This is a genomic window from Methylobacterium sp. WCS2018Hpa-22 (assembly GCF_031843785.1).
Classification (GTDB): domain Bacteria; phylum Pseudomonadota; class Alphaproteobacteria; order Rhizobiales; family Beijerinckiaceae; genus Methylobacterium.
Genome location: NZ_JAVTJA010000007.1, coordinates 1 through 55860, shown reverse-complemented (window position 1 = coordinate 55860; position 55860 = coordinate 1). Strand labels below are relative to the sequence as shown.

Sequence of the window (55860 nt, the reverse complement as noted above, 5' to 3'; positions counted from 1 at the left end):
TTGATCATGGTCTGCATGGCGGAGAAGACGCGGTGCGCCACGGCCGGATCGGGGTCGGCCAGCAACCGGGGGAGGATCGTGGGCACGATCTGCCAGGGCACGCCCCACCTGTCCCGGAGCCAGCCGCACATGATCTCGGCCCCGCCATCCGCCGTGAGCGCTGCCCATAACCGGTCGACCTCGTCCTGGTCGGCGCAGGCCACCGAGATCGAAGCGGCGGTGCCGTAATCGGCCGTGGCGCCTCCGTTCAGGGCCTGAAAGCTCTGTCCGCCAAGGGTGAAGGTCACCAGCAGCGCATCACCCGCCTCCCCGCCCGGCCAGGGTCCAGGCGAGCGCTGGACATGGTCGATCCGCGAATCGGGGACGAGGAAGACGTAGAGGCCGACCGCCGCCTCGATATCCCTCCCGAACCATAGGCAGGTGCTGACCTTGGGCATCGTCGACTCCTCTCGCGAGGTTGAGTTCGCGCGAGACTATCGAATGTCCGGTCTCGAGCCCATCAGATGATGAGCCCCCGCCGCAGGGCGATGGCGACGGCCTGGGTGCGGTTGGCGGTGCCGAGCTTGGCGCGGGCGGAGCGCAGGTGGAAATCGACGCCATGGGCGGAGATCCCCATGACCTCGCCGATCTCCCAATCGGTCTTGCCTTCGGCCGCCCATTGCAGGGCCTCGCGCTCGCGCGGGGCGAGGCGCGCGGAGGCCGCCGGGCTCTGCCCGTTCAGCAGCAGCAGGTGGCCGAACGCGTAGGTGGCGATCAGTTGGAGCATGCCGCGATCCGCCGGATCGATGGCGAGGCGCTCGCCCGAGACGCTGAACCCGGCGGTCTCGCCGTCGAGGGTCATCAGCGGAATCGTCAGGCCGTCGCGCAGATGGAAATCCGCAGCCTCGTCCATCACCCTGCGCGCCAGGGGATCGTCGGCATGCTCATCGGTGGCGTCGCTCCAGGCGAAAGGCGCGGTCGAGTAGCCGAGGCGCTGCACCGTGGGGTCGTGGAAGGCATAGCCGCGCGTTAGGTAGCGCCGGCCCCATTCCATCGGGAAGGTGTTGAGCAGGACGTGGCCGCGCTGCTGGCGGACGGACGTGCCCCGTACCGGTACCGTGGCCGCCATGATATGAGCGACGCCGAGATCCGCCAGTTCCGCCGCCAGAACCCGGGCGACGTCCTCGCCGCTCGCCGTCCGGTCGAGGGAACGGAGGAAGCCGAGGGTCTGATCGAGGGATTTGCGCGTCACCCGCGTTCTCGCCGGAGAATCCGACCACCATTCATGGTCGAGAAACATGTGGGCAACAGAACTCTAGATTGTCAACGACTCCGCTCGGTCGGAACCGGCCTTACGCGGGCAAGTCATGGGACGGTGTTATCCGAACAGGTCGACCGTCCTGAAACCGTTCGCTTCCAGTCGTTCGGCCAGGACACGGCGGTGGCATCGCTCCGGGTCGCGCTCGAAGCAGAGGAGGCAGGTCGGCGCCCGCGAGGCGACCTCGCACAGGGCGGCGAGGGCGAGCCCGCCATCGGCGGTGTCGAGCACCTCTTCGCAGTAGATCCGGCGCATCAGCGCGGCATCATGGGCCCTCGCAGCCTCTCTCCCGGCCTTCGGCGTGCCGAGTTCCCGCGCATGCGCATAGGTGAGGCCCGCCTCTTCCAGGCTCGTCTTCAGCGCGTTCTTCGAGAAGCCCCGCTTGCGCGAATTGGCCACCGCGCGAACGTCGGCCAGCGTCGCGACGCCGGCATCCTTCAAAGTCGCCACGAAACGCTCGGAATCCAACCCTTCGTAACCGATGGTGAACAAAACCTTGTCCAGACTCCCCTCCCCTCGAAATGCCTGATCGGCTCGGGACTTAGCATCCACGACTGGCCTGCGGCGAAAGCGCCTGAATCCACCCTATGTGGTTCGCCCGCAACGAGTTCCGGAATTCCGCCGCATTGCCGTCAAAGCTCTGTTAACCGCACGGGGCCATCCCTTACCCATGAGTGTAGCGCGTGAGAACGGTGGACCGGGCATCAATGTCGCTTGAGAACGGGATCGCCCCGACAGACTTGGCCGTGATGCCACGCAACGCCGCGATGCGCTGGGCCAAACGCTCGCTGACCGCCGCCCTGCTCGCGACGCTCGCGGCCTGCGCCGGCAACCAGAGCGACTTCTATCCCACAAAGGGTGACGTGAAGCCCCATCCGGGGGTCGCGCGTGCCAAGCAGCACCCGATCCAGGGTATCGACATCTCGAAATGGCAGGGGCCGATCGACTGGGCCTCGGTGCGCGGAGCCGGCACGCAGTTCGCCTTCATCAAGGCGACGGAGGGCGGCGACCACGTGGACGAACGCTTCCGCGCCAATTGGGAGGGAGCCGCCAAGGCCGGCGTGCCGCGCGGAGCCTACCATTTCGTGTTCTGGTGCCGCTCGGCCCAGGATCAGGTGGAGTGGTTCAAGAAGAACGTCCCCAACGATCCCACCGCCCTGCCCCCCGTCCTCGACGTGGAATGGAACGGCCATTCGCAGCTCTGCCCGAAGAAGCTGCCGAAGGCCCAGGCGCTGGCGATGATGCGCTACATGCTCGACGAGATGGAGCGCTACACCGGCAAGCGGCCGATCATCTATACCGACATCACCTTCCATAAGGACGTGCTCGAGGACGAGTTGCTCGACTATCCGCACTGGGTCCGCTCCACGGCGGCCGAGCCCGAGCAGCGCTTCGCCAAGCGGAAGTGGATGCTGTGGCAGTTCACCTCCACGGGCCGGGTTCCCGGCGTGCGCGGTGACGTGGACCGGAACGCATTCTACGGCACCACCGCGGAATGGGCCTCCTTCCTGGCTACGGATTGCGATCCGCGCGAACACAACCGACTTTCCGGGCAGGGTCTCTGCAACGGGAAGTAGGCGAAGAACCGGGAAGTCGGGGGACGTGCCACTGAGCGCCGCCTAGGGAGCGGCGCTCATCACGCTGGTGAGGACGGTGCCGTAATGGCAGGCCGTGGCGGCGAGGACGAAGGCGTGCCAGATCGCGTTCTGGTACGGCAGGCTGCGCCAGACGTGGAAGATGACGCCGGCCGAGTAGAGCACGCCGCCGATTGCCAGAAGCCAGAGCGCCTCGGGGTTCAGCGCGCCGATCACCGATTCGTAGGTGGCGACGCCGCTCCATCCGAGGAGGAGATAGAGGCCGATGGCGGCCCGGTCGAAACGGCCGGGCATGAGAAGCTTCAGGGCGATGCCGATTCCCGCCAGGACCCAGATGAAGGCGAGCAGCATCCAGGCCGTCGATCCGCGCCCGACCAGGGCGACGAGGGGCGTGTAGGTGCCCGCGATCATCAGGTAGATGAGGGCGTGGTCGGCTCGGCGCAGGATCCACTTGCGGCGCCCTACGGGCCACATGTTGTAGGTGGCCGACACACCGAGCATCGACACCAGGGCGGCGGCATAGACCGCGACGGCCGCCCGCTCGGTCCAATCCAGCGGGGCCATCGCCGCCAGGATGACGATGGCGATCGAGCCCGCCACACCGAACGCGATGCCGGCGATATGCACTGCGGCATCTGCCATCAGCTCCCGGCGGGTGTAGTTCCAGGTCAGTCCGATGGGTCTACCGTCCTCAGCCAGGAACATCGCTGACTCCGAACTTTCCTAACCTAAGCTTAAGCGCCGAAGGGCCGGACTCGTTCCCTGTTCGAACTGCGTAGGCGGCGAGCATCGTGAACCGCCGCCTACCTGATTCCCGCATATTTTCCCAGTGGGAGGATTCCTAGAAGGAGAAGGTCGTGAAGCGGCTCGCGAGGACGACGGCCCAGGCCGCTCCGAGAAGTCCCGTGAGGCCGACGACGACCTTCCGGGTCCGCGCGTGGCGCGTCCCCTCCACGTCGGCACCTTCGCGTACCGTCTGGTCGCGCTCAACGAGTACCTGCTCTTCCGACACGAGGCGTTGGTCGTGCATGCTGGACGGCCTTTCGGTTGTGGCGTGACGCTGCCGGGCCCCGCTCTCACGGCGCCATCGACACATCGGCTAACGGCACAACCCCAAGCTTAGTTTCGCTGCAACGCAACAAAAAATGGCCGAGGGGGACGCTCGCCGATGGTGGCTGGCAGGGTGCAAGCATCCGGCCAATCCGCCTTTTCCTATCCTGCATCGCGGTGAAACGGTCTGTGCGATGCAGCAGCCTTCGCTCTGCAAACGTCCGGAAACAGGGTCGGGTCAGGTCCCCATCGTTCGCGAGTGAGAGGCCGGCGCGCCGAGCCGTCCGGCCTCCGCTACGACGCGTTCCGCGCGGGCCTAAGCGCCTCGGCCCGTCATGCCCTCGAAGCCGAAGGCGGTGGTCGCGCCGGCGGGAGATGCCAGGGTGCGCCGGGTTGCGCCGCGGCTCAGCCGTGCATGCACCGTCGCCATCATCAGGACCGCCATGGCGAAGACCTGATGGGCGAGGCCCGCCCAGAGCGGCACCGCCAGCAGGAGAGTGACGATGCCCAGTCCCGCCTGTGCCGCGGTCAGGCCCGCGATGCCGATGGCGCGGCGGGCCGTGCCACTCCCGGGAAGCCGCCTGCTTGCATCGACGGCATGGAACAGCGCTGCCGCCAGAAGGAGATAGGCCATCAGGCGGTGGTTGAACTGAACCAGGGTGACGTTGTCGACGAAGTTCTCGATCCACGGGCTGACGGCGAACAGTTCGGAGGCATTCGGCACCAGAACGCCGTCCATGTCGGGCCAGGTATTGTGCACGAGCCCGGCCTTCGACCCGGCGACGAGACCGCCGAGGCCGATCTGGACCAGGACGAGGACCGGCAGCAGGGCCGCAAAGATCCTCAGGCGACCCGGTGCCGGCTCCGACGGGCCGGACCGCAACCCGGCCGCCAGCCAGACGAGGCCGGCCAGGATCAGGCTCGCCGTGGTCAGGTGCAGGGCGAGCTTCAGGGGCGCCACCGCCGTCATCCCCGGCTGGAGACCGGAGGCGACCATGATCCAGCCGATGGCGCCCTGAAGACCGCCGAGGGCGCCAAGGGCGAGGAGCCCGTATCCGAGGCGCCGGTCGACGAGGCCGCGCCACCAGAACACCAGGAGGGGGAGGAAGAAGGCGAGCCCGAGGATGCGCCCGAGCAGGCGGTGGCCCCATTCCCAGGCATAGATGACCTTGAAGTCCGACAACCCCATGCCCTGGTTGAGGATACGGTATTGCGGCGTGTCCTTGTACTTGTCGAACTCGGCCGCCCAGGCCTGTTCGGAGACCGGGGGGACCACACCCGTCACCGGCCGCCATTCGGTGATCGACAAGCCCGATCCGGTCAGGCGGGTGGCGCCGCCGACGGCGACCATGGCCACGACGAGGATCGCCAGGGAGTAGAGCCAGACGCGGACCGGGTTCGTGGAACGGACCGGTGCGGTCGAGGTGGTTTCGCGTGAAGGCATCGCGGTAGGGGCTCGCGTGGTGTCGGGATCGGCGCGGGTGTCCCGTGCCTGCGCCCCTGCGTTACGCATGCGCGGCCACGGGGGCAACGGCGCCGAGGGCCGCAGAGGGCTTGGGCCGCAGAGGGCTTGGATGCGGCGCGAGCGGCAATTGCCTTGCCGGGGCGGTCGGCCTAACCCCGGCGGACCGATTGCACGACAGTCGATGGACGTCACCGCCGGACTTCCCTGCCGGGGAGAAGGCCCATGCCAGGAGAGCGCCCATGCGCCGCCGCACCCGCACGCTGCTCGGCACGATCGGCATGCTCGCCTTCGTGGCGCTCTATGCGCCCCTCGCCATGGCGCTGGCCGACAGCCGCATCTCGCAAACGCCTCCGGCCGTGCAGGCCATCCTCTACGCCTTCCTCGGCATCGCCTGGATCTTCCCCCTGATGCCGCTGATCCGCTGGATGGAGCGAAAGGATGTCGATGGCGGGCGCTGAACCCTAAGCAGGTTTAGCAAAAGTGGTCACCGGTTTTGCGTCCTGAAACATGTGACGTTTCAATGACTTAAGCGAGGCGAAGCGTTGGCTTGCCAACGCGAGCCCGCTGAGGATTTCCCCCGACGCCGGGATTTCGCCGCACTCGGCAGCCACAGGCTTGGGCAAGCTTCGACGTTTCGTCAGATCCAGGCCAAGATCCTCCGCCCCATGAACCGATTCCTCGCGTCTTTCCTGCTCGTAGGCTTCGGCTGCGCCGCTCTTCCGGCTCTCGGCACGCCAGCCTCGGCACAGAATGCGCCCCGCTCGATGGCGGAATGCGAGCGCCTCAAGAACGATCTCGCCTACAATCAGTGCCTCGCGATGTTCGGGCCGGCCGCCAAGAATGTCGGCGGCGGGGGCGGGGGCAGCGACGGTGGATCGGCCTCCTCGTCCGTCGCGACGGCGCTCGCCGCCGTCCCGCCGGTCAGCACCGAATCGCTCCCCATGGCCGACGAGCCGGCGCAGGAGACCCGCAAGGGCCAGCGCGGCAGGCGCGGACGCTACACCCGCCAGGGCCGCCAGAGCGCCAGCTTCACCGTCGGGGGAAGCGAGAGCCGCTCGTCCTATCGCCGCCGCCGGCGGCATTGACCGGCCCCGCGCGGGACCGACCCGACCGGGCTCAGTCGATCGGTCTTACTCGACACTGAGCCGCCGCCCGCGATTCCAGGCGAGGAACGGGACACCCGACAGCAGCGCGGAGAGCGCCGCCCTCGACTGATGCAACCCGTTCACCGAAACCCTCGGCAGGGCGTGGAGATGGTCGGCATGGCCGGGGAAGAGATGGCCGGGGCGGGTCGTCACGGCCGTGTCGAAACCGGTCTCGCGGGCGATTGCGAATTCCCGCATCCCGGCCGAGGTCGGATCCCCCACCGGATAGGACAGGTGCCTGACCGGCCGGCCGATCTCACGCTCGATCCGTGCCCTGCCCTCCCCGATCTCCCGACGTACCCGTGCCTCGCCGTGCTTCGCCAGCATCGGATGGGTGATGGTATGGGCCCCGATGGTCAGAAGTGGATCGGATGCGAGGCCGCGCAGCTCCTCCCAGGACAGGCAGAGCTCCTCCGCCATACGCCCGACCCCGATGCCGGCCTCGTCGCAGAGAACGGCGATGGTGGCGAGCAGGCGCTCCTCCGATCCTGCGCGCAGGCGGCGGTAGAGCGCGGCGAAGGCCACCATCTTCTCCTCCGCCGTGGCGGCGGGCAGATCGAGGGCCGGCGCCTCGTCGGCAGGAACCCGCACCCGGTCGAGGCGGCCGATCGCCCGTTCGAGTTCGATCCACCACAGGCGCCCCCTCCCCTCGGCGAAGTCACTCGTGACGAAGAGCGTCCAGGGAACGCGATGCCGTCTCAGGAGGGGAACGGCGTACCGGGCGTTGTCGCGATAGCCGTCGTCGAAGGTCAGGACGACGAAGGGCCTGTCCCCGGCGGGCCGGACGAGCCTCTCGGCCACGGAATCGAGGCCGATCACGTCGAACCCCCGCGAGACCAGCGTGCCCAGCACCGCGTCGAGGAAATCCGGCGTGATCGAGAGCAGGCCGTTGGGGGCATAGGCCCCCGCGGGGGCCGGGTCGACATGGTGGAAGGTGAGGATCAGACCGTGCCCTTGCGCGACGCGCTTCAGCCAACGGTCGGCTCCGGAAGCCACGATGGCGCGAAACCCCGCATCGAACAGGCGGTGACGAAACTCGGCCGAGGGCATGGACGTCACCGGAGCGGAGGCGTGGCGGGGATGACTTTTCGATCCTGAACCCGCAAGGTTTCGTTACCCACATCGCACAATGATGGCTTGCCGTTTCCCATCGTCACCAGCGCTTAAGAAGCCGGAGCGCTAGGTGCCGATGATGGGGAGGCGGTGATGAGGGTCCTTGTTCACGATCTCACCGGAGTCGGCATGATGCAGGAGCGCGTCCGCGGGCGGCTTGTTCCGGAGGTGTTTCGCGATCTGGCGAGCGTCGAGGCTCTGTGGCGGAGCGTCGAGAGCGATCCCGCCGCGCTGTCGACTCCCTATCAGCGATTCGACTGGGTCTCGGCCTTCGTCTCGGCGAAGCTCGGCTGCACCCCGGAGGAACAGGACGCCTCCCTACGGGTCATCGTGCTGCGCGATCCCGGCGGACGGCCCCGCGTGATCCTGCCGCTCCAGGTCGCGCGCGAACGCGGGGTCCGCGTGGCGCGGGTGATCGGCTGCAAGCACGCGAACTATCACATGCCGATGTTCGCCTCCCGCGAGGCCGCGTCCATGCGCGCCGAGGATCTCGTCGAGCTCCTGCGCCGGGTCGGGCGCGAGGCCGGGATCGATGTCTATCTCCTCGGGCATCAGCCGCGCTTCTGGGACGGCGCGGCCAATCCCTTGAGCCTCCACGCCGCGCCGGCCGTCAGCGACGCCTATGGCCTGATCCTCGGCCCCGACGCGGAGACCACCGCCAAGCGCGTCTTCAGCGCCGACGCGCGCAAGAAGATGCGCTCGAAGGAGAAGAAGCTGATCGAGGCCTTCGGCCCGGTGGAGTACCGCGTAGCCTCGAATGCCGATGAGGTGAGGACGTACCTCTCCGCCTTTTTCGCCCAGAAGGCCTCGCGCTTCGCCGCCATGAACATCGCCGACCCCTATGCCGACGAGGGGATACGCCGCTTCATCGCCACCGGCGCCTGCCGGCAGGACGATCCGAACGAGGTGCGGGGCGCGGCGATCGAAGTCGCCGCCCTGGTGGCGTGCAACACCGGGCAGGTCTTCGCGACCTTCGCCGGTGCGGTGAGCGAGACGCGCTACAGCGGTATGATGACCTCCTTCGACCAGACACCCACGGTGGGGCGGTCGAGTCCCGGTGACATCCTGCTGCACCACCTCATACGCGATCAGACCGAACGGGGCCGCCGCAGCTTCGATCTCGGAGTCGGGGAGGCCCGCTACAAGGCCAATATCTGCGACGAGACGATCCAGCTCGGTGAAGTGACCATCGCCGTCACCCTGCGCGGCCATCTCTTCGCCATTCCGGCCATGGCCGCCACCCGGCTCAAGCGCCGGATCAAGCGCAGCCAGCGCCTGGCGCGTCTGGCGAAGGCGGTTCGGAAGGCGCTCCACCGCCCGGCTCGCCACGGCAGCGCCGCCGGCGAGGCGAATCCTTAAGGGCATCGCCCGGGAACCCGGACGCGGCATCGGCGCTGGTCATCCGGGCCGAACCTGCGACCGCGCGGCAGCAGCCCATCCGCAAGATGTCGGTCTTACGCCGCCGAAAGCCTGAGGCCGCTTCCCGGCTTCCCCACGGCGGCACCCTCGCTCTCGGTCTGCTCACCGGCGACGAGGATCGTGCCGGCCCCCGCCCGTTCGGCCAGGCCGTGGAGCGAGACGAGTTCGGGATCTTCGGGGGACTTGTCGGACGCGATGACGATGGCGTTCATCCGGCCCGCCATGGCCTCCAGCAGGTCTTGGGCCTCCTGCGACAGGGCCTCGCCGAGGCGATAGACGACCCAGTCGTAGCTCTGGGCCAGGGCGTCCAGGGCGATGGCCAGCGCTTCCGGCTCGTCCGTGAGAATGTTGCAATCGACGAAACCGCGCGGGATGGCGTGGAGCCTGCGCACCGAGGCCACCGATCGGATCACGTCGAGGAAGGCAGCCTCGCCCGCAACGAGGTCGGTGAGGCCGGCATCGTCCGACGGTGAGGCCGGGCCGTTGACGTCCACGATCAGAACGCGCCCGCCCGCCGCCAGGGCCTCCGCCAGGATCGCGGCGAGTTGCCGGTCGGCGGCCGTGTCGGTCTCCGCAACCAGGATGCTTCCGCCGTTGCGGCCGATCCGCTCGCGCAGGAGATGGATGAGGGCCTGGAGATCGTAGCTGGAGACGGGCGACCGAGCCGCCTCTTCGGCTGTTTCCTCACGCACCGGAATCGGCGCCAGTTCCGCGGCGGATGCGGGAACGGTGGTCATGGGCACGGCAACGCGGGCGGTCAGCGGCGCTTCGTAGAGGGAGGCGGCGGGACCGCTCCGCGACAGGGCCACGGAGGCTTCCGGGAAGGTGAAGGGAGTGGGCTCGGTGGCCCGATCGTCCGGTCCGGTCCGGCGGCGGGTGTCGCCGGGATCGCGGAGAAGATGACGCGCCGCCACCCCGCCGCTGGACAGCAGCATCGCCATCACGAGGGCGAGGGCCACGATGGGCAGCTTCTTCGGGAAGGACGGGACCTGCGGCACCACGGCGCGGGAGACCACGCGGGCATCGGCGGGCGCTGCGCTCTCGGCATCGCGGGCCGAGGCCTCGCGATAGCGCGAGAGATAGGATTCGAGCTGGTCGCGCTGCGCCTTCGCCTCGCGCTCGAGGGCGCGAAGCTGGACCTCGCTGGAATTGCCCTTGGAGACGACTTCGCGCTGCGCGTCGACGGCGGCGTTCAGGCTGTCGACCCGGGCTTCGGCGATGCGGGCATCGTTCTCCATCGTCCGCACCACCCGGTCGGCGGTGGCCTTGATCTGTGCGTCGAGGTCGCCGATCTGCGCCGTCAGCTCCTTGATGCGGGGATGGGCCGGCATCAGCGTCCGCGATTCGAGGGCGAGCTGCCCGCGCAGGGTGATGCGCTGCTCCACCGTGCGCCGGATGACCTCGTTGTTGGCCACGTCCGGGATTTCGAAGGCGCGGCCGTCCTTGATCATTTCGCGGATGAGCTTGGCCCGGCTCGTGAGGTCGGCCTTGACCGTGCGGGCCTGGGACAGCTGGGTCGACAATTCGCTGAGCTGCTGGGTGCCCAGGGGTTGGCTGGTGGTGCCACCGCCGCCGCTGATCAGGCCGTTGCGGGCTCGGAAGGTCTCGACCTTCGCCTCGGCCTCGGAAACGCGGGTGCGCAGGGTGTCGATGTTGCCGCCGAGCCAGGTCGAGGCGTAGCGGGCGGTGTCCACCTTCGCCGATTCCAGGGAGGCGATGTAGAGTTCTGCGATGGTGTTGGCGGCCTTGGCCGCGAGTTCCGGATCGCGCGAGCGGAACTCGACCGTCAGGATGCGGGACTTGCCGGCCGGGTAGACCAGGAGCCGGTCGAAATAGGTCTCCAGCACCCGGTCCTCGGGCGCCCGCTCCATCGGGTTCTTGGTGAGCCCGATCATCATCAGGACACGCTGGACCGGACCGATGCCGTCGACCTCGGGATCGAATTCGGCATTGCCCACGAGCTTCAGGCGGCGGATCGCCTCCCGGGCGATATCGCGGGACATCACCACCTGGACCTGGCTCGCCACCGCCTGTTCGTCGATGGCCAGGGGCTGTTCGCCGCGTTCCTGGGCGGTGCGGGCGAAGCTCGCGTCGCGGCTCTCCAGCAGGATCTTGGCCTCGCCGGTGTAGCGCGGCGGAACGACCTGCACGAAAACGATGGCCCCGATCCCCGCCGCCACGGTGGGAAGGACGATCCAGCGCCAGGACCGCGCCAGGACTCCGAACAGCTGGGACAGGCCGAGCCCCTCGTCACGCTGGGGGATCGGCTCGATCGTGGAAACGGGCTGCTGCGAGCGAGGCATGAGAGGATCTTTACGCAAAGCAGGACGCCGCATCGGGCGCCTCCCGGAAGACTAGAACTCGTTAAGATTGATCGTCGGTTAAGATCGGCCACAACGCATCGCATTCCCTCCGCGATATCAGTTTTTGTTAACCATATGATCCTACAAATAGAGGCAGAAACTTGCTCTTAGCGGCTTGGATGATGAACCGGCGCTCCCTTCTCCTCGCTCTCACCTCCACTCTGGCACTGGGCGGATGCCTGCGTCCCGACTTCCGGACCGCGCAGCTCGACGCCACCGCCACCGGATCGATCGGCGGGCGCTATACGCTCGCCACCGGCGACCGGCTGCGCGTCATCGTCTTCGGCCAGGACAACCTGTCCAACATCTATGCGATCGACGGATCCGGCGGCATCGCCATGCCGCTCATCGGTCTCGTGAAGGTGGGAGGGCAATCGACGGCCCAGGCCGCCCGGACCATCGAGGCCAAGCTCGCGGCGGGCTTCGTGCGCGAGCCGCATGTCACCGTCGAGGTGGATGCCTATCGGCCGTTCTACATCCTCGGCGAGGTCACGACCTCGGGGCAATATCCCTACGTCAACGGCATGGCCGTCGAGACGGCGGTGGCGATCGCGGCGGGCTTCGGACCGCGGGCGGCCCGCGACTACGCCGTCCTCACCCGAGAGGGGCCGAACGGCCTCGTCTCGGGCATCGTCCCGATGACCTATCTGGTGAGGCCCGGCGACACGATCGTCATCAAGGAGCGCTTCTTCTGAGGACGTCTCGTCTTCGATACGTCGTCGATCGACGAAGGCCCGGATCCATCCGATCCGGGCCTTCGTCTGTCCACGCCAGGTCAGATAAGATCGAGATAACTCATGCTCGCAGCGCTGGCGGCATTGTTGATCACGACCACCGTGTCGAACATGTGGTCGGCGTTCTGGTCGGAAAGCAGGTAACCCGTCTTCGACGAGGCGTTGTAGAGGAACAGGTGCGTCATGTCGCCGTTCTTCAGGACGCCGTCATAGCGCGCATACGCCATCTCGGCGGAGGTAGCCGCAGTTTTGGTCTCGAAATAGTTGTCTCGCGTGCCGGCATATTTGAGGTCGATGCTGTCGTAGGTCGAATTCCAGTCCAGGATCGTATCCGAGCGTGAGATCGCGCCCGGGGTTTTGTCCAGTGTGAAGACGAACGTGTCGAGTCCCTTGCCACCGCCGCCGGACAGGAGGTCCTTGTCGGCGCCGCCATTCAGGATATCGGATCCTGCCCCACCCAGAAGATAGTCCGTTCCCTTGCCGCTGGTGAGAACGTCATCGCCATCCTGCCCCAGGAGCGTGTCGTTGCCGGAGCCGGCATCCAGCTTGTCATTGCCGTTCCCGCCTTCAAGCCGGTCGTTTCCATAACGCCCCATAAGCTTGTCGTTGCCGTTGCCGCCATAGAGTTTATCGTTGCCGACATAGTCGCTGTCGGAGCCGTTTCCGCCGTCGAGGCTGTCGTCTCCCCCGCCCCCATAAAGCCTGTCGTTGCCGTCATACCCGATCAGGGAGTCGTTCCCGTTCGAGCCTGTGATCAAATCTTTTCCACCAAAGATCAGCTCTCGGTTTTCTTCGACGGAATTGAGCGATATATCAGAAAAATCGACACTCAGGCCTGTGATTTTATAGCCCCCGCTGACATATTCGTCATAATATTCGCAATCCCCCGTTTCTTCATCATAATATTATTTATAGTCAATAAAATATGCCGTATACTCTACTTGCGCGATCAATCCTTTAGCGATAAAACCGCCCTCGTCGTAAGTAAAGTTTGAACCATAGCACTCGATTAAATCACCCTCTTCGAATTACTCATATCCGATGCTCAGATAATTATCTTCATAGTAAAGATATTCCCAAAAATAATACTCGCCTGTAACGTAGATGCCCTCCATATTAAGGGTACCGTATGCGTTGAGCTCTGCCATGTGGGGTTCTCTCTGTCATGGGCTCATCGATCAATGGGCGAAGGCGGGGCCGATCCCGATTGCCGATTGTGGAAGCAATGATCGAGAAGACAGGACGACCCCGCCAAACGAGGAACGGGGGCACCGGATCGATGCCCCCGTTCTTCCGTGTCGCGTTCGGCGCTTACAGGATGAAGTCACCCGCATCGATGGCGGGCCGTCCGGCAATTCTGATCTCGAACTCGGCGGAGGCGTCCTTGTCGACGCTGCCTTCGATCACCGTATAGATGCCGTCACGGGACAAGCGGACCTGACCTGCACCGGTGAACCGCGCACCCTCGATATAGGTGAATGTCTCATTCGTCGTCGTCGAGGAAGCTACGGCGTCAATGATCGACAGATCGATCAGGTCACCGTCTGCAACGCGGAAATCGAGGATGGTATCGCTGGAAAAACCGCTGGAGGTCGCGCGATCGAAGACGAAGCTATCCGCACCTCCGCCACCTAAGAGGGTGTCCTCGCCGAGATTGCCGAACAGCCTGTCGGCGCCGTCGCCACCGCGCAGGATGTCGCTGCCGCCACCGCCATAGAGCGTGTCGTCGCCGGCACCGCCGTAGAGCAGATCGCTTCCGCCATCCGCCTCGGTGACGGCCTTGGTCGTGGCGCCTCCGTAAAGGATGTCACTCCCCTCTTCGCCGAACAGGCGATCGCCACCCTCTCCTCCCTTGAGGGTATCGTTGCCGCCGCCGCCGAAGAGATCATCCGTGCTCGTCTTGCCCGTGACGCTGTTGTTCGCGGTCGATGCACTGAACACGAACGAGCTCACATCGAGTTCGTCGGGGGAAGCTCCGGCGATCACGAGGCGCTGGGCATATCCGTTGCTCGTAATCTCGATGACAGCATTGCCGTCCTCGTCGATGCTGAGGATCTCATCGAGCGCCTCGATCGACCCGATGCCGAAGGCCGACAGGTCGATCCGGTCGCCATGGGCCGTATTGGTCTCGCTATCGAAGCTCGGCGCCTCGAAGTCGAAGATCGTGTCCGTCTCCGATGCCGTCAGCTTCCGCATGACGAAGGTGTCATCGCCGGCGCCGCCATAGAGGGAGTCGTCGCCGTTCTGGCCGAAGAGCTTGTCGGCGCCGTCGCCGCCACGCAGGACGTCGTTGCCCCCGCCCCCATAGAGCGAGTCGTCGCCTGTGCCGCCGATGAGAATGTCGTCGCCGTCATAGAGTGACTTGTCCGCGACTGTCGTCCCGACGCCGCCCTGCAGGATGTCGTTGCCATCCTCACCATAGAGCCGGTCGTTGGCGTCGCCACCGGTCAGCGTATCGTTGCCGAGGGCACCGAACAGGTCGTCGTCATAATCCGATCCGGTGATGCGCTCGCTCTGGACCACAAGATCGAAGACGAAGTTGCTTGCCCCGAGTGTAGACCGATCGACGTTGGCCAGGATCAGGTCGGTGGAGATGCCGTCGCCTTCGATGGACAGCACGGTGTCGCCATCGGAATTGACGCTGAGAAGATCGTTGACCGTCGCCATCGACGAGATGTTGAACGCACGTAGGTCGATCTTGTCGCTCGCCACGTCGAAATCCCGGACGATGTCGGTCTCGCCGTATTCGTGTGGCGCATAGACGACGGTATCAGAACCGGAACCGGTAACGAGCTTGTCGTCGTCGCTGCCGCCATCGAGGACGTCGTCACCGGAACCGCCGTTCAGACGATCGTAACCACCATTCCCGAAGAGCCGGTCATTCCCGACGCCACCGACCAGAAGATCGGCGGAATACGCTTCCGTGGCCTCGTCGGCATCGCCGATCAGCGTGTCGTTGCCGGCCTCGCCGAACAAGCGGTCGTTGCCCTCCAGGCCCGTCAGCGTGTCGTTGCCGAGCCCGCCGAACAGATCGTCGCTCGATGAGGTTCCGTCCAGAACATCGTCGGCCACGACGTTCGACAGCACGAAGTTCGAGGCGCTGAGCCGGAAGGGGGCGACTCCGAGGAACGTCGTCTGCTCCACGTAGGAACCGAATGTGTACGACAGCGTCGCATCGCCACTGCCGGTGGATGTCAGCATGTGCCGGATCGTGTCGAACGACGAGATATTCAGCGACGACACATCGATGAGGTCGGATGCCCGCGAGAAATCGAGCACCGTGTCGTCATTGGAGTAATAGTAATACTCCCCATCCGCGAAACGCTCGATCACGACGACGTCAGCTCCGTCACCGGTCAAGAGAGTGTCGCCGCCGTCGCCGCCGGTCAGCCTGTCGTTGCCCGTTCCACCGACAAGCAGGTCGTCGCCTACGCCCCCGAATAGCTTGTCATCGCCGGCCCCTCCATCGAGATAGTCGTCACCGTCATCATCATCCTCCGGAGCAACGATGACAGATGTTCCTCCGTAGATGGTGTCATTGCCACCATTCCCATAGATTTCGTCCCCATAGCCGAAACCTTTTATGACATCTGCCGATGAAGAACCATTCAACAGATCAGAATATTGAGTTCCGTTTATCGAAGCCATAGGGTTGACCGATCCAATTAATACAGAATTAAAACATCAATATAACCATATTCGCTGCTAAAATAAATACGAATCGGGTATATTGCTTGTCAAAATGACTATGGAGCGGACCGAATATTCGCAACCCCCATTTGAGGTAGGAAGCCGCAATAAATGGAGAACTCAGTATTTCTCGCGAGGTGTCCGGCGGTCGAGGTGAGGCCAAGCAGCGGGCGGGGTGGGCCTACCGGCCCGCGGCAAGACGGCACGTATCGGGTGTTCCTATCGCCCCGGCGGGCTTCTCCACACCTGGGCCAGCGCAGGGCTTCGACGACGGTGCGTTAGGGGCTGCCTAACCGAACGGGAGGTTTCAGGGCGTTCGCCGGCCCGAATCGCTGCCCAGGCGGATGGCCCTTAACGATCGCACCATCTCTGGGGACCAGTGTCCGTCGACATCGTACCGCCATTCGGCTGGAACGGTCGTCGCGTGGAGCTTGTCCGTCGTGAGTGCGTCCGCCTCCGTTCTGTCCGTCGGCCCCGCCAGCAGCGCGGGCGAGGCCGTCCATCGCATCCTGCACGTGTTCCGTGCGCCGGTGGGAGGGCTGTTCCGCCACGTCTGCGACCTGATCAGGATCCAGTCCGCCGCCGGGCACGAAATCGGGCTCGTCTGCGATGCGTCCACCGGCGGCGAGCGTGCGGTCCAGGCTCTGGACGAGCTCCTGCCCCATCTCGCGCTCGGCATCGTCCGGGTTCCCATGCGGCGCAACCCGCATCTTTCGGACATCGTGGTGGTCCGGGCGGTCGCGAGGCGGGCCGCGGAGATCCGCGCCACGATCCTGCACGGACACGGCGCCAAGGGTGGCGCCTATGCGCGCATCGCCCGCCTGCCAGCGGGCGTACCCTCGCCGATCAGGGCCTATACCCCCCATGGCGGCAGCTACAATTACAAGCCCGGCACGCTGCGCCACCGCCTGTACATGGGGGTCGAGCGCCTGCTCTCGACGCGGACCGACGTGTTCCTGTTCGAGAGCGAATATGTCGCCGGTCGGCATGGCCGCTTCGTGGGGAGCAGACCCCATACCGTGCGGATCGTCCATAACGGCATCGACGAGGTGGAGTTCGCACCGGTCCTGCACCGGGCGGACGCCTACGACCTCCTCTATATCGGCGAGTTGCGCGAGGCGAAGGGCATCCCGGTCCTGCTCGACACCCTGGTGGCGCTCCGCGCCGAGGGGCGCCCCACCCGCCTGCTGATGGTCGGTTCCGGCCCGGATGAAGACCAGCTCGTGGAGAGGGCCCGGAAGCTCGGCCTATCGGGCGCGGTGGCGTTCGAGCCGCCACAGCCGATCCGGATCGCCCTGGCGAAGGGACGGATCATGGTAGTCCCGTCGCTCGCCGAATCCCTGCCCTACGTGGTGCTGGAAGCCGCCGCCGCGCAGCAGCCCCTCGTCTCCACCAATGTCGGCGGCATCCCGGAAATCTTCGGAACGGCGGCAACGGATCTCGTCAGACCCGGAGATCCCGTTGCCCTCAAGAACGCCATTGTCCGCCTGCTCGACGAAGACACCGCCGAGGGCGCCGCCCGAGCCCGAGCTCTCAGTGACTCGGTGCGGGCCCGCTTCTCCATGCGGCGGATGGGGGCGGATGTCCTGTCGGGCTACGCCGCCGCCCTGCTGCGGCGAGATAAATCGATGCACGAAGCATCGCCGCCTGCGATGAAGGAACCGCCACAGTGACGCTGACTTGCTCTTCGCCATGCTTTGGCGGCCAGAACCTCGTTAAACGTTCCGTGATGTCGGTCTGGCATCCTCTTCCATCGCATCGGCGGAAAGCTTGAACGAGAGCAAACGATGAGCGCCTTCGACGTTCGCGACCTTCTGAAGGCGGCGGGGCAACCCAGCCAGCCCAAAGCGGGAGATGCGTCCCAGTATGGCCCTGCCCCGTCGACCATTCCCCCCGCCGAAATCGGGGCGCCGCGCGATCATGGCGGCGTGCTGTCTCCCGTCGTGCTGTCGGGCAGCGTTCGGCTGGCGGATCTGCTGCTCATCGCCCTCTTCGGCTTTGCCGTGCATCGCGTTCAGATCGGCGGCACGGTCGGCCTGGGATGGAGCTATTCCACGGCGATCCTGGCCGTGGCCGTGCTGGCGGTCGCGTCGTTCCAGATCTTCGGCAGTTACCGGATCGCCGCCTTCCGGACCTTCTTCAAACCGGCCCTGCGCCTGACCGCCGCCTGGTCGCTGACCTTCCTCGTCGTCGCCACGGCGATGGTCTTCGCCAAGGTCGCGGACCATTATTCCCGGATCTGGCTCGCGACGTTCTACGGCCTGGGGCTCGTCCTGCTCCTCGCAGGACGTTTCGCCCTCCTCCGCTTCGTCACGGCCCGCATGCTGCGCGGGCAGTTCGACAGGCGCACGGCCATCGTCGGCGGCGGTCCGCTGGCGGAAGAGCTCATCCGCTCCCTCGAGGCGGAAACCGAATCCGGCATCCGCATCGTCGGCGTCTTCGACGATCGGGGGGACAACCGGTCCTCCTCGGTCGTCGCCGGCTACCCGAAGCTCGGCACGGTGAGCGACCTCGTGGATTACGCGCGCTCGACCCGCCTCGACCTCGTGATCTTCACGCTTCCGATCGCGGCCGAGGATCGGCTGCTCCAGATGCTGGCCAAGCTCTGGGTCCTGCCCATCGACATCCGCCTCTCCGCGAAGGCGACGAAGCTCAAGCTGCGCCCGAGGGCCTATTCCTATCTTGGCTCCGTCCCGGTCCTCGACGTATTCGACAAGCCGATGGCCGATTGGGACATCGTCACCAAGGCCATCTTCGATCGCGTCGTCGGCGCAGCCATGCTGGTCGTACTGGCGCCGGTCATGCTCGGTCTGGCGATCGCCGTCCGCGTCACCTCGCCGGGTCCGATCCTGTTCCGGCAGAAGCGTCTCGGCTTCAACAACGAGACGATCGAGGTCTACAAGTTCAGGTCGATGTATGCCGACCAGTCCGATTTCACCGCGTCGAAGCAGGTGACGCGCGGCGACCCTCGGGTCACGCCCCTCGGCCGCTTCATCCGCAGGACGTCGCTGGACGAGCTGCCGCAGCTGTTCAACGTCCTGAAGGGGGAATTGTCCCTGGTCGGGCCGCGCCCCCATGCGGTTCAGGCCACGACCAGCACCACCCTCTACGACCAGGTGGTCGATGGGTATTTCGCCCGCCACAAGGTCAAGCCCGGCATCACCGGCTGGGCCCAGATCAACGGCTGGCGCGGCGAGACCGACACGGACGAGAAGATCCAGCGCCGCGTCGACCACGATCTCTACTACATCGAGAATTGGTCCATCCTGTTCGACGTGCAGATCATGCTGGCGACGCCTCTGTCCCTCGTCACCACCAAGAACGCTTATTGAGACCCAGCCTCACTGTCCCTGACCCATAGGTCAGGCGCGGTGAGGTCCGATGTGAGACCGAACCACGAAAGAGGCCGCCCCTCGCATCGCGAAGGGCGGCCTCTTTCCGTTCTTGCGCCGAAAGCCGGCGCGATGGGGCCTTGTGTTACGGCAGGGAGCCTGCCGCCTTCTTGGCCTCGGTCATCGTGTTCTCGCAGCCCTTGGCATCGCCGGCCGCTTCCTGCTTGCGCGCCTGCTCGATCAGGTGACGGGCGTGGTCGATGCTCTTGGCATTGGGAGTGGTCGAGGCGTCGGTGGGCTTTCCGCCGGGAGGCGCGTCGAGGCCCATCGACGGGTTGGTGGCGACCTTGCCGTCGGCCGAGGCGGTGCCGGTGACCGACACGGCGCCGGAACTGTTGAGGCGACGCTCGATCGTGGCGATCTGGTCGGAACAGGCCGAGGCGAAGGCCGGACCCGCAATGGCGGTGAAGACGAGGGCGGGCGCGAGGATGCGGATCAGCGGCGAGGCCGTAGTCGGCGAATGCGCCTTGGTCGAGGACGTCCTGGTCTCGCTGGGGGCCTTGGTCATGCGATGCTTTCCGATGATGTCGAACATGGCACGCCAACGCTCGAATCACCCCGCATGTTGCTGCGACATCGTCGAGCCGGGGCCGATCATCCCCTGACGGGACACTCCGCCGCACATGGTCACCGAACGTGGCGACCGACAAAAAAGGCCACCGCTCCGTCTCCGGAGCGGTGGCCCAACGTAGGGGCTCGAGGGCGCCTACCAGAAGATGCGCATTCCGCCATAGGCCGCGATCGGCGCGCCGGGTGCCAGGCTCCGGTTGGAGCTGGCATTGGGCAGGGCCAGGATCGGAACCTCGCCGACCGGCGAGAAGGTGCCGAAGGTCGCGTAATTCGCGTTCAGCGCGTTCTCGACATAGCCGTAGACCTCCAGATTCTCGCTCACCCGGTAGCTCGTGTTGAACCCGATGACCGCGTAGTTGCCGGTGGTCTTGTTGAGGTTCGATTCGTCGCCGACGAGGAACTTGCCGGTGGCGACACGGGCGAGCACGCCGACCTTCCATTCCGGCGTGACCATGTACTGGACACCGATCTTGACCTGATGCGGCGCGACGCCGGGAAGCTTGTCGCCGCGTCTCACGAAGATCTGGTTGGCTTCCGAATTGTCCGGCTGGGCCGGGTTCGGGGTGGCGAACGGGTTGCCGCCGGAGGCCAAGGTCAGCGGCGACTGGAAGGTCGCGTCGACGAAGGCGTAATCGACGAAGGCGTTCCAGACCGGGGTGGTGATGGCGAGACTCGCCTCGACGCCCTGGCGGCGGGTGGAACCGACATTCTGGAAATAGGCGCGGCCGATGGTGATGTCGGACGGCACGAAGGTGATGTCATCCTCGTTGCGGGCGCGGAAGACGCCGGCCTTCCAGCTCAGCACCCCGAGCTCGATCGGCGAGGGCAGCTTGCCGCGGAAACCCGCCTCGACCGTGCGCGAGATGACCTGCTTCAAGGGCGGATCGCCGACGAAGAAGTTGGTGAGCGAGCACGGGGCGAGCGGATCGGCGCAGGAGAGCTCGGCCGGAGTGGGCGCGCGGTTCGCCTCGACATACCCGCCATAGACGGTGAGGAAGTCAGGCACGATCTTGTAGCTCGCGCCGATGCCAGGGTTGAACCGCTGGAAGTAGTGGTTGCCGTTCAGCGCCGTGCCGAGCTGATCCTCCAGCACGATCTTGGCCATGTTGAAGCGGCCCTGCAGCGTCAGGGTCAGGCGGTCGGTCAGGTCGGTATTGTTCGACAGGAAGATGCCGCCGTAATCGTTGCTCGACTTCACGCTCACCGGGGTGATCGAGTTGTCGTCGCTGCGCACGACAACGCCGGGCCCGTAGAAGCCGCGGTCGAAGGTCAGGCCGCCAACGGCATTGTCGGCGGTGAAGGCCGTGCGACCGCCATCGTACGAACCGCCGAGGACGAAGCGGTTGGGCAGGCCGAACAGCGTCTCACGCACGGTGGTCTGGACCGAGACACCGAAATTCTCGGTGTTGGTCCGGGTGGAATTGAGGAAGGCGTAGGGGCCGCCTTCGTCGAACCGCTCGGCGAAGGCCGGAAGCCGGGCGAAGTTCGCCGTGCGGATGCTGCTCGCCTGGACGCGGCGGTTCAACCGGTCGCGCAGGAAGAACTGTTCCTCGTTGGCGCCTTCCGAGCAGAGGAATCGCTCGTTCTCCTCGCAGCGCTCCACCTCGGCGGCGTCGCCATTGGCGGTGTTCTGCTCGAAGCGGCCGTAATAGGCGTTGCCGGAGAGGGTGACCGTGGGCGAGATGTCGTAGTTGCCCGAGATCCCGATCCGCCCGAAGGCGTTCAGCGTCTTGTCCGGATAGGTGAAGACTTCGCTGCGACGGAAATCGAGCAGGTCGACCGGCAGGGTACCGTTGCCGGTCAGGCTGTTGACCGCGCCCATGAAGTTGAGGTGGAACTCACCCTTCTCCGCCTGCACGCCGAGATCGCCGTAGAACTGGCGCAGACGCGAGGGCGAGTGCTTGCGCCATCCGTTCTCGGACAGCGCGGTGCCGGCGATGTAGAGGCCGACATTGTCCGAGCGCTGCCCGTGCTGGAACGAGCCGCCGAAGCGCCCGAACGAGCCGCCCGAGAGGTTCAATTCGGTGCCCTGATAGGTGAAGCCGTTCTTGAGCTGCACGCTCAGGGCGCCGCCGAGGGCGTTGAGGCCGTAGGCCGGGTTCGAGCCTTCGAGCTCGATGCGGTCGACGGCGATGTCGGGGATGAGGTCCCACTGCACGGTGTCGCCGAACGAGGTATTGAAGCGGTTGCCGTTCACGTAGACGGCGACGCCCTGCGGGCTTCCGCCCAGCGGCGAGGCTTCGAAGCCGCGATAGGTGATGGTCGGCTGGAAGGGGTTGCCCTGTGCGTTGTTGATGCTGATCGAGCCGATCCGCTCGTCGAGGGCGCGCAGCACACTCGGAGTGCCGACCCGGTTCACGTCAGCAGATGTCAGGACGCTGGTGTTCTGTGGAAGCTTGTCACGCTCCTGGCCGAGCAGGACGCCCTGGGCGCTGCGCACGCTCGCCGATGGCGTGGTGGCGACGACATCGAGCTCCTGCAGCGTCACGGCCTGCTGGCCGCCGACGATCGTGCCCTGCGCGTAGGCGACGCCCGGCAGCAGCGCTACCGAAACGAGGAGGCTGCTCCGCAGCGTCCGCTTCTTCATGTCCCAAGACCCTTCGGTTTCCACAGCGTGGCCGGTTTTCCCGGCTCGTTGATCAATGTTGCGGAGCGTATCGGGCTTGGACAATCCGGTGACGAGGGGTTTCGCCGATTCTCATAAGGGTCTTACGGAGATGGTGTCTTCGCGTGACCTCTGCGCAACATAATTCACCTGAGAATTCAGAGGCTTCGGGACCAATAGGAACGACAAACGGGATCATTCGGCAATCTACGGTGCCGGAATGTTTTCAGTGAATTCTTGGATTGAGCAGGCCCCTCGAACGTGACGGTCTCACGTCATGCCGGACGAATCGAACGTGGTGGGTGGGACCCGCCCGGCCGCATGGATCGAAGACCGGGCCTGCGTGAGCGTGGCCCATGGGCCGGGCTCACGGAGAACTTCGTAGGAGACATGAAAAAGGCCCGCCGGGATTCGGCGGGCCTGACGAGGATGCGGGTTTGCGGGCGTCGAGACCGTCGGGTCAGAGGCGCGCCTGGATCTTGCGGGCGACCTCGCCGAGACGCTGCTCCAGCAGGGTCGGCACTTCACAGACATAGTTCAAGGATTGGCTGCGCTCCTGGAAGATGCGCCGGTCCCAGGCGAATTTCGTCTCCAGTTCCGAGGCCTCCTTGGGCATCTCGCGGGCGTCGTTGGCGCTCGGGCCGTCCTTCACCGCGCTGATCTGGTCGGCCTCCTGGCGGATGCGCTCGGCCATGCGCCGCTGTCCCTGGGCATAGCGCGCGATGCCGCCGATGACCCGGCTGCGCTCGTTGTTGACGACCTCGAACACGCCGGCGAAGACCCGCGTCAGGCGCTTGGCCTTCTCGTCACCGGCCTTGGCGACGAACTCGTCGAGCAGCGGATCGACCTCGCTCAGGTCGGTGCGGCGCGAGGCGATCTTCTGGGCGAGCGAGGCCGCCTCGTAATCGTCGCCCCACGGGCCGGCGGCCTCCAGATCCGGCCCCGTCCAGACGGTGCCGGGACTCAGGGTCGAGACCTTGCGCTGGACGCAAGGCCAGTCCGGGTCCGCCTTGGGCTGGGCGAGGGCCGGCCCACAGAGGAAAGCGCCGGCCGCCATGGCCAGCACGAATGTCCGCGAAAGAATCATGAATTGTCTCCGGCCGGTCCGCCGCGCCGGGCCATGATGCCGCGACCGGGATCGTAGGCGATGACGGCGAGGGTGAAGAAGGCGATGGTCGTGCCCAGGACGACGGCGCAGGCCACGGGTTCGAACTGCCCGTAGAGGGCGAAGCGCACGAGTTGGACGGCATGGGTGAAGGGATTGGCCATGCAGATCAGGTAGAGCGTCTCGCTCGACTCGCGGATGCGCCAGAGCGGGTAGAGGGCCGATGAAGCAAAGAACATCGGGAAGATCACGAAGTTCATCACGCTGGCGAAATTCTCGAGCTGCTTGACCATCGAGGACAGGAGCAGACCGATGGCGCCGAGCATCAACCCCGAGGCGATGAAGGCCGGCAGCGCCGCCACGTAACCGATGGCCGGGATGTCGAGCTCCCAGAACCAGGCGATGGCGAGGAAGGCATAGGCCTGGACCACCGAGACGGTGACGCCGGCGATCAGCTTGGCCAGCAGCAGCAGCCAGCGCGGATAGGGGCTCGTCAGCAGCACCTTCATCGAGCCGACCTCGCGGTCGTAGACCATGGAGAGCGAGGATTGCATGCCGTTGAAGAGCTGGATCATCACGGCCAGCCCCGGCACCACGTAGACCTCGTAGAGGACGTAGGTCTGGTAGGGCGGCTCGATCGAGACGCCGAGCGTGTTGCGGAAGCCCGCCGCGAAGATGAACAGCCAGACCAGCGGCCGCACGAGCGCGGAAAAGAACCGCTCCTTCTGGTTGAAGAACCGCAGCAACTCGCGACGGACGATGCCGCCGAGGCAAATCAGGTAGCCGACCGCGTCGAGGCGGCCGAGATGGGGCACCGGTTTTTCGGTGACGTTCGCAGCCGTCGAAGCGGTGGTGGCGACGGTCTTCGTCATGCGGCCTGCCTCGGCGGTTCGGCGACGAGGCGCCGGAAGGCGGCTTCCAAAGTCTCGTCGCCTTCAGCGATGGACGCCGCCGTCCCCCGGGCGACGATGCGACCCTTGTGAAGGACGACCGCGTCGTCGGTCCCGTCGATCTCCTCGAAGATATGGGTCGCCCAGAGGACCGACAGTCCCTCTTCCCGCACCAGGGCACGGACGATGGCGACGATGTCGGCACGCGATTCGAGATCGAGCCCCACGGTGGGCTCGTCGAGGAGGAGGAGTTTCGGCTCATGCACCAGGGAGCGGGCGATTTCGATGCGTCGCGACTGGCCGCCGGAGAGGGTGCGCACCTTGTCGTCGCGCCGGTCGCTCAGGCCCACGCGGGCGAGCAGCGCCGCGATGCGGGCCTTCGCGGCCCGGCGCGCGATGCCGTGCAGGCTGGCATGGTAGAGGAGGTTCTGCTCGACGGTGAGGTCGGTATCGAGGGTCCGGGCCTGGAACACCACGCCGAGGCGGGCGAGCGCCCGGGACGGCTCGCGGTCGAGGCCGTGGCCGAAGATCGAGACCCGCCCGTCCTGGTTGGCGTAGAGCCGGGTGATCACCGAGAACAGGGTGGTCTTGCCGGCGCCGTTGGGGCCGAGCAGGGCCATGAACCGGCCCCGCTCCACCCGGATCGAGACGTCGGACAGGGCCGCGCGCGCGCCGAAGCGATGGCTCACGCCGGCCACGTCGAGGGCCGCACTCTCCCCTGCCCCGTCGCTCACGGCTTCATCGCCCGCTTGGCGTCACCGACGGCATCGAGGCATTCGTCGAACTCGCCCTCGCCCTGCTCGCGCTCGGCCACGCGGAGCGCCTTCTTGAGCTTCGGCGCCGCCGCCTCGGACGGCCCCTTGGCGAGGGCGTCCTTGATCATGGCGATGCCCTCGGCACAGGCGGCCTTGTCGTCGGCGAGCGCCGGGCCGGCGGCGAGGAGGAGGGCGAAGGTCGGGATGAGGAGACGCATGCGGAGGCCCTGCCTTACTTGACGATGAATTTGCCGGTCATGCCCTTGGATTCGAGCCCGTGAATCGACCAGGGGTATTCGCCCGGCTTGATCGTCACGAACTCGATGGCGATCTCGCCCGGATCGTCGAATTCGAGGTGGTCCGGTGGGCCGCTGCCGTGGATCTCGAGATGCTGGATCACGATCTGGTTGAACCAGATGTTGCGGAAGAACTCGGTGGCATAGAACTTATATTCCTGCCGGCCCTTGGCGACGATGCGCAAGCGATAGGCCTTGCCGGATTCGAGTTCGATCTCCCGGTTCTCGACCACGAAATCGTTGCCCTCTTCATTGCCGAGGACGAGATCCGGCAGGGTGGAGCGCTTCTTCGTGAGATCGAGGGCCGAGGCCGGCCCGGTGGCGAGCAGGGCCGCCAGGGCGAGGGTGATCGTCCGCATCGTCCTCGTCATGTGATCGTCCTCCCGTTGGCCGCCTTGAGGCGGTCCGTCCTTCGGCATATCCGCGCGTCCCTCCTCCCCCTTGTGGGGAGGGAAAGTGCACCTCAATTCGGCGATACCGTCACCCCCCAGGGCAGCAATCCCACCGGGATGCTCTTGATCACCTTGTCCGCCTCCACATCCACCACCGAGACGTCGTTGGAGGAGCCGTTGGTGGAGAACAGAAACTTCTGGTCCGGGGTGAAGGCGAGCTGCCAGACCCGCTGTCCCACGGGCAGGTACTTCTGAACCTCGTAGGTCTTGGCATCGATCACCGCGATGCGGTTGGCGGGGCCGAGCGCTGCGAAGGCCTTGGTCCCGTCCTTGGTGATGCGGATACCCACGGGCTGGATCGCCTCGTCGTTCACGCCCGGGATCTTGAAGGTGATCTTCTTGATGACCCGCCGCGCGGCGACGTCGATGATGCTGATCGTGCCGCCCACCTCGGCCGAGACCCAGAGGAATTTCCCGTCCGAGGTGAATTCGGCGAAGCGCGGCCGCGCATCCACCAGCACGTTGTCGATCACCTGGAACGTGGTGGTGTCGATGAAATGCGCCATGTTGGTGGTCTCGGAGGTGTTCACCAGGATCTTGCCGTCCGGCGACAGACCCATTCCCTCCGGCTCCACACCGACGGGCACCTCGGCCAGGACCTTGTTCTTCTCGATGTCGATGACCGTGACCTGGCTGTCATCCTCGTTGGCGACGTAGAGCGGGTTGCCGCCGGGGCCGAGGATGAACTGCTCCGGATCGGGTCCGGAGCGGAGCGAGCGCACCACCTTGCCGGTGGCGGTGTCGAGCACGTCGATGCGGTCATCGTCGCTGGCGCAGACGAACAGCTCCTTGCCGTCCTTGCTCGTCGTCACCCCGCGCGGGCGCCGACCGACCTTCCAGGTTCCGGTCACGGCCATCGTCGCCGTGTCGATGACGCTGACGGTGTTGCCCTTCTCGTTGGTCACGTAGACCGTGTAGGCCTGCGCGGTGGCGGTCAGAGCCATCGTCGCACCGACGAGGGCGGCCACACACACGCCTGCCTTGAAGCCGAGGCTCATTCCGTCTTCTCCCTGGGCATCGCTTCTTTGCGCGATTGACAGTGATTATAGTGCAGTTTGTCCTGACGGGGAGCGCATGCCTGCACGCGGAACGCAAGCGCGTTGCCGCAGGACGGGCGCGAAAATTCGCAGATCCCCGAACATTCGCGGACCGTCAGAATTGACACGCCGTCTCGGGAAGGTCGACACCGAGGGTATCGAGTGGCGTGCGCTGATGGGTGAAGCCCTGTTCGGGCGCCACGGTCACCATGGCCTTGGGCTGCACCACGATGATCGGCTGGCGCAGCTGATGGTCCCAGGGACGGTAGGTCAGCGAGACGCCCTTGTAGGCGGGCAGGCTGAAGGCGGGATCGGCGAAGTAGGGTGCGAGCACGGCCGGATCGGCGGTCTTCTTCTGCGTCGCCGCCTCCCCCACCGAGCGCACGGCCGCCCAGACCTGGTAATCGAGGGGCCGCATCAGCCGGCCGGCGAGACGCCGGAAGCGGTTCTGCGCCTGCGCCGCCCCCCAGGTCTCCAGGGTCGGGTGCCAGGTGGCCGCGATGAGCCCCTGCGTTCCCGCGACCGGCCGGGGGTCTACCGTGCGGAAAGGGACGTAGTCGCCCCAATCATTGGCCTCGTCGGCGACGATGGCGAGGTCGTAATCGACGCCTCGGGTGAAGACCATCGCCTCGGAGCGGGTCGGCGTGTCGCCCCGCGCCTTGGCGAGCGGGCCGAAGGTCCAGGGCTTCTCGGCGGTGATCTTCAGGGAGAACTTCTTGGCCGAGGCCCGGAACGCGTCGGCATAGAGCTTGTCGTTGTCGTTGGGGCCGACGATCAAGAACATCTTGCGCCAGCGCATCAGCGTGAAGAACTGCGCCAGCGCGTCGGTCTGCATCGCCCGGCTCGGGATCACGTGGAAGACGTTTTTGCGGCACTCGGCGCCGCGCAGGCGGTCGTCGGGCGCGGCGGTGTTGAACACGGTCACGCCCTCCCCCTTGACCGCGTCGGCGACCGCCAGAACCTCGTCGGCCGGCAGCGCCAGGACGAGATAGCGGATCCCCTTGCCAACGAGGTCGCGGGCGGCGTCGATGGCGCTCCTGCCTTCCGTCAGAGCGACCTCGTCGAGGGCGTAGGTCTGCTTGGTGAAACGGCCGGTGGTGTTGTTGTCCTTCACCGCCATGCGGGCGCCGGCGACGCCCTCATCCTCCGGCGCGGCCTCGGCATCGTAGGAGGACGGCGCGATCTCGGGCCGGTAGATCAGGCCGATATGGGTGTCACCCGGAGCGGCCTCCGCCGCCTGCGCGGAGGCCGCCGGTTCCTGCGCCACCGCGAGGGACGCCGTGCCGCCGAGGCCGAGCGTGAGGACGAGGGCGGCGGATCGGGAGAGGAGCGATGCGTTCATACGGTCGGCACGCTAACAACATTGCGCGGATACGCTCAATCGCGGAAGCATAAGGAAACCCTAAGGCGCGGCGGAGCGTCGCTTGCGTGCCGATGGGCGCGAATACACGCGAGATCGCTCGGAGCGGGCGAGCCGATTTGCACGACTTGTCAAATCCGGTCACTGCTCGACTTTCAAGGCACGGGCGCGGTGTCCGCCGCAGGCCGCATCGATCGTGACACAGGTTCGCCATGTCCCCATTCGTCAGGTCTCGTCGCGCCAAGCCTATGGTTTCGTTACCACTCCCCAGCCCCGGATACGCGGTGGCGCGGGCCTCCGTGCTCGCGATCCTGGCCGGATCGGTCCTGGCAGGACCGGCCCTCGCCGCCCCCGACAAGGCGGCGATCTTCGGGATCGAACTCAACGATCCGGGTGTGGTCGGCGGCCGCAAGGCGCGTCCCGACGAAGCTCGACGCCTCGCCCTGGTCACGGACGAGCTCCGCAAGGCGCTCACCGCCGGCAATGCGGTGGAGGTCGTGGACGTGGCGCCCCAGGCCGCCGAGATCGCCAAACAGGCTCCCCTCTTCAAATGCGAGGGCTGCGCCGCCACCATCGCCAAGAGCCTCGGGGCCGATCTTGCCGTCAACGGTTTCGTGGAGAAGGGCTCCAACCAGATCTTCAATCTCTACGTCCTTATCTCGGACGCCGCTTCCGGCAAGGTCGTGCGGGCTGGACAGGTGGTGATCCGGGCCGATACCGACGACACATGGGCCCATGCCATGCGATGGGTGGTCAAGAACCGTCTCCTGGCCGAACCCTTGCCCAACCGATCCTGAGTCTCCCGTTGCCCAATCATTCCGTGTCGAAGCCGATGTCATCCGATCTGCGCGCGCGTCCCCGCCTCCTCGTCAGCGTCCGCGACGCCGACGAGGCCGTGATGGCGGCACGGGCGGGCGCCGACCTCGTCGATGCCAAGGACCCCGTCCGGGGCGCGCTCGGGGCGCTCCCGGTCGAGACGGTCAGGGCGATCGTCGCGTCCATCGCGGACGAGGCCGTCAGCAGTGCGGTGGCCGGCGAGCCGCAGGACGCCGCTTCCCTGCCCGGATCGGTCGCAGCGATGGCCGGGACCGGGATCGGCTACGTCAAGGTCGCCGTGCGGGCCGATTTCGACGACGACGCCCTCGCCGCCGCGGCGCGGGCCGCCCCCGGCCGCCTGATCGCGGTTCTCTTCGCCGGAGCACCGATGCCGGACGACCTCGTCGGCCGCCTCGCCGGGGCGGGCTTTGCCGGGGTGATGATCGACACCGCCGCCAAAGACGGCCGGCGCCTCGGCGACCTCCTGCCCGCCCCTCGCCTCTCGGCCTTCACCGCCGACGCCCGCCTCCATGGCCTGCTCTCCGGTCTCGCGGGATCGCTGACGATCGCCGACATCGCCGTCCTCGCCGTGCACCGGCCGGATTATCTCGGCTTTCGCGGCGGCCTCTGCTTCGGCAGCGACCGGACGCGCGGCCTCGACGCGGAGCGCGTGGCCCTGGCCGTGCAGACTCTTCGCGGGCTCGACCGGCGGAACGCGGCGTGACGGGCGCGCCTCCCACCATCGTGAAGCTCGGCGGCAGCCTCGTCTCGGACGCGGCGCGGCTCGGACGGCTTCTCGGCGTCCTGGCGGATGGCGGCGAGGGCCGCTGCATCGTCGTGCCGGGCGGCGGTCCGTTCGCCGACGCGGTGCGTCAGGCCCAGGGACAACTGGGCTTCTCGGACGCCCTCGCCCACCGCCTCGCCCTCGATGCCATGGGCCGGATGGCGGAGGTGCTTTCGGAGGGCGAGCCGCGCCTCGCCATCGTGCGCAGCGTAATGGAAGCCCGCTCGGCCGAGGCGTCCGTCATCTGGGACCCCGTCGCGCTGAAAGACGGACACCCTTCTATCCCCGAGACCTGGGACGTCACCTCGGACAGCCTCGCCCTCTGGCTCGCCACCGAACTCGAGGCGCCCCGCTGCATCCTGGTGAAATCCATCGATCGCCCGGCGGGCGCCAGCCTGTCCGACCTCGTCCGGATGGGCGTGGTCGATGCGGCCTTCCCCGCTTTCGCCGCGTCCTACGCTGGCGAGATCGTGATCCGGGGTCCGGGCGCCGATATCGTAAGGGCCGCCGCGTGAGCGCGCCCGAACATCTCGTCTTCATCACCGGCCGGATGGCGAAAGCTCGCCTGGAGAAGGTCGCCGCGACCCTGCCGGCCGAGCGCTTCACCTGGAGCATCGCCGATGCCGGTGTGAAGGTCGCCGCGCTGATGACCGAGGAGATCATCCGCCGCCGCGTGACGATCCCCGACGGTGCCACGCGCATCGTCCTGCCGGGCCGCTGCCGCGCCAATCCGGAGGCGCTGTCCGCTCATTTCGGCCTGCCGGTGGAGCGCGGGCCGGACGAGGTGGTCGACCTTCCGGCCTATCTCGGCCTCGCGGGACGCAACGTCGATCTCTCGCGGCACGATCTGCGCATCTTCTCCGAGATCGTCGATGCCTCGAAGATGAATCCCGAGCAGATTCTGGCCAAGGGCCTCGACCTGGCGCGACGCGGCGCTGACGTGATCGATCTCGGCGGCCTCCCCGACACCGAGTTCCCGCATCTCGAAGAGTGCGTACGCCTGCTGAAGGGGGCGGGCCTGAAGGTCAGCGTCGATTCCTTCTCCCTCGACGAGTTGACCCGCGGGGCGAAAGCCGGGGCCGACTTTCTTCTGAGCCTCAACGAGGAGACCCTGGACCTCGCCTTCGAGACCGATGCGGTGCCGATCCTGGTGCCGATGCGGCCCGACGACCTGCCCTCCCTCGACCGCGCCATCGAGCGCATGGAGAAGGCCGGCCGGCCCTACATGGCCGACCCGATCCTGGAGCCGATCCATTTCGGCTTCGTCGAATCGATCACGCGCTATCACGAGACGCGCAAGCGCTGGCCCGGCATCGAGATGATGATGGGCACCGGCAACCTCACCGAACTCACCGAGGCCGACAGCCTCGGCGTCACCGCCCTCCTCGTGGGCATGTGCTCGGAACTGTCGATCCGCAACGTCCTGATCGTGCAGGTCTCCAACCACACCCGGCGCACGGTGGAGGAGCACGACGCCGCCCGCCGGGTGATGTTCGCCGCAAAGGCGGATTCCGCCCTGCCCAAGGGCTACGGACGCCAATTGCTGGCCGTGCACGACAAGCGCCCCTTCGTGCAGACCCCGGAGGAGATCGCCGCCCAGGCGGCGGAGGTGCGCGACCCGAACTACCGCATCGCGGTGGCCGAGGACGGCATCCACGCCTTCAACCGCGACGTCCACACGATCGGCACCGATGCCATGGCGTTCTTTCCCGATCTCGATGTCGCCGCCGACGGGGCCCACGCCTTCTATCTCGGCGGCGAGCTGACCAAGGCCGAGACGGCCTGGCGCCTCGGCAAGCGCTACGTCCAGGACGAGCCCCTGCGCTGGGGCGTCGCCGCCGACGAGGAGGTCGAGGACACCACCGCCTTCAAGAAGGCCGGACATACCAAGCATTCCGGCCCCGGCGGCGCGGAGCGCACCACCCGCGATGCCGTGCCCCCGGAAGCGGGTGCGGCCAGGCCGGAGACGATCGAGCCAGCCCCGAACGAGCCCCGCCGGTCGCGGACCGGCGATGCGCTCTCGGACGAGGGCGGCCGCATCGTCTGCGGAAAATTCGTCCCGAACGACCGGCCCGACCAGAGCGGCGAGTCCTGATCCGATGCCGTTGATCCTCGAGACCATCGTCACCACCACCTCGCCCTCCGGCGACCTGCATCTCGTACCCTTCGGCCTCATCTGCGAGGGCGAGGATTGGGTGCTGGCCCCGTTCCGGCCCTCCCCCACCATCCTCAACCTCCAGGCCAACCCGGTCTTCGCCGCGTCGAGCCCGAGCGACGTGCGGGTGATCGCCGGGGCGGTCACCGGGCGGCGCGACTGGGCCACCCTGCCCTGCGACCGCATCCCGGGCCGGCGCCTCGCCGAGAGCTTCGGCCATGCCGAGTTCGAGGTGATCTCTGTGGAGGACGATGCGACGCGCCCGCGCTATCGTGCCCGCATGGTACACAGCGCCAGCCATATGCCGTTCTTCGGCTACAACCGGGCTCAAGGTGCGGTGCTGGAGGCGGCGATCCTGTCGACGCGCCTGCACATGCTGGAGCCGGACAAGATCCTGACGGAGATGCGCTACCACGCCATCGCGATATCCAAGACAGCCGGGCCCGCCGAGCGCGAGGCCTGGGACTGGATCGAGGACAAGGTCGCCGCTGCCCTCGGGCGCGACGAACCGGTTCTCGCACGAGCCCCCCAAGCACCCTAGAAGGTGCGTTCCCGAGGAGACAGGGTTGATGAGATTCAAGACGCTGGCCGCCGTGGCGGCGCTCGCCACGGTATCCTACGCGGCGCAGGCCCATGGCCCGACCCGCCAGAAGGTCTCGCAGACCATCGAGATCAACGCCCCGGCCGACAAGGTCTGGGCCGTGCTCGGCAACTTCCAGGATGGCAGCTGGATTCCCGTGGTCGAAAAGACCGAGGGCAAGGGCGGCAACGAGGTCAAGGCCACCCGCGTCCTGACCCTCAAGGGCGGCGCCACGGTCGAGGAAGAGCTCGCCAAGTACGATGCCGAGAAGAAGACCTACATGTACCGGATCACCAAGGTGGACGTGAAGACGCTGCCGGTGAACGACTATTCCTCGACCATCGAGGTCGAGGGCGACGGCGCCAAGTCCAAGGTGACGTGGCGCGGCGCGTTCTACCGCGGCTACATGAACAACGATCCGCCGCCGGACCTGAACGACGAAGCCTCCAAGGCGGCCGTCCTCGGCCTCTACAAGGCCGGCCTGGATAACGTGAAGGCTAAGGCCGAGAAGGGCTCTTGATCCTATTTTACCCTAGGGCCTCGGATCCGGTGGCTTGCACCGAACCGAGTGGCGACGCGCTCCTCCCTCCCCCTTGTGGGGAGGGACCGAGGGTGGGGGTGCTTCCGCCAGCCTCCGCAGCAGGAGGGTCCCCCAACCACCCCCACCTCCAACTCCTCCCCACAAGGGGGAGGAGAGTGGCGCAGGTCGTCGGCCTGCTCCTCACCCTGACCACCGCCCCCGCCCTCGCCCTCGCCGACGAGGCCCTGATCACGGCGCAGGGGGCCAACATCCTCGCCTTGGTCGATCTCGACACGCAGGTCGTCACCGCGCAGATTCCGGTGGACGGGGCGCCGGCCGGCATCGCCCTGTCGCCCGATCGCAAGACCGCCTACGTCACCCGCCCCGAGGGCCACGGCCTCGCCATCGTCGATCTCGACGCCCGCGCGGTGACGGGCACGCTCGCCCTGCCCGGCGGCCCGCTCGGCGTCGCCGTCAATCCGAAATCCGGCGTGGTCTACGTGGCCGACTGGTACGGCAGCCGCATCTTCGTGGTCTCGGCCGATGGTTCCAAGATCGAGACGGAGATCCAGGTGGGCGCCTCGCCCTCGGGCATCGCGGTGACGCCGGACGGCGCCACGATCCTGGTGGCCAACCGCGAGGGCAATTCCGTCTCCGTGATCGATGCGGCCACCGCCACCGAGACGGTGAAGATTCCGGTGGGCGAGCACCCGTTCGGCATCACCCTCGATGAGACCGGCAGCCGCGCCTACACCGCCAACGTCATGTCGAACGACGTCTCCGTCATCGATGTGGCCGGACGACGGGAATTCGGCCGGGTCACCACCGGCGAGCGGCCCTACGTGGTGGCCCTCACCGCCACGCGGGGCTTCGTCACCGACCAGTATTCGAACACCGTGACGGTGTTCAACCTGAAGACCCTCACCAACGTGGCGGCCATCGAGGTGGGCGACCACCCGGAAGGCATCGCCGCCTCCCGCGACGGCAGCCGCCTCTACGTGACAAACTGGGGCTCCAACACGCTGGGCGTCATCGACGCCACGACGCTGAAGGTGATCAAGGACATCCCGGTGCCGGACGGCCCGCGCTCGTTCGGGGACTTTTTGCGGTAGCGCGCGCATCCGCGCGGTGGCGCTAGGGCATTCCCACACCTGCTTTTTCAGGCAGACCGCGTCCCTTTCCCCCTTGTGGGGAGAGGTTAGGAGTGGGGGTGGCTCCGCCAGCCTCCGAAGGATCAGGGTCGCCCAACCACCCCCGCCTCCAACTCCTCCCCACAAGCTCGATGAATCTCGGGCAGGTCCGCGATCCGCTGGGGAGGAGGGCAGGACAGTGCATCTCGCGCGATGGGCGAACCAGTAGGCAGGCGGCGAGAGGGACGGACATTCGTCCTCCCTATGACACCAGCGACACCGCTCCGCTGCCATGCCGCTCGATCCGGCCGTCGAGTTCGAGTTCCAGCAGCGTCGTCTGGACGATGCGCACGCTGAGGCCCGCCGCGCGGGCGAGATCGTCGGTGCCGATGGGGGTCGGGCTGAGATAGGCGATGAGGCGGGCGCGGTCGTCGGCGGGTTCCGCCTCCTCGGGCTCCAGCCCCTCAAGTTTCTCCTCCGCCTCGGGGGCCGGGCCGCCGATCACGTCGAGCTCGTCCCAGAAGATCGGGGCGTCGGCGAGGTCGGGCCGGTCGAGGGCGAGTTGGCCGGTCCCCTGCTCGAAATCCCCGCGCCCGAGCAGCGGCGCGATGGCGGAAGTGACGTGCTCCACCTCCGAGACCAGGGTCGCGCCCTGGCGGATGAGGTCGTTGGTGCCCTCGGCGCGCGGGTCGAGGGGCGAGCCGGGCACGGCGAAGACCTCCCTGCCCTGTTCGAGGGCAAAGCGCGCGGTGATGAGCGAGCCGGAGCGCCGCGCGGCCTCCACCACCACGGTACCGTAGGCGAGGCCGGAGATGATGCGGTTGCGCCGGGGAAAGTCCCGGCCGCGGGGCTCCCAGCCCATGGGCATCTCGGCCAACACCGCGCCGCCGGAATCGAGAATGCTTTCCACCAAGGCCTGATGATTGGCCGGATAGATCCGGTCATGGCCGCCGGCGAGCACCGCCACCGTCCCCGAGGCCAGGGACGCCTTGTGCGCGCGGGCATCGATGCCGCGCGCCAGCCCCGAGACCACCACGAGGCCGGCCTCGCCGAGGCCCCGCGTTAGACGCTCGGTGAAGCCGAGGCCGGCGGCCGAGGCGTTGCGGGAGCCGACGATGGCGATGGCGGGCCGGGAGAGGATCGCCGCCTGCCCCCGGATCGCGATCAGGGGCGGCGCCGAATCGGCGGCCTGGAGCAGCTTAGGGTAATCGTCCTCGCCCATGGCCACGAGGCGGGCCCCGATCCTGGCCGCCGCCTCCAATTCGGCTTCCGCCTGCGCCCGCGTCACCGGCACGACGCGCTTGGCCCCGCGCTTCGCGAGGTCCGGCAGGGCTTCCAACGCCGCGCCGGCGCCGCCGAAGCGGTTGATCAGGGTGCGGAAGGTGCGCGGGCCGACGCCTTCCGTGCGGATCAGCCGGAGCCAGTCGAGGCGCTGGGCGGGGTTGAGTTGCATGCCCATGCCCCGAACCTCCCTCGACGGAAGGTCAGCCCTTCTGCCCGATCCGCCCCTCGGAGCCGTCGAGCAGTCGGCGGATGTTGGGAGCGTGCTTCCACCATAGCAGGATCGCGAGCATGAGGAAGAGCAGCGCAACCGCAGGCTGTCCCGCCACCCACAGGACGATGGGTGTCGCGGCCGAGGCGGCAAGCGCGGCGAGCGACGAGTATTTCAACGTGAAGGCGAGGCCGAGCCAGATCGCCGCGAAGGCGGCGAGCCCGATGGGGCTGAAGGCGAGGAGCACGCCGAGGAAGGTGGCGACGCCCTTGCCGCCCTTGAACCCGAGCCAGACCGGGAAGAGGTGGCCGAGGAAGGCGCCGAGCCCGGCCGCCAGGGCCGCGCCCTCGCCGAATTGTTTCGCCGCCAGCACGGCGAGGGTACCCTTCAGCGCATCGCCGAGCAGGGTCGCGGCGGCGAGCCCCTTGCGGCCGGTGCGCAGCACGTTGGTGGCACCGATATTCCCCGAGCCGATGGCGCGGACGTCGCCGAGGCCGGCAAAACGCGTGACGATCAGCCCGAACGGGATGGAGCCGGCGAGGTAACCGCCGGCCAGACTCGCGAGCAGGAGAGGCCAACCGGCATCGAGGAGGGGGTTCACGCCGCCGCCTCCGTACCCTGCGCGGCCCGGTAGACGACGTGCCCGCCGACCATGGTCAGGATTGCAGCACCTTGCAGCCGCGCCTCGTCGAAGGGCGAGTTCTTGGAGCGCGACTTCAGGGTCCGCTTGTCGAGCACGTAGGGCAGGTCGGGATCGATCAGCACGAGATCGGCCGGCGCGCCGACGGCGAGACGCCCGGCCTCGCGCCGCAGGATCGCCGCCGGGGTGACGGTGAGGGCCTCCAGCAGGCGAGGCAGCGCCACGTCGCCGGTATGGACGAGGCGGAGCGCCGCGCCGAGCAGGGTCTCGATGCCGAGCGCCCCATCGGCGGCCTCGGCGAAGGGCAGGCGCTTGGTCTCGACATCCTGGGGATTGTGATCGGAGACGATGACGTCGATCACGCCCTCGTTCAGGGCCTCCACCAAAGCGAGGCGGTCGGTCTCGTGCCGCAGCGGCGGCGAGAGCCGGCAGAAGGTGCGGTAATGGCCGATATCGCCCTCGTTGAGGACGAGGTTGTTCACCGAGGCGCCGCAGGTGACGGGCAGGCCGTCGTGCTTGGCCCGCCGCACGATCTCCACCGAATCGGCACAGGAGATCATGGCGGCGTGGTAGCGGCCCCCGGTGAGGCGCACGAGGCGGATGTCGCGCTCCAGCATCACCGTCTCGGCCTCCCGCGGGATGCCGACGAGGCCGAGCCGCGAGGCCATCTCGCCCTCGTTCATCACGCCCTCGCCGACGAGGTCGGGCTCCTCCACGTGCTGCATCAGCAGGGCGTCGAAATCACGGGCATAGGTGAGCGCGCGGCGCATCACCTGGGCGTTGCGAACGGCCTTGAGACCGTCGGTGAAGGCGACGGCACCGGCCTCCTGCAACAGGCCGAACTCGGTCATCTCCTGGCCGGCCAGCCCCTTGGTGATGGCGGCGGCCGGCAGGACGGTGACGCAGGCCGTGTCGCGGGCGCGGCGCAGGACGAAGTCGACGATGGCCGGCCCGTCGATGACCGGGTTGGTGTCCGGCATGCAGACGAGGGTGGTGACCCCGCCGGCCGCCGCCGCCGCGCTGGCGCTGGCCAGGGTCTCGCGGTGCTCGGCGCCCGGCTCGCCGACGAAGGCGCGCAGGTCGATCAGGCCGGGGCTCAGGACATGGCCGCCGCAATCGACGATCTCGGCGCCCTCGGGGGCAACGGGTGCCGCGCCCCAGGCGATATCGGCGATGCGACCGTCATGGACGAGGACATGGCCCGGCCCCTCGCGGCTCGTAGCCGGATCGAGGAGGCTGGCATGGGTGAGGAGGACGTGTCCGGTCATGACCATCAGGCGTTCGGCAGATGCGTCGCGAGGGCTTCGAGGACCGCCATGCGGACGGCGACCCCCATCTCCACCTGCTCGCGGATCAGGGATTGCGCCCCGTCGGCGATCTCGGACGAGATCTCGACGCCGCGGTTCATGGGTCCCGGATGCATCACCAGGGCGTCGGGCGCGGCCAGCGCCAGCTTCTCGGCATCGAGGCCGAAATAGCGGAAATACTCCTTCACCGAGGGCACGAAGGAGCCGTTCATGCGCTCCCGCTGGAGCCGCAGCATCATCACGATGTCGCAGCCCTCGAGGCCCTTTCGCATGTCGGTGAAGACCTCGACGCCGAAGCGCTCGATCCCGGTGGGGAGCAGCGTCGAGGGGCCGATGACCCGCACCCGGGCGCCGAGCGCCTGGAGCAGGATGATGTTGGAGCGGGCGACGCGGCTGTGCAGGACGTCGCCGCAGATCGCCACCCTCAGGCCCTCGATCCGCCCCTTGTTGCGGCGGATGGTGAGCGCGTCGAGAAGGGCCTGGGTCGGATGCTCGTGGGCGCCGTCGCCGGCATTGACCACCGAACAATCCACCTTGCGGGCCAGGAGATGCACGGCCCCGGCGGAGTGGTGGCGCACGACGATGATGTCGGGCCGCATGGCGTTGAGGGTGGCGGCCGTGTCGATGAGGGTCTCGCCCTTCTTCACCGAGGAGGAGGCCACCGACATGTTCATCACATCGGCGCCGAGACGCTTGCCCGCGAGTTCGAACGAACTCTGGGTGCGGGTCGAGGGCTCGAAGAACAGGTTGATCTGGGTGCGGCCGCGCAGGGTGGTGCGCTTCTTCTCCACCTGGCGGGAGAGGGCCACGGCATCCTCCGCCCGGTCGAGGAGGGCCTCGATATCGGGGCGCGACAGCCCCTCGATGCCGAGAAGGTGCCGATGGGGGAAGGAGGCGGGTGCGACGGTCATTCTGAGACCATGGCTATAGGGAGGCGGAAGGGGAGCGGCAAGGAGCCCGGCAAGAAGTCCGGGACGTGTAACCTTTCCACCCCCTGGCTCGTAGTCTCGCCGAGCATGCGCGCACCCGGTCATTCGGGATGGGCGCGAGACATGATCGAGGCCGGAGTCCGCCCCTTGGCAGCCAGCACGACGAGACGGCCCGACGAGCGGATCGAGACGATCCAACGCCGCTGGATCTTCCGCCACCCCGCGGTGATCCGGGCCGCGCACTGGATCAACCTCGTCTGCCTCGCCGTGCTGCTGATGAGCGGGCTACAGATCTTCAACGCCCATCCGGCTTTGTACTGGGGCTCGGCCTCGACCTTCGACGCGCCCCTCCTCGCCATCACGAACGACGAGACGGCGGAGGGAGCGGCGCGCGGGATCGTGAGGATCGCCGGTCACGCGATCGACACGACCGGCTGGCTCGGCCTCTCCACCGTGCAGGGACAGGCCACGGGCCGGGCCTTCCCCGCCTGGATCACCCTACCGGCGCAGCAGGACCTCGCCACCGGGCGCCGCTGGCACTTCCTGTTCGCCTGGGCTTTCGTGATCAACGGGCTGATCTATCTCATCTACGGCCTAGAGAGCGGCCAGTTGCGCCGCCGGATCGTGCCTCAGAGAGACCAGTTGCGGAATTTCGGCGGCTCGGTCCGCGAGCACCTCACCCTGACCTTCCCGAAAGGCGACGAGGCCCGGCGCTACAACACGCTGCAGAAACTGAGCTATTTCGTCGTCATCGTCCTCCTCCTGCCGCTGATGCTGCTCACGGGCCTCGCCATGTCGCCGGGTTTCAATGCCGTGCTGCCCCTGCCCGCCCTGTTCGGCGGCCGGCAATCGGCGCGGACCGTCCATTTCATCGTCACAAACCTGCTCGTGCTCTTCACCCTCGTCCATGTGGCGCTGGTGCTGGTCTCGGGGGCCTGGAACAACCTGCGCGGCATGGTCACCGGCTGGTTCGTGATCGAGACCACCAAGACCTCCGGTCCGGGCAAGACTTCCTATCCGGGCAAGACCTCCTACCCGGGCAAGACCTCCGATCCGAGGAAGGGCCGATGACGCGCGCTCCCAACCGTCGCGGCATCCTCACCGGCGCGGCCGGCCTGCTGGGTTCCGCCTTCCTCGGCGGCTGCGACCGCATCGCCGGCACCGGTTGGGGAAGGCGCACGCTGAAGCTCGGAGAGGATGCCAACCTGTTCGTGCAGCGCCTCCTGCTGACGCCGACCTCCCTCGCCCACGAGTTTTACGAAGGTGACATCTCGCCCTGGTTCAAGCCGAACGGGACGATCGAGCCTCCGGACGACGACTACAAGACCCTGGCCAAGGCCGGGTTCGCGACCTTCAGGCTGAAAATCGACGGCCTCGTCGAACAACCGCAGGACCTGTCCCTCGCGGATCTGCGCGCCCTGCCCTCCCGGACCCAGATCACCCGGCACGATTGCGTCGAGGGGTGGAGCGCCATCGGCAAGTGGACGGGCGTTCCGCTCGGCGAAGTCCTGACCCGGGCGAGGCTGAAACCGAATGCGCGCTACGTCGTGTTCCATTGCGCCGACACGATGGAGATGGCCGGTGGCGGTCTCGAGGGTGGGGACGTGGCGGAGATAGAGGCCGGCGATGGCGGTCCGAACGGTCGTCCGATCCGGTACTACGAGAGCATCGACCTCACCGACGCCTTCCATCCGCAGACGATCCTGGCCTACGACATGAACGGCAAGGCCCTGCCCGTCTCGAACGGCGCGCCCCTGCGCCTGCGGGTCGAGCGGCAGCTCGGCTACAAACACGCCAAATACGTCATGCGGATCGAGGTCGTGGACAGCCTGTCCGGGATCGGAGACGGCCAGGGCGGTTATTGGGAGGATCGCGGCTACGAATGGTATGCGGGGATCTGACAGGTACCGGATCTTGCAAAGGCCCGGGCTCCTTCCGATTTGACAACCCCGCGCCCTTGACCCACTTGTCCCCCGCCAAGCGCCGGGCCGGCCATGGTGCCAGGCCATGTTTTACGTCTTGCACACAATTTGTGAGTCCCGACGGGTGTGAACCCCGCCGGCTGCGAGCCCCGGCGGCAGCTCGGGCGCTGACGAGAGGCTGATCCGCACATGAAAGTCGTCGTCGTCGAGTCGCCGGCCAAGGCCAAGACGATCAACAAATATCTCGGCCGCGACTACGAGGTGCTCGCCTCGTTCGGCCATATCCGCGACCTTCCGGCGAAAGACGGCTCCGTCGACCCGGAGGCGGATTTCCGCATGCTTTGGGAGCTCGACGACCGCGGCTCGAAGCGCGTTTCGGAGATCGTCAGGGCACTGAAAGGTGCCGACGGCCTGATCCTCGCCACCGATCCGGATCGCGAGGGCGAGGCCATCTCGTGGCACGTCGTCGAGGCTCTGAACGCCCGCAAGGCGATCAAGGGCATGCCGATCGAGCGCGTGACCTTCAACGCCATCACCAAGGCGGCGGTGGACACCGCCATGCGCAACCCGCGCCAGATCGACCAGGCCCTGGTCGACGCCTATCTGGCGCGCCGGGCACTGGATTATCTCGTCGGCTTCAACCTCTCGCCGGTCCTGTGGCGCAAGCTGCCGGGTGCCCGCTCAGCCGGCCGCGTCCAGTCCGTGGCCCTGCGCCTCGTCTGCGAGCGCGAGCGCGAAATCGAGACGTTCAAGCCCCGCGAATACTGGTCTCTGGTCGCGACCCTGGTGACCCAGGAGGGCGCGGTGTTCGAGGCGCGTCTCGTCGGTGCCGACGGCAAGCGCATCCAGCGTCTCGACGTCGGCAACGGCGAGGACGCCGCTGCGTTCAAGCGCGACCTCGAACTCGCCACGTTCGAGGTCGGCAGCGTGGAGGCGAAGCCCGCCAAGCGCCACCCCGCCCCGCCCTTCACCACCTCGACGCTCCAGCAGGAGGCCTCGCGCAAGCTCGGCCTCGCTCCCGCCCAGACCATGCGCGCCGCGCAGAAGCTCTACGAGGGTGTCGAGATCGGCGGCGAGACGGTGGGTCTTATCACCTACATGCGGACCGACGGCGTCGACATGGCGCCGGAGGCCATCGCCGATGCCCGTCGCGTCATCGGCAAGGAATACGGCGAGCGCTACCTCCCCACCGCGCCGCGCCGCTACAGCGCCAAGGCGAAGAACGCCCAGGAGGCCCACGAGGCCGTGCGTCCCACGGACATGAGCCGGCTACCGAAGTCGGTAGCCCGCTACGTGGACGCCGAACAGGCCAAGCTCTACGAGTTGATCTGGACCCGCACGGTGGCCAGCCAGATGGAATCGGCCGAGCTCGAACGCACCACGGTGGACATCGTCGCCTCCGTCGGCCCGCGCAGGATCGAGCTGCGGGCCACCGGCCAGGTGGTGAAGTTCGACGGCTTCCTGACCCTCTACCAGGAGGGCAAGGACGACGAGGAGGACGAGGACGGCAAGCGCCTGCCGCCGATGAAGGCGGGCGACGCGCTGAAGCGCGAGCGCATCGTCTCGACTCAGCACTTCACCGAGCCGCCGCCGCGCTATTCCGAGGCCAGCCTCGTCAAGCGCATGGAGGAACTCGGCATCGGCCGGCCCTCGACCTACGCCGCCGTGCTGCAGACCCTGCGCGACCGCGAATACGTGAAGATCGAGAAGAAGCGTCTGGTGGCCGAAGACAAGGGCCGCCTCGTCACCGGCTTCCTCGAGAGCTTCTTCAAGCGCTATGTCGAGTACGATTTCACCGCCGACCTCGAGACCCAGCTCGACCGGGTCTCGAATGCCGAGATCGACTGGCGTGAAGTGCTACGAGACTTCTGGCGGGATTTCTCGGCCGCGATCTCCGGAACCAAGGAGCTCCGCGTCACCGAGGTGCTGGACGCGCTGAACGATCTCCTCGGGGCGCATATCTTCCCCGAAAAGGCGGACGGCTCGAACCCGCGCACCTGCCCGACCTGCGGCTCAGGCCAGCTGTCGCTTAAGCTCGGCAAGTTCGGCGCCTTCGTCGGCTGCTCGAACTACCCGGAGTGCAAGTACACCCGCCAGCTCGCCGCCTCCGGCGTCGAGGGCGAGGGCGATGGCTCGTCCGAGAACGGCGGTCAGCCGGGCACCCGCGTGCTCGGCAACGATCCCGTCAGCGGCCTGCCGGTAACTTTGCGCGATGGCCGCTTCGGCCCCTTCGTGCAGCTCGGCGAGGCGTCGACGGAGAAGGGCGCGGAGAAGCCGAAGCGCTCCTCTCTGCCCAAGGGGCTCAGCCCCTCCGCGGTGGATCTGGAGAAGGCCCTGCGCCTGCTCTCCCTCCCCCGCGAAGTCGCCAAGCACCCCGAGACCGGTGAGCCGATCCTGGCCAATCTCGGGCGGTTCGGACCTTACGTCCAGCACGGGAAGATGTACGCCAATCTCGGCCGCGACGACGACGTGCTGGAGATCGGCGCCAACCGCGCCATCGATCTCATCGTTGCCAAAGAGCAGGGTGGCGGTCGTCGGGGTCCAGCCTCCGATCCCGGCCGCTCCCTCGGGGCGCATCCCGAGACGGGCAAGGCCATCGTGGTGAAATCGGGCAAGTACGGCCCCTACGTTACCGACGGCACCACCAACGCGACCCTGCCCAAGACCATGGCCGCCGAGGACATCGCCCTGCCCCAGGCGCTTGAACTGATCGCCGCCCGCGAAGCGGCGGGCGGCAGCAAGAAGAAGGCTCCGGCCCGCAAGACCGCGACCAAGACGGCAGCCAAGACCACGGCCAAGGCGGGGACGGCGAAGGCTCCCGCCAAGAAGGCGGCGACCAAGGCGACGGCGGCCAAGGAACCGGCCGGGACGGCCGCGAAAAGCACGGCGACGGCAGCAAAGACGAGTGCTGCCAAAACCACTACGGCGAAGAAGCCGGCCACGCGCAAGAAGGCCTGATCCATCGGCTCGCCTCTCCTCTCCGGGGGCGAGACCGACGCAACGACGGTGCGCATCCCCCCTCTCTCTCCGCACTCGGCGAGAGGGGGGATGCTCCCGACGGCCCTGTCGTCCGCGACAACCCTACGCGTGCGAACGCCCTCATCCGCTCTTGCGTCCGCCCGCCGGACTGGCGGACCATTGCCGGATTGTCATTCGCGGCTCGAGGCTTTCGCCCCATGCTGATCCTGCTCTCCATTTGCCTCGCGGCACAGCCCTCCCAGTGCAAGGAGGACAGGATCTCCCTGTCCTACGAGGCGACGAACCCGTTCATCTGCCTGCGCACCGCTCAGAGCGCGCTCGCCACTTGGCAGGAGAGCCACCCCGAATGGCACGTGACGCGGTGGCGCTGCGCGGCGCGGGAGAGCCTGCCGAAAGACCTGTGACCCGGTCCCATCTGTGATGGGTCTGGACGCCCTGGCGGATTGCGCTATCGCTCACCCTCCGGGGAACGGCGAGACACGGGCGGCCATAAGCGATGCGCTCTCTGAAGGTGAGGTTCGCGCTGCTGCTCGGGGGCGCAGCGCTTCTGGTCGTCCTGGCGGCATTGGGGGTGCTGGGCTCCATCGGCGCCGCCGAACGCACCATTGATCGGACGCTCGCGGCACAGGGCCGGCTCGAATTGCTGGTGGAACTGTCCGGGCGAATGACCCAGTACGGGCTCGCGGCCCTGGAGGCGGTGAGCAATCCCGATGCACAGCCGGAAGGGCTCGCCATCGCCCGGGCCAATGTCGACCGGGCATTGGTGGCCGTCGACGAGGCTCTCGGCAAGAGCATCGCCGTCAGCGACGATCCCCTCGACCGGATGCAATATGCGGCGCGCACGCGTCCCCTCGCTCAGCTCCGTTCTGCCCGGGCCATCCTCGACCGGCAGGTCTCCCAGGTCCTGCGCCAGTCGGAGGAAGAGCAGCGGCGCAACACCATTCGCGGCGCGCTGAACGGATTCGGCGCCATGACCGGCCAGCCGCTCTCGTTTCTCATCGAAGTCGAGCGCCGCTCGATGATCGCGGGTTCGGACGAGGCCCGCCACCTGTCCTCGACCCTGCGGATCGCGTCGCTTGCCGCCGTCGTCCTGGCGCTGGCCCTCGTCTTCGTCCTGTACCGGGCCGTGACCCGGCCGACCCTGGCACGGATCGAAGCGGTGCGGCGGGCGGCGGGCGCCGTCGGGCGCGGCGAGCTCGATACGCGGCTGTCGGTGGCGACGCGGGACGAGCTCGGCCTGCTGGTGGCGAACTTCAACCGCATGGCCGCACGCCTCGCCCGGCGCGAGGGGCGGCTCGCCGCCGACCGCGCTGCCCTCGAGGATACGGTGGAGGCGAGGACCACCGACCTGCGGGCGGCCAACGAGCGCCTGGAGGCGGTGGACCGGTCGCGCCGGCGCTTCTTCGCCGATGTCAGCCATGAGCTGCGCACGCCGCTCACGGTCATCCTCGGCGAATGCGACATCGCCGCCCGCTCGGCCGGCAGGCCGGGGGTCGATTACGCGCCGGTCTTCGCCACCATCCGCAAGCGGGCACTCCGCCTGCAGCGCCGCGTCGAGGATCTCCTGCGGGTCGCGCGCTCCGAATCCGGCCAGATCGAGCTCGACCGGCGCGCCACCAGCGCCGTGGCCATCCTCACCGATGCGGTGGACAGCGCGGCCTCTGAGGCGGCGCGCCGGCGGGTGGCCCTGACCCTCGAACCGGGCCGCCGCGACGTCACGCTCCTGGCGGACAGGGAATGGCTGCGGCAGGTGGTGGAGAGCCTCATCGACAACGCCTTGCGGCACGCGACGGGCCTGACGCGCGTGGTCGTGGGACTCACCGTCGACGAGGCGCGTTCCGCCACGATCACGGTGACGGATGACGGCGCGGGCTTCCCGGCGGCGGGTGCGGATCTGTTCGAGCGCTTCCGGCGGGAGGGCCATTCCGGGGAATCGGGCTTTGGCATCGGCTTGGCACTGGCGCGCTGGGTGACAGAGCGCCATGATGGGGCGATCAGCCTCGGTGCGGGCGAGGACGGGAAGGGTGCGCGCGTGACGCTCGTCCTGCCCATCCTCGACCTCGATCCCGGGGACGGACAGGAAACGAAGCGGAAGGACAGCGCCGCATGACGCGAGTGCTCATCGTCGAGGACGACAGCGACATCAGGGCCATGCTGGCGCGGGGCCTGGAGGCCGAAGGGTTCTCCGTGGGCGTAGCCGGTTGCGTGGACGACGCACTCACCTCCGCCCGTGACGAGGCGCCCGGCGCCGTCGTCCTCGACATCACCCTGCCAGACGGGTCCGGCCACGATGTCTGCCGCTCCCTGCGCGAAGGCGGCTATCCCGGCCCGATCCTGTTCCTCTCGGCGCGCGACGAGGTCCGCGACCGGGCGGAAGGATTGGCGCTCGGGGCCGACGACTACATCGTCAAGCCCTTCGTCTTCGACGAACTCCTCGCCCGGTTGCAGACGCATCTCCTGCGCCGCAAGGAATCGGACCAGCCGCGCACCATCGTCACCGCAGGCAAGCTCGTCCTCGATCTCAACATTCGTCAGGTCTCCCTCGGGGATGCGACGGCGCGCCTCACGCCGCGCGAGGCGGAGCTCCTCGCTCTCCTCATGGACAAGGCCAACCAGCCGGTGTCGCGCGGCGACATCTTCGACAAATTATGGGCGGGCCAGGGCGGCCTGTCGCTGAATGTCGTCGATGTCTACGTGGGTTACCTACGTACCAAGCTGTCCGATTTCGTGCGGTTCGGCGGGCCGGTCATCGTTACCGTGCGGGGCCGGGGCTTCATGCTCGACCTGCGGGGCCAGGATTTCCGCCACTGAGCACGATGCGCTTTCTCGGCCTGTTCCGGGACGATCCGGCAATTTATCGCTTGAAGAGTCCGGCGGAATTGTCGATATAGCTCCCGCGACAGAAATGACTGCGCCGTCAGTGTCTTAGGATCTTCTTAAGCGAGATCTGGACGCTGCTGACGTTCAAGAAACCATCTAGGAGAAACACCATGACCTGGGCTGCCCCCGTCGTTTCCGAGATCTGTGTCGGCATGGAAGTCACCAGCTACGAGTCGGCTGAGATCGACACCTTCAACTAAGACATCATGTCGTGCTTGAGGATCGAGGCAGCGCCGGTTCAGCCATGCATGTCGTGATCCTCGGCTCGGCCGCGGGCGGCGGCCTTCCCCAGTGGAATTGCCGCTGCCCCATCTGCTCGCTCGCCCGCGAGGATTCCTCGAAGGTGCGCCCTCGAACCCAGTCGAGCATCGCCGTGTCGCCCGATGGCGAGCGCTGGCTCCTGGTGAACGCCTCGCCGGACATCCGGCAGCAACTCTTCGACAATCCGGCCATGCATCCGCGCGAAGGCCTGCGCCATTCGCCGATCCATGCCGTGCTTCTGACGAATGGCGATGTCGACCACGTGGCGGGGTTGCTCACCCTGCGCGAAGGCCAGCCCTACACGCTCTACGCCACCTCCGGCATCCTCGATTCGGTCAACGCCAACCGGGTCTTCGACGTGATGGCCGCCGACGTGGTGTCGCGCGAGAAGATCGCCCTCGACCATGCCTTCGAGCCAGTTCCCGGCCTGACCGTCACACTGTTCTCGGTGCCGGGAAAGGTGCCGCTCTGGCTCGAGGACGAGACCATGGAGATCGGCGCAGAGACCGAGACCACCGTGGGTGCGATGATCGAGTCCGGTGGGCGTCGCCTCGCCTATATTCCCGGCTGCGCCCGCGTCACGGATGGGCTGAAGCGACGCATATCGGGTGTCGACGCGCTTCTGTTCGACGGGACCGTGCTGCTCGACGACGACATGATCCGCGCCGGGGTCGGCGTGAAGACCGGATGGCGCATGGGCCACGTGCCGATGACGGGACAGGGCGGATCGATCGCCGCGCTCGCCGATGTGGAAATCGGTCGCCGCGTCTTCGTTCACATCAACAACACCAATCCTGTGCTGGTGGAAGAATCGGACGAACGCCGATCGGTGGAGGCGGAAGGCTGGACCGTCGCCCATGACGGGCTGACCCTGGCGCTCTAGATCGGCGCCCGGCTGGCATTTTAATGCCGCCACCTTATATTGCGTCCAATGGGATTGTGCGGTCCATGTCCGTGGCCTTCACGGAAATCGGCGCCATCTATAAGAAAAGTTCTCTTCGCCGCCCTTCGTCGAAACGCTGAGCTACGCCATGACCGCGCCTTTCCCCACCCCCAAGACCGACGAGTCCCAGCGCCTGCTCAGCCCCGAAGAACTCGAAGCGGCGCTTCGGGACATCGGCGCGAGGCGCTATCACAACCTGCATCCGTTCCACCGCCTGCTTCACGACGGCAAGCTGAACAAGGACCAGGTCCGGGCCTGGGCCCTCAACCGCTACTATTACCAGGCCATGATCCCGGTGAAGGACGCTGCCGTGCTCGCCCGCATGGAGGATGCGAGCCTGCGCCGCGTCTGGCGCCAGCGCATCGTCGATCATGATGGCGACGCACCCGGCGATGGCGGCATCGAGCGCTGGCTCAAGCTCGCCGAGGGCGTCGGCTTCCGTCGCGACTACGTGGAATCCACGCAAGGTATCCTGTCGGCGACGCGCTTCTCGGTGGATGCCTACGTGCATTTCGTGAAGGAGCGCTCGCTGCTGGAGGCCATCGCCTCCTCGCTCACCGAGATGTTCTCGCCGACGATCATCTCCGAGCGCGTGGCCGGGATGCTGAAGAACTACGATTTCATCACCAAGGACACGCTGGCCTATTTCGACAAGCGCCTGACCCAGGCCCCCCGCGATGCGGAATTCGCCATCGACTACGTCAAGCAGCACGCCACGACGCCCGAACTGCAGCGTCAGGCCATGGCCGCGCTGACCTTCAAGTGCAACGTGCTCTGGACGCAGCTCGACGCGCTCTACTTCTCCTATGTGGCTCCGGGCATGACCCCGCCGGATGCCTGGACGCCCGGCACCGGCCTCGTGCCCGAGGTGGCGCAGGCGGCCGGCACCGGCACGGTCCGGTCGGGCGACGTGCCTCGTCTGCCTCGCGGCGTGCGCCTGCGCCACGACGAGGTCCGCGGCCAGCACGTACTGCTGGCGCCCGAGCGCACCTTCGACCTCGACGCCAATGCCGTGGCGGTCCTGTCCCTCGTGGATGGGCAGCGCAGCGTGCGAGACATTGCGGTGAAGCTCGCCGAGACCTTCACCGCCGACCCGGACGTGATCGAGGTCGACGTCCTGGCCATGCTCAACGACCTCGCCACGAAACGGGTTCTGGAGCGATGAACGCCATCACGCCGAATACCCCTTCCCTGCCGGCTCCGGTCGGGCTCCTCGCGGAGCTGACCCATCGCTGTCCCCTGCGCTGTCCCTATTGCTCGAACCCGCTCGAACTCGACCGGCGCTCGGGCGAGCTCGACACGGCGACATGGCAGCGCGTGCTGACGGAGGCGGCGGGTCTCGGCGTGCTGCATGTCCACCTCTCCGGCGGCGAGCCCACGGCCCGCAGCGACATCGTCGAGATCACCCAGACCTGCGCCAAGCTGGGCCTGTATTCCAATCTCATCACGTCGGGCGTCGGCGGTGCTCTGGCCAAGCTCGACGCCCTCTACGACGCGGGCCTCGACCATGTGCAGTTGTCGGTGCAAGGCGTCGACGCGGCCAACGCGGAGAAAATCGGCGGCCTGAAGAACGCTCAGCCGCAGAAATTCGCCTTTGCCGAACGCGTGACGCAGCTCGGCCTTCCGCTGACGCTGAATTCCGTGATCCATCGGGGCAACATCCACGAGGTCGAGGGCTTCATCGACTTGGCCGTCAAGCTCGGCGCCAAGCGCCTGGAGGTCGCCCACACCCAGTATTACGGCTGGGCCTATGTGAACCGCGCCGCTCTGATGCCGGACAAGGCCCAGGTCGATCAGTCGATCCGTATCGTCGAGGCGGCGCGCGAGCGGCTGAAGGGCCAGCTCGTCATCGATCTGGTCGTGCCCGATTACTACGCGAAGTACCCCAAGGCCTGCGCCGGCGGCTGGGGCCGCAAGCTGATGAACGTCACGCCCGCTGGCAAGGTGCTCCCCTGCCACGCCGCCGAGACCATCAAGCATCTCGAATTCTGGTACGTCTCCGACCATTCGCTCGCCGATATCTGGGCGAATTCCCCGGCCTTCACCGCCTATCGCGGGACGGATTGGATGAAGGAGCCGTGCCGCTCCTGCGACCGGCGTGAGAAGGATTGGGGCGGCTGCCGCTGTCAGGCGCTGGCTCTGGCCGGCGATGCCGCCGCCACCGACCCAGCCTGCTCCCTCTCCCCCCTCCATTCGAAGGTGCGGGAACTCGCCAAGGAAGAGGCGGCCGAGACACCGCCCGATTATGTCTACCGGACGATCGGCAGCAACGTGGACCGTGTTGCGCCGCCGCCCCTGAAAGAGGATGCTCCCCTGTGAAGCCCGTTCTCGTCGCGTTCGCTCTTTCGTTTGCCGGCCTGCCCGCCGTGGCGCAGGGTACGCCCCCGGCCGATGCGCCCGCTGTCACCAAGGCCAACACCGCCACCCTGCCCAACGCCTCGGACCTGCTCTTCGAAGAGCCGCAGATGAAGAACGTGCCGCCGGGCTCGACCCTCACCTACGCCTATCTCCGGCGCAGCGGCATCTCCAAGGGTCCGTTCGGCCCGACCATGGACGACCAGATCAAGCTCACCATCGAGCCCGGTGCGGCGCCGGAAAACCGGACGATCCGCGTACAGATGTTTTCGGGCGCGAACCGCTTCCCCGCCGGCCCGTTCAACGACATGCCCGGCAACCCGGTGATGACCCTTTTTCTGGAACATCACCTCATCGACCTCGCCAAGGTGCTCTCGGCCAACCCACGCTACATCAAGAACGGGATCCGCAAGGCCCTGCGAGACAACGCGACGGTGACCGCGACGACGGCGACCGTGAAGGGGCAGACCGTGGATGCCTGGCGCGTTGAGGTGCAGCCCTTCATCGACGACAAGATGAAGGACCGCATGCGCGGCCTCGAGAACCTGAAATACACCTTCGTGACGTCGTCTGCCGTGCCCGGCGAGCTGCTCTCCATCGAAGCGCAGTCGAAGTCCAAGGATGGCGGCGAGCTTCTCCAGGAGAACCTGACTTATGATCCGAATGCTGGCTAAAGGCGGCCTTATCGCTCTCGCGCTCGGCGTCGCCGCCGCACCGGCCCAGGCCGTGGAGAGCGAGAACGACTACCCTACCGAGGCACGGGCCGATTACGTGTTCGGCTGCATGGCGGCCAACGGACAATCGCGGGAAGCGCTCTCTCGCTGCTCCTGCTCCATCGACGCCCTCGCGTCGATCCTGACCTATGACAAATACGTCCAGGCGAGCACGGTCCTGTCCATGCGCCAAGGCATCGGCGCCCGCTCGAACGAATTCAAATCGACCAAAGTGTTCGACGACAAGGTCGCGGATCTTCGCCGCGCCCAGGCCGAAGCCGAGATCCGCTGCTATCGCGGCGGAGTGTAACCGGCGGGATCCACCCCAGATTCGGTGCCCCTATCCACCCACCTCATCCTGAGGCTCCGCGAAGTGGCCTCGAAGGCGCCCTCCAATGCTCGCGACGCGACCTAGAGGCCTCCTTCGAGGCCTTCGCTTTGCTTCGGCACCTCAGGATGAGGTGGAAGAATGGGACCATCCTGGTCTACAGCATAGAGATCGATCCCTCGTCGAAGAGCTCCCGTGACGTCTTCTCCTCCGATCCTGAAAACCCTTCTGCCCGGTCTCGGAGAGCGCGTGCTCGTCATGGGTATCCTCAACGTCACCCCGGACTCCTTCTCCGATGGCGGACGTTTCGAGGGTGTCGAGGCGGCACGCTCCCAGGCCGGCGCGCTCGTGGCGGAAGGGGCGGCCCTCATCGATATCGGCGGAGAATCGACGCGGCCGGGCCATACGCCCGTGTCGGCCGAGGAGGAGCAGGCCCGCATCCTGCCCGTCATCCGCGATCTCGCCCCGCGCCTTGCGGTCCCCATCTCGGTGGACACCTACAAGGCTTCCACCGCCGACGTGGCGCTGGCGGCCGGTGCGCGCATCGTCAACGATGTCTGGGGCCTGCAGCGCGAGCCCGACATCGCCCGCGTGGCGGCTGCCCATGGCGCGCCCGTCATGGTGATGCACAATCGCGAGACCATCGATCCCGCGATCGACATCATCGCCGACATGCTGCGCTTCTTCGAGCGATCCCTCGACATCGCCCGCCGCGCCGGCATCTCGGATAGGGACATCGTACTCGATCCGGGGATCGGTTTCGGCAAGAGCTGGGCCCAGCATCTCGAAGCCATGCGGCGCCTGCCCGAGATCAAGGCGCTGGGCTTTCCCGTCCTCGTCGGCGTCTCGCGCAAGTCGATGCTCGGGCGCCTGCACAATGCCGAGACGAAGCCGGTGGATCGCCTGTTCGGCTCGCTCTCGAGCCACGTCCTCGCCGCCACGCTGGGGGCCGACATCGTCCGCGTCCACGATGTGGCGCCCCATGTCGACGCCCTTCGCGTGGTCGACGCCGTGATGCGGACAGCTCCATGACCGACCGCATCCTGGTCGAACGCATCGCCGTCTTCGCCTATCACGGCCTCCTCGAGGAGGAAGCGCGGATCGGCCAGCGCTTCTACATTTCCCTCGACTGCCGGATCGACCTGCGGCCGGCCGGTCTGTCGGACGACGTGGCGAAGACCGTGAGCTATGCCGACCTCACCGAGATCGTCGTGCGCATCGCCACCACCCGGCGCTTCGCCCTCATCGAAGCTCTGGCCGAGGCCATCGCCGCCGAGATCCTCGAGCGGTTCGAGGGCGTGGACAGCATCGTCGTGCGCGTCGACAAGCCGAGCGCGCCGGTACCGGCGGTGATCGACGGCGTCGCCATCTCGATCCTGCGCAGCCGGGCCGGACTCCCGCGATGAGTGCCGCCTATCTCGGTCTCGGCAGCAATATCGGCGACAAGGCCGCGACCATCGCCGAAGCCATCCGGCGGCTCGAAGCCAGCCCGGGCATCCGTCTCACGGCACGGTCAAGCGATTACCGCACGCCCCCCTGGGGCGATACCGATCAGGACTGGTTCCTCAACGCGGCCATCGCCGTCGAGACCGACCTGACTCCCCACGACCTGCTGGAGACAGGTCTCACCATCGAGACCGCCATGGGTCGCGTGCGCGAGCGGCGCTGGGGGCCACGCGTCATCGATATCGATGTGCTCTCGTATGAGGGGGCGGCGATCTCCGACGAGCGTCTCGTCCTACCGCATCGTTTCGTGCGGGAGCGCGCCTTCGTCCTCGTTCCGCTCGCCGAGATCGCGCCGGATCTGGTCATCGGGCCGGAGACCGTGAGCCAAGCCCTGTCGAAGCTCGACACCACCGGTATCGTGCGGGACTGAGATCCACCCGCTCAGGGACGCAGTTCGACGGGCGTTCCCACATCCACCCGCGCGTAGATGGCCGCCATCTCGTCATTGGCCACGCCGACGCAGCCGCTGGTCCAGTCCTTCAGCCGATGGAGCCGGCCGAGCCAGGAGAAGCCGTTCATGATCCCGTGGATCATGATGTCGCCGCCCGGCTCGTAGCCGCCGTCATGGGCGGCCAGCGTATCGGCCTCGTTCGGATAGGACACTTTCAGGGAAAGATGGGCGACGCTGAGCGGGTTGCGGTAGGCGATGGAATACAGCCCCTCAGGCGTACGCCCGTCGCCCTCCCGCTGCTTGTGACCGATGGGCGAGAATCCGAGAGAGACGGGATAGGTCGCCAGAACGCGGCCCTCACGCAGAAGAGTCAGGCGGCGGGCCGACTTCTCGACGAGAACACGGTCGGCCCGTTCAGGCTCGGCGACGAGCTCGGGTGCGACGCGGCCGATCTGAGCGCGGTCGACCGCGACGATCCCCACCGCACCCAAGGCGAAGAGAGCTCCGACCACAAGGCCGATCCGCCATCGTCGCATTGCCACTCTCTCCGCTCGAACCTGGGGGGCTCATACCAAACCCCGCGAGTCCTGACGACCTGTCAGGGCGCGGCCGGCTCGAGCAGCTTGTTGCCTTCGTCCTCCAGCAACGGGACGTCGTAGTCGCGCAGAACCTTCTCGATATCGGCCCTGCGCTTGCGCAGGATCGTGTTGAGGCTGCGCTTCCAATCGTTCTCCTCCATCCGCACGCCCATGGCGATGCGGAAGGTGAGAGCAGGACGATCAGGCTCCTGCAGCAGCGGCACGACCTTCATGGCGACACCGCTCTGCTTGGCGAGCCAACCCGCGGCCGGCCCCCACAGGATCGCGGCGTCGATTGTCTTCGCAGCGAGATCACCGATGACCTCGGCGGAGACCGTCTGGTACTTGCGCGAGGGATCGAGCTGGTAGGGAGCGTAGGCCTTCATCGACGCGATCAAGCCGAGCTCACCCATCCGGTTCACGGGTGGCGTCCCCCCGATGACACCGATGGACTTGCCCTTGAGCTTCGGATCGTCGAGCCGGGTCACGTCGTCGAACTCGCCGCTGCGGACGACCAGGGCATAACTGGAGCGGTAGTAGGGATTGGTGTGCTGGACCAGCTCACCGCCGGCAGCCGAGCCGATGATCAGGTCGCACAACCCGGTCCCGAGCGTATTGCGAACGAATCCGGGCCCCTGCGTCAGCCAGTAATAGCGGAGCTTGACCTTGAGCTCGTCGGCGAGGATCGCCGCGATCTTATTCTCGAATCCGTTCTCCTTGCGTTCGGAGAACGGCATGTTGCCCGGGTCGCCGCAGACGCGCAGGACATCCGTGGTGACGAGGTCGGGAAGCGACTGCGCCAACGCGGGACGCGCCCCTGCCGAGATCAGCAGGAGCGCGCAAACCGTCGTGGTAAAGGAGCCAAAGCGTGCCATTAGCCGCCCAGGCACTCCTTCTCGGCCTTCTTGGCCGCTTCCGGCTTGTCTTCCTTGTCGGTCGGACGCACGCGCGGCATGGCACCGGAGGCGCGGGCCTTCAGGTAGACGTAGAGGTCGTCGGCGTAGCACATCACGTTCTTGTTATCGCCGAAGGCGGGCATCACGTTGGTGCCGCTCGAGCTGATGTCCTGCTTGCCACCGGCGATGATACCGACGAACTCCTCATAAGACAGGCGCTTCAGCGAGTCCTTGAGGGCGGGCGCGTAGGTCGAACCCATGGCGTCGGGGCCGTGGCAGACGTGGCACTCGGCATGGTAGCGGCGGTAGCCGGAATAGGCGTACCAGTCGAACTTCTTGCCGTCGTTGGTGATGTGGTAGGTCGGGGCGCCATCCCCGTCAGAATACTTTCCGTCTTCGACCTTCACCGCCTGATACTTGTCGATCAGCTTGGCGTCCTTTTCAGGAGCATTCGGATCGAGCTGGTTCGCAACGGCAGGATCAGCGGCGGGCTTGGCATCCTGGGCCTGAACGGCGCCGGCGGAAGCGAATGCGAAAACGAGGGCGGCCACGAGCGGACGGATGGCGGCTTTGCTTTGATACTGCAACGACGTTTCTCCCAGGAGCAACCGTCGGCCCGTTCGACCGACGTTCGAAGTGTTCTTAATAACGATCTAATCATAAAGGTGCCGGCGCGGAAACCCGCGCCGGCACCCTATTGTCTCAGACTTCGTGCGACCGATTAGTTCGGCAGCGAGAAGACGGTCAGCTGACCACCGAGGTTGGTGTAGTTCGAGAGGGCAGCGTAACCACCCACCGCACCGAGACCGGCGTTCGGGTCGGTCAGGCCGGCCGCGAGGCCGATGCCGGCCCAGCCACCGACACCCGACAGGATGCCGACGAACTGCTTGCCCTTGTGCTGGTAGGTCATCACGTTACCGATGATGCCCGACGGGGTCTTAAACTTGTAGAGTTCCTTGCCGGTCTTGGAGTCAACGGCCTTCAGGTAACCCTCGAGGGTACCGTAGAACACGATGTCGCCAGCGGTGGCGAGGGCGCCCGACCACACCGAGAACTGCTCCTGGTTCGACCACTTGATCTTACCAGCGACGCCGTCCCAGGCGATGAAGTTACCCATGCCGCCGTGGCTGTTGGGGGCCGGGTACATGGCCAGCGTCGCGCCGACATAGGGCTGACCCGGGGTGTAGGAGACCCGGAACGGCTCGTAGTCCATGCAGACGTGGTTGGTGGGCACGTAGAACAGGTTGGTCTTCGGCGAGAACGCAGCAGGCTGCTGGTCCTTGGTGCCGAGAGCCGCGGGGCAGATACCCTTGGAGTTGGTATCTTCGCCGTTCTGCTCGGTGGAGTACTTGGCCTGGACCAGGGGGCGACCGTAGGTCTTGGAGCCCTTGTCCATGTCGACCTTGGAAGCCCAGTTCACCA

56 protein-coding genes and 1 pseudogene (1 of these 57 only partly in view) are annotated in these 55860 nt (G+C 66.9%); 29 read left to right on the top strand and 28 right to left on the bottom strand.

Annotated elements, in window-relative coordinates; genetic code table 11:
* From RQI43_RS11000 to RQI43_RS10990, 3 genes are all read right to left on the bottom strand, one after another.
* On the bottom strand, positions 1 to 437 hold the 5' portion of the coding sequence (locus tag RQI43_RS11000) for a VOC family protein (RefSeq protein WP_311275174.1). It extends 40 nt beyond the left edge of the window; the window shows 437 of its 477 coding nt (coding positions 1-437); its start codon is at positions 435 to 437; the stop codon falls past the left edge of the window.
* A gap of 62 nt (positions 438 to 499) precedes the next feature.
* Complete coding sequence (locus RQI43_RS10995) at positions 500 to 1231, bottom strand: autoinducer binding domain-containing protein (protein ID WP_207413096.1); 732 nt, start codon at positions 1229 to 1231, stop codon at positions 500 to 502.
* A 126-nt stretch (positions 1232 to 1357) separates the two neighbouring features.
* Complete coding sequence (locus tag RQI43_RS10990; RefSeq protein ID WP_056424300.1) at positions 1358 to 1801, bottom strand: DUF488 family protein; 444 nt, start codon at positions 1799 to 1801, stop codon at positions 1358 to 1360.
* Between the two features lie 245 nt (positions 1802 to 2046).
* Between RQI43_RS10990 and RQI43_RS10985 the strand changes: the two genes are divergently transcribed.
* Positions 2047 to 2874, top strand: a complete 828-nt coding sequence (locus RQI43_RS10985; RefSeq protein WP_405030603.1) for a GH25 family lysozyme — start codon at positions 2047 to 2049, stop codon at positions 2872 to 2874.
* Positions 2875 to 2916: 42 nt separating this feature from the next.
* Here the strand turns inward: RQI43_RS10985 and RQI43_RS10980 are convergent, their stop codons facing one another.
* The 3 genes from RQI43_RS10980 to RQI43_RS10970 form a co-directional block, all read right to left on the bottom strand.
* Positions 2917 to 3597, bottom strand: a complete 681-nt coding sequence (locus RQI43_RS10980) for a hemolysin III family protein (RefSeq protein ID WP_056424305.1) — start codon at positions 3595 to 3597, stop codon at positions 2917 to 2919.
* Between the two features lie 136 nt (positions 3598 to 3733).
* Positions 3734 to 3922 carry a hypothetical protein gene (locus RQI43_RS10975; protein WP_056424310.1) on the bottom strand — a complete coding sequence of 63 codons (189 nt, stop codon included), beginning with the start codon at positions 3920 to 3922 and terminating at the stop codon, positions 3734 to 3736.
* A 336-nt stretch (positions 3923 to 4258) separates the two neighbouring features.
* On the bottom strand, positions 4259 to 5386 hold the full coding sequence (locus RQI43_RS10970; protein ID WP_311275173.1) for a COX15/CtaA family protein: 1128 nt from the start codon (positions 5384 to 5386) through the stop codon (positions 4259 to 4261).
* A 260-nt stretch (positions 5387 to 5646) separates the two neighbouring features.
* Here RQI43_RS10970 and RQI43_RS10965 point away from each other — a divergent pair, with 260 nt between their 5' ends.
* Together RQI43_RS10965 and RQI43_RS10960 are read left to right on the top strand one after the other, a co-directional pair.
* Positions 5647 to 5865 (top strand): DUF2842 domain-containing protein, encoded by a 219-nt coding sequence (locus tag RQI43_RS10965; protein WP_207413099.1) that lies wholly within the window; start codon positions 5647 to 5649, stop codon positions 5863 to 5865.
* Positions 5866 to 6072: 207 nt separating this feature from the next.
* Positions 6073 to 6492, top strand: coding sequence for a hypothetical protein (locus tag RQI43_RS10960; protein ID WP_207413100.1), 420 nt, complete (start codon positions 6073 to 6075; stop codon positions 6490 to 6492).
* Positions 6493 to 6537: 45 nt separating this feature from the next.
* On the opposite strand, the gene RQI43_RS10955 is transcribed toward RQI43_RS10960, so the two are convergent.
* Positions 6538 to 7602, bottom strand: a complete 1065-nt coding sequence (locus RQI43_RS10955; RefSeq protein WP_311275172.1) for a polysaccharide deacetylase family protein — start codon at positions 7600 to 7602, stop codon at positions 6538 to 6540.
* A gap of 156 nt (positions 7603 to 7758) precedes the next feature.
* Here RQI43_RS10955 and RQI43_RS10950 point away from each other — a divergent pair, with 156 nt between their 5' ends.
* Positions 7759 to 9024, top strand: a complete 1266-nt coding sequence (locus RQI43_RS10950) for a GNAT family N-acetyltransferase (protein WP_311275171.1) — start codon at positions 7759 to 7761, stop codon at positions 9022 to 9024.
* 95 nt (positions 9025 to 9119) lie between these two features.
* Here the strand turns inward: RQI43_RS10950 and RQI43_RS10945 are convergent, their stop codons facing one another.
* Positions 9120 to 11387, bottom strand: a complete 2268-nt coding sequence (locus RQI43_RS10945; protein WP_311275170.1) for a GumC family protein — start codon at positions 11385 to 11387, stop codon at positions 9120 to 9122.
* A 182-nt stretch (positions 11388 to 11569) separates the two neighbouring features.
* Here RQI43_RS10945 and RQI43_RS10940 point away from each other — a divergent pair, with 182 nt between their 5' ends.
* Positions 11570 to 12142, top strand: a complete 573-nt coding sequence (locus RQI43_RS10940; RefSeq protein ID WP_056424329.1) for a polysaccharide biosynthesis/export family protein — start codon at positions 11570 to 11572, stop codon at positions 12140 to 12142.
* Positions 12143 to 12222: 80 nt separating this feature from the next.
* Here the strand turns inward: RQI43_RS10940 and RQI43_RS10935 are convergent, their stop codons facing one another.
* From RQI43_RS10935 to RQI43_RS24555, 3 genes and pseudogenes are all read right to left on the bottom strand, one after another.
* Positions 12223 to 12939, bottom strand: a complete 717-nt coding sequence (locus tag RQI43_RS10935) for a calcium-binding protein (RefSeq protein WP_311275169.1) — start codon at positions 12937 to 12939, stop codon at positions 12223 to 12225.
* 553 nt (positions 12940 to 13492) lie between these two features.
* Positions 13493 to 15514 (bottom strand): calcium-binding protein, encoded by a 2022-nt coding sequence (locus RQI43_RS10930; RefSeq protein WP_311275168.1) that lies wholly within the window; start codon positions 15512 to 15514, stop codon positions 13493 to 13495.
* Positions 15515 to 15526: 12 nt separating this feature from the next.
* Positions 15527 to 15829: pseudogene (locus tag RQI43_RS24555) on the bottom strand (calcium-binding protein); the annotation flags it as partial.
* Positions 15830 to 16311: 482 nt separating this feature from the next.
* Between RQI43_RS24555 and RQI43_RS10925 the strand changes: the two are divergent.
* Positions 16312 to 17544, top strand: coding sequence for a glycosyltransferase family 4 protein (locus RQI43_RS10925; protein ID WP_311275167.1), 1233 nt, complete (start codon positions 16312 to 16314; stop codon positions 17542 to 17544).
* A gap of 114 nt (positions 17545 to 17658) precedes the next feature.
* Entirely contained in the window at positions 17659 to 19203 is a 1545-nt protein-coding gene (locus RQI43_RS10920) for an undecaprenyl-phosphate glucose phosphotransferase (protein ID WP_207413104.1), read from the top strand.
* Positions 19204 to 19348: 145 nt separating this feature from the next.
* On the opposite strand, the gene RQI43_RS10915 is transcribed toward RQI43_RS10920, so the two are convergent.
* From RQI43_RS10915 to RQI43_RS10875, 9 genes are all read right to left on the bottom strand, one after another.
* Complete coding sequence (locus RQI43_RS10915; protein WP_244478121.1) at positions 19349 to 19771, bottom strand: hypothetical protein; 423 nt, start codon at positions 19769 to 19771, stop codon at positions 19349 to 19351.
* 198 nt (positions 19772 to 19969) lie between these two features.
* Positions 19970 to 22420: a TonB-dependent receptor gene (locus RQI43_RS10910; protein ID WP_311275166.1), complete on the bottom strand. Its 2451-nt coding sequence runs from the start codon at positions 22418 to 22420 to the stop codon at positions 19970 to 19972.
* Between the two features lie 478 nt (positions 22421 to 22898).
* Positions 22899 to 23525: a hypothetical protein gene (locus RQI43_RS10905; protein WP_311275165.1), complete on the bottom strand. Its 627-nt coding sequence runs from the start codon at positions 23523 to 23525 to the stop codon at positions 22899 to 22901.
* Positions 23522 to 24415, bottom strand: coding sequence for an ABC transporter permease (locus RQI43_RS10900; RefSeq protein WP_311275164.1), 894 nt, complete (start codon positions 24413 to 24415; stop codon positions 23522 to 23524). Before RQI43_RS10900 ends, RQI43_RS10905 begins: the two co-directional genes overlap by 4 nt.
* Entirely contained in the window at positions 24412 to 25167 is a 756-nt protein-coding gene (locus RQI43_RS10895) for an ABC transporter ATP-binding protein (RefSeq protein ID WP_311275163.1), read from the bottom strand. The genes RQI43_RS10900 and RQI43_RS10895 overlap by 4 nt, the downstream gene beginning before the upstream one ends.
* Positions 25164 to 25406: a hypothetical protein gene (locus tag RQI43_RS10890; RefSeq protein WP_027173557.1), complete on the bottom strand. Its 243-nt coding sequence runs from the start codon at positions 25404 to 25406 to the stop codon at positions 25164 to 25166. The genes RQI43_RS10895 and RQI43_RS10890 overlap by 4 nt, the downstream gene beginning before the upstream one ends.
* 14 nt (positions 25407 to 25420) lie before the next feature.
* Positions 25421 to 25855 carry a hypothetical protein gene (locus RQI43_RS10885; RefSeq protein WP_207413108.1) on the bottom strand — a complete coding sequence of 145 codons (435 nt, stop codon included), beginning with the start codon at positions 25853 to 25855 and terminating at the stop codon, positions 25421 to 25423.
* A gap of 92 nt (positions 25856 to 25947) precedes the next feature.
* Positions 25948 to 26934: a YVTN family beta-propeller repeat protein gene (locus RQI43_RS10880; RefSeq protein ID WP_207413109.1), complete on the bottom strand. Its 987-nt coding sequence runs from the start codon at positions 26932 to 26934 to the stop codon at positions 25948 to 25950.
* 154 nt (positions 26935 to 27088) lie between these two features.
* Positions 27089 to 28315 carry an ABC transporter substrate-binding protein gene (locus RQI43_RS10875; RefSeq protein WP_311275162.1) on the bottom strand — a complete coding sequence of 409 codons (1227 nt, stop codon included), beginning with the start codon at positions 28313 to 28315 and terminating at the stop codon, positions 27089 to 27091.
* Between the two features lie 266 nt (positions 28316 to 28581).
* Between RQI43_RS10875 and RQI43_RS10870 the strand changes: the two genes are divergently transcribed.
* The 7 genes from RQI43_RS10870 to RQI43_RS10840 all read left to right on the top strand — a co-directional run bounded on the left by RQI43_RS10870 (position 28582) and on the right by RQI43_RS10840 (position 34300).
* Positions 28582 to 29130: a DUF3280 domain-containing protein gene (locus RQI43_RS10870; protein ID WP_405030599.1), complete on the top strand. Its 549-nt coding sequence runs from the start codon at positions 28582 to 28584 to the stop codon at positions 29128 to 29130.
* 35 nt (positions 29131 to 29165) lie between these two features.
* Positions 29166 to 29873 (top strand): (5-formylfuran-3-yl)methyl phosphate synthase, encoded by a 708-nt coding sequence (locus RQI43_RS10865; RefSeq protein WP_311275160.1) that lies wholly within the window; start codon positions 29166 to 29168, stop codon positions 29871 to 29873.
* A complete protein-coding gene (locus tag RQI43_RS10860; protein ID WP_311275159.1) occupies positions 29870 to 30448 on the top strand; it encodes a uridylate kinase in 579 nt (192 codons plus the stop codon). Before RQI43_RS10865 ends, RQI43_RS10860 begins: the two co-directional genes overlap by 4 nt.
* On the top strand, positions 30445 to 32028 hold the full coding sequence (locus RQI43_RS10855; RefSeq protein ID WP_311275158.1) for a DUF6513 domain-containing protein: 1584 nt from the start codon (positions 30445 to 30447) through the stop codon (positions 32026 to 32028). Before RQI43_RS10860 ends, RQI43_RS10855 begins: the two co-directional genes overlap by 4 nt.
* A gap of 4 nt (positions 32029 to 32032) precedes the next feature.
* Positions 32033 to 32629: a DUF447 domain-containing protein gene (locus RQI43_RS10850; RefSeq protein ID WP_311275157.1), complete on the top strand. Its 597-nt coding sequence runs from the start codon at positions 32033 to 32035 to the stop codon at positions 32627 to 32629.
* 28 nt (positions 32630 to 32657) lie between these two features.
* Positions 32658 to 33188, top strand: a complete 531-nt coding sequence (locus tag RQI43_RS10845) for an SRPBCC family protein (RefSeq protein WP_056424374.1) — start codon at positions 32658 to 32660, stop codon at positions 33186 to 33188.
* A 176-nt stretch (positions 33189 to 33364) separates the two neighbouring features.
* Entirely contained in the window at positions 33365 to 34300 is a 936-nt protein-coding gene (locus tag RQI43_RS10840) for a beta-propeller fold lactonase family protein (RefSeq protein WP_311275156.1), read from the top strand.
* Positions 34301 to 34580: 280 nt separating this feature from the next.
* Here the strand turns inward: RQI43_RS10840 and dprA are convergent, their stop codons facing one another.
* From dprA to RQI43_RS10820, 4 genes are read right to left on the bottom strand one after another with little or no spacing between them, the layout of a single operon-like run.
* Positions 34581 to 35771 (bottom strand): DNA-processing protein DprA, encoded by a 1191-nt coding sequence (gene dprA, locus RQI43_RS10835; RefSeq protein ID WP_311275285.1) that lies wholly within the window; start codon positions 35769 to 35771, stop codon positions 34581 to 34583.
* A 31-nt stretch (positions 35772 to 35802) separates the two neighbouring features.
* The gene (plsY, locus tag RQI43_RS10830; RefSeq protein ID WP_311275155.1) at positions 35803 to 36411 is read right to left on the bottom strand and encodes a glycerol-3-phosphate 1-O-acyltransferase PlsY; all 609 of its coding nucleotides are present in this window, start codon (positions 36409 to 36411) and stop codon (positions 35803 to 35805) included.
* Positions 36408 to 37724: a dihydroorotase gene (locus tag RQI43_RS10825; RefSeq protein WP_405030598.1), complete on the bottom strand. Its 1317-nt coding sequence runs from the start codon at positions 37722 to 37724 to the stop codon at positions 36408 to 36410. The genes plsY and RQI43_RS10825 overlap by 4 nt, the downstream gene beginning before the upstream one ends.
* Positions 37724 to 38668, bottom strand: a complete 945-nt coding sequence (locus tag RQI43_RS10820) for an aspartate carbamoyltransferase catalytic subunit (RefSeq protein WP_311275153.1) — start codon at positions 38666 to 38668, stop codon at positions 37724 to 37726. Before RQI43_RS10820 ends, RQI43_RS10825 begins: the two co-directional genes overlap by 1 nt.
* A gap of 141 nt (positions 38669 to 38809) precedes the next feature.
* Here RQI43_RS10820 and RQI43_RS10815 point away from each other — a divergent pair, with 141 nt between their 5' ends.
* From RQI43_RS10815 to folK, 15 genes are all read left to right on the top strand, one after another.
* Positions 38810 to 39757, top strand: coding sequence for a cytochrome b/b6 domain-containing protein (locus RQI43_RS10815; RefSeq protein ID WP_405030597.1), 948 nt, complete (start codon positions 38810 to 38812; stop codon positions 39755 to 39757).
* Positions 39754 to 40587 carry a molybdopterin-binding protein gene (locus RQI43_RS10810; RefSeq protein WP_311275152.1) on the top strand — a complete coding sequence of 278 codons (834 nt, stop codon included), beginning with the start codon at positions 39754 to 39756 and terminating at the stop codon, positions 40585 to 40587. The genes RQI43_RS10815 and RQI43_RS10810 overlap by 4 nt, the downstream gene beginning before the upstream one ends.
* A gap of 210 nt (positions 40588 to 40797) precedes the next feature.
* The gene (gene topA / locus RQI43_RS10805; RefSeq protein ID WP_311275151.1) at positions 40798 to 43566 is read left to right on the top strand and encodes a type I DNA topoisomerase; all 2769 of its coding nucleotides are present in this window, start codon (positions 40798 to 40800) and stop codon (positions 43564 to 43566) included.
* 218 nt (positions 43567 to 43784) lie between these two features.
* Positions 43785 to 43991: a hypothetical protein gene (locus RQI43_RS10800; RefSeq protein WP_056424393.1), complete on the top strand. Its 207-nt coding sequence runs from the start codon at positions 43785 to 43787 to the stop codon at positions 43989 to 43991.
* A gap of 92 nt (positions 43992 to 44083) precedes the next feature.
* On the top strand, positions 44084 to 45697 hold the full coding sequence (locus RQI43_RS10795; RefSeq protein WP_311275150.1) for a HAMP domain-containing sensor histidine kinase: 1614 nt from the start codon (positions 44084 to 44086) through the stop codon (positions 45695 to 45697).
* A complete protein-coding gene (locus tag RQI43_RS10790; protein ID WP_056424399.1) occupies positions 45694 to 46398 on the top strand; it encodes a response regulator transcription factor in 705 nt (234 codons plus the stop codon). The genes RQI43_RS10795 and RQI43_RS10790 overlap by 4 nt, the downstream gene beginning before the upstream one ends.
* Before the next feature lie 179 nt (positions 46399 to 46577).
* The gene (pqqA, locus tag RQI43_RS10785) at positions 46578 to 46667 is read left to right on the top strand and encodes a pyrroloquinoline quinone precursor peptide PqqA (RefSeq protein ID WP_018043604.1); all 90 of its coding nucleotides are present in this window, start codon (positions 46578 to 46580) and stop codon (positions 46665 to 46667) included.
* 44 nt (positions 46668 to 46711) lie between these two features.
* Positions 46712 to 47611 carry a pyrroloquinoline quinone biosynthesis protein PqqB gene (gene pqqB, locus RQI43_RS10780; RefSeq protein ID WP_056424402.1) on the top strand — a complete coding sequence of 300 codons (900 nt, stop codon included), beginning with the start codon at positions 46712 to 46714 and terminating at the stop codon, positions 47609 to 47611.
* A 148-nt stretch (positions 47612 to 47759) separates the two neighbouring features.
* Positions 47760 to 48836: a pyrroloquinoline-quinone synthase PqqC gene (gene pqqC, locus RQI43_RS10775; protein ID WP_311275149.1), complete on the top strand. Its 1077-nt coding sequence runs from the start codon at positions 47760 to 47762 to the stop codon at positions 48834 to 48836.
* Positions 48833 to 49990, top strand: a complete 1158-nt coding sequence (gene pqqE / locus RQI43_RS10770) for a pyrroloquinoline quinone biosynthesis protein PqqE (protein ID WP_056256323.1) — start codon at positions 48833 to 48835, stop codon at positions 49988 to 49990. The genes pqqC and pqqE overlap by 4 nt, the downstream gene beginning before the upstream one ends.
* Entirely contained in the window at positions 49987 to 50700 is a 714-nt protein-coding gene (locus RQI43_RS10765; RefSeq protein ID WP_311275148.1) for a hypothetical protein, read from the top strand. Before pqqE ends, RQI43_RS10765 begins: the two co-directional genes overlap by 4 nt.
* Positions 50681 to 51049 (top strand): hypothetical protein, encoded by a 369-nt coding sequence (locus RQI43_RS10760; RefSeq protein ID WP_056424410.1) that lies wholly within the window; start codon positions 50681 to 50683, stop codon positions 51047 to 51049. The genes RQI43_RS10765 and RQI43_RS10760 overlap by 20 nt, the downstream gene beginning before the upstream one ends.
* 213 nt (positions 51050 to 51262) lie before the next feature.
* Entirely contained in the window at positions 51263 to 52099 is an 837-nt protein-coding gene (folP, locus tag RQI43_RS10755; RefSeq protein ID WP_311275147.1) for a dihydropteroate synthase, read from the top strand.
* Entirely contained in the window at positions 52096 to 52473 is a 378-nt protein-coding gene (gene folB, locus RQI43_RS10750) for a dihydroneopterin aldolase (RefSeq protein WP_056256306.1), read from the top strand. Before folP ends, folB begins: the two co-directional genes overlap by 4 nt.
* A complete protein-coding gene (folK, locus tag RQI43_RS10745) occupies positions 52470 to 52943 on the top strand; it encodes a 2-amino-4-hydroxy-6-hydroxymethyldihydropteridine diphosphokinase (RefSeq protein ID WP_311275146.1) in 474 nt (157 codons plus the stop codon). The genes folB and folK overlap by 4 nt, the downstream gene beginning before the upstream one ends.
* 11 nt (positions 52944 to 52954) lie before the next feature.
* On the opposite strand, the gene RQI43_RS10740 is transcribed toward folK, so the two are convergent.
* From RQI43_RS10740 to RQI43_RS10725, 4 genes are all read right to left on the bottom strand, one after another.
* Positions 52955 to 53500 (bottom strand): L,D-transpeptidase family protein, encoded by a 546-nt coding sequence (locus RQI43_RS10740; protein ID WP_311275145.1) that lies wholly within the window; start codon positions 53498 to 53500, stop codon positions 52955 to 52957.
* Positions 53501 to 53562: 62 nt separating this feature from the next.
* The gene (gene xoxJ / locus RQI43_RS10735; RefSeq protein WP_311275144.1) at positions 53563 to 54417 is read right to left on the bottom strand and encodes a rare earth element methanol dehydrogenase accessory protein XoxJ; all 855 of its coding nucleotides are present in this window, start codon (positions 54415 to 54417) and stop codon (positions 53563 to 53565) included.
* Complete coding sequence (locus RQI43_RS10730; protein ID WP_056424425.1) at positions 54417 to 55025, bottom strand: c-type cytochrome, methanol metabolism-related; 609 nt, start codon at positions 55023 to 55025, stop codon at positions 54417 to 54419. The genes xoxJ and RQI43_RS10730 overlap by 1 nt, the downstream gene beginning before the upstream one ends.
* A 134-nt stretch (positions 55026 to 55159) precedes the next feature.
* Positions 55160 to 55860, bottom strand: a 701-nt coding sequence (locus tag RQI43_RS10725; RefSeq protein ID WP_311275143.1) for a PQQ-binding-like beta-propeller repeat protein, incomplete at its 5' end; no start/stop codon positions are given.

Coding starts and splice junctions, on each gene's coding strand:
- RQI43_RS10985 (WP_405030603.1), top strand. CDS start 2,047: ATGCCACGCAACGCCGCGATGCGCTGGGCCAAACGCTCGCTGACCGCC.
- RQI43_RS10980 (WP_056424305.1), bottom strand. CDS start 3,597: ATGTTCCTGGCTGAGGACGGTAGACCCATCGGACTGACCTGGAACTAC.
- RQI43_RS10975 (WP_056424310.1), bottom strand. CDS start 3,922: ATGCACGACCAACGCCTCGTGTCGGAAGAGCAGGTACTCGTTGAGCGC.
- RQI43_RS10970 (WP_311275173.1), bottom strand. CDS start 5,386: ATGCCTTCACGCGAAACCACCTCGACCGCACCGGTCCGTTCCACGAAC.
- RQI43_RS10965 (WP_207413099.1), top strand. CDS start 5,647: ATGCGCCGCCGCACCCGCACGCTGCTCGGCACGATCGGCATGCTCGCC.
- RQI43_RS10960 (WP_207413100.1), top strand. CDS start 6,073: ATGAACCGATTCCTCGCGTCTTTCCTGCTCGTAGGCTTCGGCTGCGCC.
- RQI43_RS10955 (WP_311275172.1), bottom strand. CDS start 7,602: ATGCCCTCGGCCGAGTTTCGTCACCGCCTGTTCGATGCGGGGTTTCGC.
- RQI43_RS10950 (WP_311275171.1), top strand. CDS start 7,759: ATGAGGGTCCTTGTTCACGATCTCACCGGAGTCGGCATGATGCAGGAG.
- RQI43_RS10945 (WP_311275170.1), bottom strand. CDS start 11,387: ATGCCTCGCTCGCAGCAGCCCGTTTCCACGATCGAGCCGATCCCCCAG.
- RQI43_RS10940 (WP_056424329.1), top strand. CDS start 11,570: ATGAACCGGCGCTCCCTTCTCCTCGCTCTCACCTCCACTCTGGCACTG.
- RQI43_RS10920 (WP_207413104.1), top strand. CDS start 17,659: ATGAGCGCCTTCGACGTTCGCGACCTTCTGAAGGCGGCGGGGCAACCC.
- RQI43_RS10915 (WP_244478121.1), bottom strand. CDS start 19,771: ATGACCAAGGCCCCCAGCGAGACCAGGACGTCCTCGACCAAGGCGCAT.
- RQI43_RS10910 (WP_311275166.1), bottom strand. CDS start 22,420: ATGAAGAAGCGGACGCTGCGGAGCAGCCTCCTCGTTTCGGTAGCGCTG.
- RQI43_RS10905 (WP_311275165.1), bottom strand. CDS start 23,525: ATGATTCTTTCGCGGACATTCGTGCTGGCCATGGCGGCCGGCGCTTTC.
- RQI43_RS10900 (WP_311275164.1), bottom strand. CDS start 24,415: ATGACGAAGACCGTCGCCACCACCGCTTCGACGGCTGCGAACGTCACC.
- RQI43_RS10890 (WP_027173557.1), bottom strand. CDS start 25,406: ATGCGTCTCCTCATCCCGACCTTCGCCCTCCTCCTCGCCGCCGGCCCG.
- RQI43_RS10885 (WP_207413108.1), bottom strand. CDS start 25,855: ATGACGAGGACGATGCGGACGATCACCCTCGCCCTGGCGGCCCTGCTC.
- RQI43_RS10880 (WP_207413109.1), bottom strand. CDS start 26,934: ATGAGCCTCGGCTTCAAGGCAGGCGTGTGTGTGGCCGCCCTCGTCGGT.
- RQI43_RS10875 (WP_311275162.1), bottom strand. CDS start 28,315: ATGAACGCATCGCTCCTCTCCCGATCCGCCGCCCTCGTCCTCACGCTC.
- RQI43_RS10870 (WP_405030599.1), top strand. CDS start 28,582: ATGGTTTCGTTACCACTCCCCAGCCCCGGATACGCGGTGGCGCGGGCC.
- RQI43_RS10865 (WP_311275160.1), top strand. CDS start 29,166: ATGTCATCCGATCTGCGCGCGCGTCCCCGCCTCCTCGTCAGCGTCCGC.
- RQI43_RS10850 (WP_311275157.1), top strand. CDS start 32,033: ATGCCGTTGATCCTCGAGACCATCGTCACCACCACCTCGCCCTCCGGC.
- RQI43_RS10845 (WP_056424374.1), top strand. CDS start 32,658: ATGAGATTCAAGACGCTGGCCGCCGTGGCGGCGCTCGCCACGGTATCC.
- dprA (WP_311275285.1), bottom strand. CDS start 35,771: ATGCAACTCAACCCCGCCCAGCGCCTCGACTGGCTCCGGCTGATCCGC.
- RQI43_RS10825 (WP_405030598.1), bottom strand. CDS start 37,724: ATGGTCATGACCGGACACGTCCTCCTCACCCATGCCAGCCTCCTCGAT.
- RQI43_RS10820 (WP_311275153.1), bottom strand. CDS start 38,668: ATGACCGTCGCACCCGCCTCCTTCCCCCATCGGCACCTTCTCGGCATC.
- RQI43_RS10815 (WP_405030597.1), top strand. CDS start 38,810: ATGATCGAGGCCGGAGTCCGCCCCTTGGCAGCCAGCACGACGAGACGG.
- RQI43_RS10810 (WP_311275152.1), top strand. CDS start 39,754: ATGACGCGCGCTCCCAACCGTCGCGGCATCCTCACCGGCGCGGCCGGC.
- topA (WP_311275151.1), top strand. CDS start 40,798: ATGAAAGTCGTCGTCGTCGAGTCGCCGGCCAAGGCCAAGACGATCAAC.
- RQI43_RS10800 (WP_056424393.1), top strand. CDS start 43,785: ATGCTGATCCTGCTCTCCATTTGCCTCGCGGCACAGCCCTCCCAGTGC.
- RQI43_RS10795 (WP_311275150.1), top strand. CDS start 44,084: ATGCGCTCTCTGAAGGTGAGGTTCGCGCTGCTGCTCGGGGGCGCAGCG.
- RQI43_RS10790 (WP_056424399.1), top strand. CDS start 45,694: ATGACGCGAGTGCTCATCGTCGAGGACGACAGCGACATCAGGGCCATG.
- pqqA (WP_018043604.1), top strand. CDS start 46,578: ATGACCTGGGCTGCCCCCGTCGTTTCCGAGATCTGTGTCGGCATGGAA.
- pqqB (WP_056424402.1), top strand. CDS start 46,712: ATGCATGTCGTGATCCTCGGCTCGGCCGCGGGCGGCGGCCTTCCCCAG.
- pqqC (WP_311275149.1), top strand. CDS start 47,760: ATGACCGCGCCTTTCCCCACCCCCAAGACCGACGAGTCCCAGCGCCTG.
- pqqE (WP_056256323.1), top strand. CDS start 48,833: ATGAACGCCATCACGCCGAATACCCCTTCCCTGCCGGCTCCGGTCGGG.
- RQI43_RS10760 (WP_056424410.1), top strand. CDS start 50,681: ATGATCCGAATGCTGGCTAAAGGCGGCCTTATCGCTCTCGCGCTCGGC.
- folB (WP_056256306.1), top strand. CDS start 52,096: ATGACCGACCGCATCCTGGTCGAACGCATCGCCGTCTTCGCCTATCAC.
- folK (WP_311275146.1), top strand. CDS start 52,470: ATGAGTGCCGCCTATCTCGGTCTCGGCAGCAATATCGGCGACAAGGCC.
- RQI43_RS10740 (WP_311275145.1), bottom strand. CDS start 53,500: ATGCGACGATGGCGGATCGGCCTTGTGGTCGGAGCTCTCTTCGCCTTG.
- xoxJ (WP_311275144.1), bottom strand. CDS start 54,417: ATGGCACGCTTTGGCTCCTTTACCACGACGGTTTGCGCGCTCCTGCTG.